We start from the raw sequence: 57,671 nt of genomic DNA on the forward strand, positions 1-57,671 counted from the left end.
TTATTGATCGATCAATACATCACCGGTCATTTCTTTTGGCACCGGCAAGCCCATCATTGTAAGAATGGATGGTGCAATATCTCCCAATTTCCCGGCTTTCACGGTTCCTTTCCATGAACGGTCGATCACAAACAAAGGAACAGGATTAAGTGTATGTGCTGTGTTAGGGGTGCCATCTTCATTGATCATATAATCAGCATTACCATGATCGGCTGTAAGAAAAACAGTATAGCCGTGATTCAACGCTGCAGTTACCACACGCTTCACACAAGCATCAACTGTTTCAACTGCTTTTATTGCTGCAGGAAAAATACCAGTATGCCCAACCATATCAGCATTGGCATAATTCAGACAAATAAAATCGGCAGTTTCATCTTCAATCTCCGGAACAATGGCATCCGTTACTTCAACTGCACTCATCTCGGGTTGCAGATCATAAGTAGCCACTTTTGGTGATTGAATCATGATGCGTTTTTCACCTTCAAACGGTTTTTCTCTTCCTCCACTAAAGAAGAAACTTACATGCGGATATTTTTCTGTTTCGGCAATACGTATCTGTGTGCGTTCATGTTCTTCTAATACTTCACCTAATGTTTTGCTGAGATTATCCGTTTCAAATATCACATGAACGTTCTTGTATGTTTTATCATACTCCGTCATGGTGGTATAATGAAGATCGAGTTTCTTCATGTTAAACTCAGGCATATCAATTTGTGTTAACACCTGTGTTATTTCTCTGCAACGATCGGTACGGAAGTTGAAACAGATCACAGCATCGCCATCTTTGATATTGGAGTCGGGAGCATTGGAATTGATAATAGGTTTCATAAACTCATCTGTTACTCCGCTTTCGTAAGAAGCAGCTACAGCCTTCAACACATCTGTTGTTTTTTCACCAACGCCATTTACTAATGCATCGTAAGCCAGTTTCACACGCTCCCAACGTTTGTCTCGGTCCATTGCATAGTAACGACCGGTAACAGACGCTATAACACCGGTAGTGGCAGTAAGATGCTGCTGCACATCGGTTAAATAAGCTAATCCGCTTTTGGGATCTGTATCACGACCATCAGTAAATGCATGAATGAACACATTGCTGAAACCTTTCTCTTTACACAAAGTGGTGATAGCTTTCAGATGACTTGTATGCGAATGCACACCACCATCACTCACCAGCCCGATTATATGAAGTGCTTTTTTATTGTTGATGGCATAATCAATGCTGTTGTTGAGGGTCTTGTTACCGGCAAACTCACCACTGCGAACGGCAACATGAATACGCTGAAGTTCCTGGTAAACGATCCGGCCTGCTCCAAGATTCAGGTGACCTACTTCGCTGTTACCCATCTGTCCATCGGGTAAACCAACGGCTTCACCACAGGTAACCAGGGTAGTATTGGGATATTGGCTGTAAAGACTACTAACAAACGGCACATTGGCGTTTTGGATTGCATCTGCGGCGGGTACCTGCCCGAGGCCCCATCCATCCATTATTACAAGGATTGCTTTTTTCTTTGTCATACGGCCAAAATTACTTTATTTGGGTCAAAATCATTCGTTTACGAACACAGGCAACCGATCATTACCTTTATACGTCTGTTAAGTGGTTTTATGGCATGTTTTTCGTAATAAATGAATCAAACCTGACTAAATGAAAAAATATTACTTTTTACAAATAACCATCCTGATGTTCCTGGCTGTGTTAACAGTTTCCTTTACACAGAAGGATGATATTGTTGCTGCCCTTAAAACGGGTAACGTTGAAAAAATGTCGAAGTATTTCGATAACACAATTGATGTAACTGTGCCGGGCAAAAGCAACGCTTTCAGTAAAGGACAAGCCGAACTTGTGATTAAAGATTTCTTTAACCTGAATAAGGTGAAGAATTTTGAAGTGCAACACTCAGGCAGCAATCCTTCATCAAACTTTATCATTGGTACCTTAACAACAGCAGGAGGTACGTACCGCACCACTGTTTATATGCGTACCAAAGGTGATAAGCAGTTGATTCAAGGTGTGGAGTTTGAGCAAAAATAATCAGGCAAACGGGAAAGATAAGAACGATGAGCCCTCCGATTGACGGAGGGCTTTTTCGTACATAACAGTGAACAAAAATTTCCTGTACGTTTGCGTTATGGTAGCAAACTATGATGAACTGTTGCAACAGCTCATTGCTTCGGCATTAAAAGAGGATATTGGTGAAGGAGATCATTCAACACTAAGTTGTATTTCACCTGAAGCAAAAGGAAAAGCCGTTTTGAAAATAAAAGAAGCCGGTGTACTTGCCGGTATGAAAGTGGCTGAAACAATATTTCGTTTTCAGCAACCGGATATTGTTTTTCGAGCTTACAAAAAAGATGGTGATACGATGGAGTTTGGCGAAACAGCTTTTGAAGTGGAAGCAACTGTTCATACAATTCTCCAATGCGAACGTCTTGTGTTGAATTGTATGCAACGGATGAGCGGCATTGCAACACTCACCAAAACATACTCTGATAAACTAGTTGGTTACAAAACACGTATTCTCGATACACGAAAAACAACACCAAATTTCCGCTTACTTGAAAAAGAAGCGGTAGCAATTGGTGGTGGACATAACCATCGGTTTGCGTTGTATGATATGATTATGCTGAAGGATAATCACATTGATTATTGTGGTGGTATAGAAGTAGCTATTGAAAAAGCATACAACTATGTGCAACAGGTAAAACCGGGTTTAAAAATTGAAGTGGAAACAAGAAACCTGGATGACGTGAAAAAAGTACTGGCAACAGGTAAAGTGAACCGCATAATGTTAGATAACTTTACACCGGAACAGCTAAAAGAGGCCGTTGCGTTGATAGGTGAACAAATTGAAACAGAAGCAAGCGGCGGAATAAATCTTTCAAACATTCAAACGTATGCAGCATCAGATGTTGATTACGTGAGTGTAGGCGCACTCATTCACCAGGCACGCAGTCTTGATCTGAGTCTAAAGGCAGTTGTTGAACAGTAAACGAAAAATCATGAGTAAGAAATTTAAACCCGATAAAGGCGGTTTCGTTTTTAGCACCGATCCCAATTTCCGTTTTGAAGATGAGGAACAACAGGCAAAAGAAACGCTGCCACCTGCTCAGCAAAATCTGCGTGTAAAACTGGAAACAAAACACAGGGCAGGCAAAACAGTAACGTTGGTTGATGGTTTTGTTGGAACAGACGAAGATGCTGAAAAGCTGGGTAAACTATTAAAGAACCAGTGCGGTAGTGGTGGATCAGTAAAGGATGGTGAAATTATTGTGCAGGGTGACCACCGGGATAAAGTAGTTCAATACTTGCTCAAGAATGGCTACAGCAAAACAAAAAAGGCCGGCTAACGTTTTCTACTGCTGCAAGCATGGATTTATTTATTTTTACAACAACACGATAAGTCAACCAAACCATCTAACCCGTGATGTCAATCATTCTTTTAGGCGCATACACAGCAAGGCTTGAACTATTCAAGTTTTTCTTTTTCCTGGCTTTTGGAGCCCTGATCTGGAGTTTCTTTCTGTTTTATGATGCTTCCGGATCAACAAGCCGCCGACGCAAGAAAAAGCGGGCCATTATTTTAATGGTAGTTTCCTCCGTATTAGTTGCGGGTATGTCTGTTACCTGGCTGTTGAGCAAAACCAATATGGGATGGTGGTTCGATAAATAGTCATCAATCTTATCCTGCATCTTCCGCATCATTCATATAATAAGTTAGTGCACCGCTTGGGCATTTACGCACTTGCTCAATAATTTGTTCGGTTGTTGCTCCATTTGGCTCGATCCAGGGCCGTTTCTTAGGATCAAATACCTCCTTCAATCCCTTCCAGCAAAGAGTTGAATGAATACAAGTATCCGGTTTCCAAACAATGGTTACTTCTCCGTTCGTATATTTATGTGTTGTTTTTGGCATGTAGATGATAGTTGTTTTTAAGCCATTCTTCATCTCAATGGCGGTAGTTCCCTAAAATTCGATTATTTTTATAGCAAATTAATACATGGTTTTCAAAATTTCAGAAGGCGTTAAGGTAAGTGTGGAAACATACTACCAACCTGATTACAGCGATCCGGTTGCTGCTGAATTTATGTTTGCCTATCGTATTACCATCGAAAACAATAATACTTTCCCGGTAAAACTTCTCCAACGTCACTGGAACATTTTCGACAGCAATGGCTCGTACAAAGAAATTGATGGTGAAGGAGTAGTGGGTGTGCAGCCTGTAATACTTCCCGGTGATCAGTACCAATATGTGAGTGGCTGCAACCTTAAAACCGAAATGGGTAAAATGGAAGGCAATTACAGCATGGAAAACCTGCATACCAAAAAGCAATTCAAGGTAAACATTCCTATGTTTGAGATGATTGCACCATTCAAGAATAATTAACTGTTTACTTTAACAGTATAAGCCTGACAAGAGCCTTCCACAAAAATATTTCCTTGTTTTTTTAATGTATCTTCGTGTGCTGTATTTTTAGTACTATAAAGCAGCTTTTTTCAATGGCAAAAGTTACTTTCAACAACAGGAACTCGGTTTTCTTTTCTGATCTCAAACAAGCAGTAGAGAATTATTTTTCGCAAACAAACACACGGAAAACGGGCAATTTCAAACTTTATCTTAAAACAATTGTTTTAATCCCCGCAGCACTACTCATTTATATATTGTTATTAACTGTATCTATGCCGGTATGGTTGTCATTAACGTTATGTGCGGTGTTGGGAATTGTATTTGCAAGCATCGGCTTTAATGTAATGCACGATGCCAATCACGGCAGTTACAGCAGCAAAAAATGGGTAAACAATTTATTGGGTTATACCATCAATGCATTGGGTGGAAATGCATTTATCTGGAAGTTCAAACATAACATCATTCATCACACGTACACAAACGTGGATGGGGTGGATGATGACATTGCACGAAGTCCTTTAATGCGTCAATGTCAATCGCAGGTATGGAAACCGGCACACAAGTATCAACATATTTATGTTGTGTTTCTCTACGCTATTTCTTCGTTGGCATGGGCTGCCTATCTTGATTTTGATAAATACTTCAAAAAGAAAGTGAACAATACACCCATGCAGAAAATGACGACAAGTGATCATATTGTTTTTTGGGTGAGTAAACTCTTGTATGCATTTTTCTATATCGCTTTACCAATTATGGTGGTTGGTTTTGTGCCGTGGTTGGTTGGTTATTTGGTAATGGAAATCGTGCTGGGTTTTGTTTTGGCGATCGTGTTTCAACTGGCACATGTGGTGGAAGAAACAGAATTTGAATATGCAGGACCTAACGAAGCTCTGCTTATTGAAAACGAATGGGCCGTACACCAAATAAAGACAACTTCAAACTTTGCTCCCCGTAATAAAATTGTATCATGGTTTGCAGGTGGTTTGAACTACCAGGTGGAGCATCATTTGTTTCCACGTATCAGTCATATTCATTACCCTGCCATTAGTAAAATTGTAGAACAGAAGTGTAAGGAATATAAACTGCCTTACAATTCAATTAAAACGATGAGGGCTGCGATTGTTTCTCACTTTAAGATGATGAAACAAATGGGCCAACCGCCGCAAACAGCTTAATGCGGCTTGTAATCAGATTCATTAAAAATGGTCTTGTTTGATGTTTTCATCAACTGCTGTAACGTTACTTCAGGTTTTTTCTTCATGTAAGACTTTACAATTTCCCAACCGAGAAATGCACCGATATTACCCGGACTTTGTTCAGGCATTCCCTGTGTTGTTGGTCCGTCTGTAATAAAATTCTGCACACGTGCCGGATCAATTTCGTACAACAGATTTTGTTGAATAAAGAAATTATAAATACTGCGTTCATTGTCTTTACACCAATTGAGTTGCTTACCGGTATACCCGATCAACAACGAGTCGTTACTGTTCGGCAGAAATTGATTCAACAGGTACAAGCGTTTTCCCTTCTCCACAAAACGTTCAATCAACGGATAGCGATTACTGCTGTCGGGATACAGATCATCGATCACCAATGTAAACACATCAGTTGCTATAAACTCTTTGCTGAACCGACGGCTGCGGTATTGCGGTGCAATGCTGCTGATATAACCAAGGTCGTTGTAAATCGAATAATCTTTTCCTAAATAGAACTGCAAACCAATCGCCAGAAAATTTTCTCCCAGATAATTGGGGCTGGGCTCATTGTTACTCATTGGTGCCAATGCATCCATTGGTCCCACAGTTGTAATGATCGTTGGAATTTGATATGAGGGGAAATAATGCTTCACATACCGAAACCCATTTGTGAGTTCTTCCGCAGTGCTGCTGAAATTCTTATACAACTTTTGTGAAGCATCGTAGACAGGTTTGTTGAGATGCAGAAAGCGTTTGCTTCCTTCAAATGCAAGACTGTTACTGTCAACCACCGGACCAAGACCCAGTACATGATTGATGAACAATGGTAAAAACGTCGGATATTTCTGCTGCAGTTGCGACAGCCCCTGTTTAGTGGCGTTACTGTCAATGCCAAAAAAGTCTTGCTCAAAGCGCTCAACTTTCAGATCAACCTTGATGCCCGAAACATCCGGGACATGGGTTTGATCGCTACACGCAATAAATGTTACAATGAAGAAAACGGGGATGAGATTTTTCATGCTGTTCACTAACGGAATATTCATGTGTTAATTGTTATTGCTTTTTGGCCAAATAGTATAACCATAAAAATTATTATCTCTTTGGATATATGTTAGATTGGTCATTTTTATGGTTATTTCATATGATTGTTGTGCGGTTCTGTGGCTGAAATTCGTGAAATTTGGCGAATGAAATGAGTTGTAAAAATTATTAAGCAACTTTACCGTAAGCGAAGATAATTTTTACAACGAATACCAGTCGGCAAAAAAATCAATAATAAACAGGCGAATGAAAATATTTCTTGCGCAGCAAAATTATCATATTGGCAATTTCGAAAGCAACACCCAAAAGATTATTGAGGCAATAGAAGCGGCAAAAGCACAGGGCGGTGAGTTGATTCTCTTTAGTGAGTTGAGTGTGTGTGGCTACCCGCCAAGGGATTTTTTAGAGTTCAACGACTTTCTCAATAAATGTAATGAAGCTATTGACAAGATCAGGCAACATGCCGATAGCATTGCAGTGATCATTGGTGCACCCGATCATAACAAACGTGTTGAAGGGAAAGACCTGCACAATGCGGCTTACTTCCTGTACGAAAAAGAAGTGAAGGCAGTTGTTCATAAAACCTGTTTACCAAATTACGATGTGTTTGATGAGTACCGTTATTTTGAACCGGCCTACGATTGGAATATTGTGGAGTTTAAAGGAAAGAAATTAGCGATCACTATTTGTGAAGATATCTGGAACCTCGGCGATAATCCTTTGTACCGCATTTGTCCAATGGATGAATTGATGAAATATCAACCGGATGTGATGTTGAATATTTCAGCATCGCCATTTGATTACACACATGTAGAAGACAGGAAAGCAATTGTAAAACTGAATGTACAGAAGTACAAACTGCCGATGCTGTATTGCAATTGTGTCGGCAGTCAAACAGAAATTGTTTTTGATGGAGGCTCGCTGGTATTTGATAAGCATGCAAACATGATCAAACATTTATCGTTGTTTGATGAAGAACTGGTGGGTTTTGAGTTGAACGATGACGGCACATTTGCAGAACCGGTTGTTGCAACTGCTGATACATTACCCAACGAAGAATTTAACCCAGCGCATTTAGATGAAACCTTATGCATTGCTGAAATACACAATGCCATCGTACTCGGCATCAGGGATTATTTTCAAAAGATGGGTTTCAGTAAAGCCATTCTCGGAAGCAGCGGAGGTATTGACAGTGCTGTAACATTAGCACTCGCCTGCACAGCATTGGGTAAAGAAAATGTACGGGCTGTTTTATTGCCATCACAGTATTCAACAGATCATAGTGTAAGCGATGCAGAACAGTTGAGTAAAAATCTCGGCAACCCGTATGATATTGTGCCGATCAAAAATATTTACGATGCATTCTTAACAGAGTTGAAACCCATCTTCAACGATTTGCCTTTTTCATTGGCAGAAGAAAATATTCAAAGCCGCAGCCGCGGAAATTTATTGATGGCTATTGCCAATAAGTTTGGATACATCCTGCTCAACACTTCTAACAAAAGCGAACTGGCAACCGGTTACGGAACCTTGTACGGTGATATGGCCGGGGGTATTGGTGTACTGGGCGATTGTTACAAATTGCAGGTGTATGAACTGGCGAAATACATCAACCGGAATGAAGAAATTATTCCAACAAATATCATTACCAAACCACCAAGTGCAGAATTGAGGCCCGGACAAAAAGATTCGGATTCATTGCCTGATTATTCCATTCTTGATAAAGTGTTGTATCAATATATCGAACGCCGACAAGGACCAAAAGAGATCAAAGCGATGGGTTATGATGCAGCGTTGGTTGATCGTATTTTGAAAATGGTGAATGTGAATGAATATAAACGCAATCAGTTCTGTCCCATTATTCGTGTTTCTCCAAAAGCATTTGGTGTGGGCAGGAGGGTGCCGATTGTTGGAAAATATTTAAGCTAAACAAATTCTATAACTATGCAACGGGAAGGTTTCGCCATTACAACAGAAACAAGTTTTTTTAATCTTGAGTTTATTCATGCTTTTCTGTCGAAGTCGTATTGGGCAGAAAACATTCCGATGGAAACTGTTCAGCGATCGATCGACAATTCAATTTCTTTTGGTGTGTTTCATTTAGGCAGGCAAATTGGTTTTGCAAGAGTGATTACCGATAAAGCAACCTTTGCTTATCTCGCCGATGTGTTTATTGATGAAGCCTATCGTGGCCAGGGCTTGAGCAAATGGATGATGGAAGAAATCATGGCTCACCCCGATCTGCAAGGGTTACGAAGAATGATGCTGGCTACCCGTGATGCCCATGGGCTATATGCGCAGTTTGGGTTTGAACCACTCACTTTTACAGATCGTTGGATGCAGATACATAAGCCTGGTATTTACAAAAATGCTGAAGAGTAGGTGAGTTGCAAAAAACTGCCAGAGTTTATAGCTGCTGGCGGGGTTTTCGTGCCTCTTACTTCTAACCTCGTACTTCAACCTTATCTTTGCCGCAAATTTTTGAGTTATGTTACAATTGGCATTTATCCGCCAGAACAGGGAATTGGTGAAAGAGCGCTTAGCCGTGAAAAACTTTACCAACCTTGAATTGGTTGATGAAATTATTGCATTAGATGAACAGCGTCGTAAAAAACAGTTGGAGAATGATGACCTGGCTGCAAAAGTAAATGCTGCTTCCAAAGAAATTGGTATGCTCATGGGCAAGGGACAAAAAGCAGAAGCCGAGCAAAAGAAAACTGAAGTAACACAGTATAAAGAATCATCCAAACAAATTGCTGAAGAACTCGCATCAGTTGAACAAAAGCTGAATGAGTTGTTGGTGCGTCTGCCAAATCTTCCGTCTTCATTAGTACCCGTTGGTAAATCAGCAGAAGATAATGTGAATGTAAAAGAAGGCGGGAATGAACCTGTGCTGCATGCTGATGCAAAACCGCATTGGGAGTTGATTGAACAATACGATATTGTAAACTTTGAATTAGGTGTAAAGATCACAGGCAGAGGATTTCCTGTGTACAAAGGAAAAGGTGCAAAGTTGCAGCGTGCACTCATCAGTTATTTTCTTGATTACAATACTGCGGCAGGTTATACCGAATACATTCCACCTTACATGGTGAATGAAGCATCTGCTTACGGTACCGGTCAACTGCCCGATAAAGAAGGGCAGATGTATCACATGCAGGAAGATAATTTTTACATGATCCCAACTGCTGAAGTACCTGTTACAAATATTTATCGTGATGAGATCGTAAAGGAATCTGAATTGCCAATCAAGATGACGGCGTACACGCCTTGTTTCCGCAGAGAGGCAGGTAGTTTTGGTGCGGATGTTCGTGGGTTGAATCGTGTACACCAGTTCGATAAAGTAGAGATCATTCAATTAGTACATCCTGATAAAAGTTATGAGGTGTTGGATGAAATGGTAGCACATGTTGAGAAGCTGTTACAGAATCTCGGCTTGAAATACCGCATCCTCCGTTTGTGCGGTGGTGATATGGGTTTTACTTCTGCTCTTACGTACGATTTTGAAGTTTGGAGTGCAGCACAAAAGAAATGGTTAGAATGCAGCAGTGTAAGCAACTTTGAAAATTACCAGACCAACCGCATGAAGGTTCGTTTTAAAGATGAGCATGGTAAAATGCAATTGGTTCATTCATTGAACGGAAGTTCATTGGCTTTGCCAAGAATTCTTGCTTCTCTGCTGGAGAATAATCAAACAGAAAATGGGATTAAAATACCCGAAGTACTGCAGCCATATTTTGGAGCGGATATGCTGAACTAAAACAGGATCGGTATTCTAAAAGAAAAGCCCCTTGCAGAAACTGCAAGGGGCTTTTCTTTCTCATGTTGATTACGAATTGCCATTAAGGACGCAAACCTGCCCTTGGACCATTAGTTGCAAATGTTGCACGCATACGTGTTTCCTGACCTGCGGTAAACATGTACATACAACGATCGTCTGTATAATCCATATAGTTCATGGTCATTTCAATTGGTCTGCCACTGCATTTGCTGGTTGTGTTTGCAGCAGGGCAGCCATAGTTTGCACCATCATGCCCCGGTGTATCAGCAACAAAATCATCACCGCATCTTCTGTCGCCCCAGATATGACGCAGATTTAACCAATGGCCCACTTCGTGTGTAGCAGTTCTTCCAAGATCATACGTATTTATATAAGTACCGGAAGGTTCTTTTGCTCTGCTGCCGAATGCGCTGTACAAAACCACAACTCCGTCTGTAGCAGATGAGCCGCCCGGGAACTGTGCGTAACCCAAATAGCTACCCAGGTTACAGCTCCACATGTTCAGGGCAGCAGTTGGATTTGTCGGATCGATACCACCTTGTGAACTTTTCTTCATTGCATCGTTGGTGCTCCATGAAGTAACTGTAGTTTGTTTGCGGGTAACTCCGGCCAGAACAAACTTAATATTGGTTGTACCTGCTTTTACAGTTTGATATGTATTTGTAAGATTGACGTCGCTGTTTGAGCCTGCAAAATCCTCATTCAATACAGCAATTTGAGATGCAATTTGTGCATCAGAAATATTTTCAGCTGACGTTCTGTAAAGAACATTTACATAAACAGGGATGGTCATAGTTACGCCGTCTGCTTCCAGTTTACCATTTATGTTTTGGGCCGCATAACGGGCAGTAAAGGCTTCAATTTCATCCATTCTTTTTTGGAGCGAAGGATCTTCTTTCAATTTAGCCTGTAACACTTCGTAACTGGCACAGCGACGACCTTCGGCCAACGATTGTTCAACTTCTTCTTCAATGTTTTCTTTCTCAGATACAGATTTACTACATCCAAAAAACAATAACAGCGATGCTGCTGCCAATACCGATACTTTCTTCATTTGTTGTTGTTTAGGTTTAGGTGAAAAAAAGTGACTGGTGAATTTATAATTTTTTAACTGACAGCTGTTAGTGCCGGCAGATTAATTTTTGAAACGTTGCTGCAAACGGGCTAATAAATGCGCTAAATGATGAATAACTGAGAAATAGACCGTATAACTACGAAAAACTGAAGTTCTTAAAGTTATTATAAGAAACATTTCATTAGCAGTTAGGGTCAATTTCATGCTTTATCATTGCTGCAAATCAATTTAACTGCCATGAAAAAATTTTTTACACTTGCAATTGCCTCTTTGCTGATCATTAATGCCAAAGCCCAGTTTCAAAAAGGAAACAAAGTCTTTGGGTTTGGGATCAATGTTGAAAATGCACACAGCAATACTTTATATCCATTATCAGAAACAATCAACAAGGGGTTTATGTTAGGTGCGTCTGTGTCTCTTGCCAAAGCAAAGTCGGAAAACAGGCTCAACGGTTTTACATTAACTGCGGGTTATGGCAAATTGAAAAGCAGAACCAACATTCCTTTCGCTTCAGACCAATTTTCAGAAAGTTTTAATGCAGGCCTTGGATACTTTATGCGGAAATACAAACCGTTAGGAAAAAACTTTTTTGTATTCGGCGAAGCGCAAGCATCATTTAACTACAACAGGCAATTATTCCGTTCAGCAACAAATAAGGTAAATGACGATCGTTACAATGTCACCATAGGTGTTTACCCAGGTCTTGCTTACAAATGGAATGATCGTTTTCTTTTAGAGTTGCGCTTTGCTGATTTTGCAGCCTTATCATACAATTATATTGAGCAAGAGTCTAACGATAGCAAATCGTTTTCACGAGGGGTATCATTTGGCACAAGCCTTGGCCTTGGGTATCTCAACAATATTGGCATTGGTGCCCGCTGGATCATCAAATAAACGTATTACAAGAACGCCTATTTATCCTGTAAGGGGCATCGCAACCGGTGCCTCTTTTTTTATGCGTTTGTTCATGATATAAAACCATAGCGGAGGAATATGCGCCAGTATCATCATGCCGGGGTAACCTGTTGGCATTTGCATGGAATGATCATGATGACGTAATACCTGGTATTTTCTGCTGGCAAGATAATGATGATCGCTATGCCTGCTCAATTCAAACAACATCAATCGTCCAACAACATGGTTACTGTTCCAGCTATGATGTGGCATGGTGCGTTCATATTGTCCGCTGGCTGTTTGTTTGCGGCTTAACCCATAATGCTCAATATAGTTTACACATTCCAGCAGCAACATCCCAATCAAAGCAGCAATTAAGTAAGCCCCCAATATCTTCCAACCGAATACAGCAAGAATGGTTATTACAAATGAAAGTTGAACTAATTGCAGTTGCAGCATTTCATTCTGTAAGCTGAAAATTGCTTTTCCTTTTTTCTGAACATCTTGGTTGGCAATTTTCCATGCACTTAAGTAGGTAAACAATAAGGTACGTGGGTAAAACGCAAACACACTCTCATTATATCTTGCACTGGACGGATCTTCGTGGGTTGCTACATTTTTATGATGTCCTTTATTATGCTCTATAAAGAAATGCGTGTAAAGCGATGTAAGCAATAATGCCTTTGCCATCAGTTGCTCCGTCTTGTTTACCCGATGTCCCAGTTCATGCGCCACATTAATACCAAACACGCCGCAAAGCAAACCCATGCTGATGATACGACCTGCTTTATCAACTGTGCTGAGATCGTCCTGTTGCAAGGAGAATAAAAAGGTAAGGAGCAAAACATATTGCAAAGGCAGAATGAGGTAGAGAATATAGTCGTAGGTTTTATCTGCCTTCGCCATTTCTTCTTCTGCAGCAGAAAGGTTGCTCACATCGGGCCGTATCAATAACTCAATTAATGGAATAAATACAAAGGCATAGATTACAGGTAAAAAAGTGACGGAGCCCTTGTTGGTAAATGCAAGCCAGGCTGCCAAAAATAAGATGAAGGGGCTAAGGTATTTATATGGGCCAATCCTCATGTCCTCAATTTACGAAGAAGCCGTCGACAAACGATTTTTTCATTTCTTTCGTTTTATCATTAAACTATCAGAATTTCAGCAAGTCCTAATCCAATAATTTTTATATGGCCGTATCAGTACAGTTAAAAAATCAGCATTTGTTATGGCGGGCAGGTTTTGGTCCCGCAGTTGAGCAATGGAACGATCTCAATAAAACTTCTCCTGTTAAATTATATGAGGCATTGGAAAAGGCATCACGAAAAGAACCTATGCCGATAAAAGTCGCCAATAATTTTGTTGATGGTTTGATGAATGGGGTTGATGGTATCAGGCGTACAGAAATGACGCAGGAGCAGCGACAGCAAATGCAAAAAAAATCAAGAGAGGATATCCGTAATCTTAATCTTGAATGGCTGGATGAAATGGTAAACAGTGAGCAACAACTCCGTGAAAAGCTGGCATTCTTCTGGCATGGTCATTTTGCATGCAGGAATCTTAATTCACTTTATCAACAGGAATTGTTACGTGTCATTCGTGCTAATGCACTAGGTAATTTCGGCACATTGCTGAAAGAAGTAAGTCGCAGTGCGGCCATGCTTGCTTTTCTTAATAATCAGCAGAACCGCAAACAAAAGCCCAACGAAAACTTTGCACGTGAAGTGATGGAGTTGTTCACCATGGGGCGTGGAAACTATACCGAAAAAGATATTAAAGAAGCAGCACGTGCATTTACAGGCTGGCAGTTTAAATTAGATGGTGAATTTATTTTCAGGGCTAATCAGCATGATGATGGCACAAAGACGGTATTAGGCCGCACAGGCAATTTTGATGGTGATGATATTCTTGATCTGTTGCTCGAACAAAAACAAACAGCTACCTACATTGCTAACAAGATGTATAAGTTTTTTGTGAATGAAGAAGTTGACCGGGAAAAAGTAACATGGCTGGCCGATCGGTTTTACAAATCGGGTTACGAGATCAAAACAATATTGAAAGATATTTTCACGAGCGATTGGTTTTACGAGGAAAAAAATATTGGTTCAAGAGTAAAATCGCCTGTTGATCTGCTGGTGGGTATTCGTCGTTCTTTGCCAATGCAGATTGAAAATGAGGATGCGCAATTGTTCCTGCAAAAAGTACTGGGACAAATTTTATTCTATCCGCCCAACGTTGCCGGCTGGCCCGGTGGTTTCAACTGGATCGATAGTTCATCACTCATGTTCCGCATGCGTATTCCACAATTGATGGCTACAAAAGAAGCATTTCAATTCAAAGCAAAAAGTGATGACGACCAGGAAATGGGCCGTGCAGGAAAAATGCCGGGCAGAGTAGTGCAAACAACAATTAAATGGGAACCTGCATTAAAGCAGTTAGAAAAAACATCTCGGGAACAATTGCTCAGCAATATTGCATCACTTGTTTGGCAAACCGACAGCAGCAAAATGAACAAAGCAACTGTTGAAAAATTTGTAGATGCCTCATCACGTGAACGCTATATTCAAACAGCGATCATTCAGTTGATGTGTACACCGGAATACCAAATGTGCTAAACAATTTCTGATGTCGGATTGCAGATGTTGGATTTTAAATCTGCAATCGTCATTCTAAAATCTAAAACCGGCCTCATGTTTATACAACGTAAAGAATTTCTTCAGATAGGATCACTTGCTACAGCATCTATGTTGATGCCGCAGTTTTTAAAAGCATTTGAGTCGGGTAAGCTTGTTCCTCCGGGAAATAAAGTCACCGTCATCATTCAATTGAGCGGAGGCAATGACGGTTTGAATACAGTGATTCCTTATCGAAACGATTTGTATTACCGCAACCGTCCACGTTTAGGTATTCAACGCAATGCAGCATTATCGTTAACAGATGAAGCAGGTCTGCATCCATCACTTACTGCGTTTAAAGACTTGTATGATGAGGGCAGCATGGGTATTTTCAACAGCGTGGGTTATCCCAATCCTGATAAAAGTCATTTCCGCAGTATGGATATCTGGCACACAGCAAGCGACAGTCGTGATTACTGGAACACCGGTTGGGTTGGCAGATATTTAGATGACCAATGCAAAGGTTGCGATAAACCAACACAGGCATTAGAGATCGATGATGTGTTAAGTCTTGCGTTGAAAGGCAATGATATTAAAGGCATAGCCGTTGAAGATCCACGGCGTTTGTACACTACGAGCCAGGAGCGTTACTTCAAAGAAATAATGAAGCAGCATCAACAGGAACATGAGCGACCGGTTGATTATCTATACAAGACAATGGCTGAAACCATTTCAAGTGCCGATTATATTTTCAAACAAAGCAAGCAACGGCCATCAGCAGAAACCTATCCCAACTCTGATTTGGGTAAAGGATTAAAAACAATTGCATCACTGATTTTTAGTGAGATCAATACAAAAGTGTATTACATTTCACTCGGAAGTTTTGATACACATATCAACCAGGAAGGTCAGCAGAAGCGTTTGTTTACAGAGTTGAATGATGCAGTGAAAGCATTTGTGAAAGACCTGAAAGCAAATAACCGTTTTGATGATGTGTTGTTGTTTACATTCTCTGAGTTTGGAAGAAGAGTGGCACAAAATGCAAGCAACGGTACCGATCACGGTAAAGCAAACAATATGTTCTTTATCGGCGGTGGTTTAAAAAAGCAAGGTATTTATAACCCATTGCCGGATCTAACAAACCTTGATGACGGCGACGTAAAATTCCAACTCGATTTCAAGCAGGTGTACGCAACTGTTCTCAACAAATGGATGGGCGCAGATGCCGATGCAATCTTAAAACAGTCCATTAAACCATTGGATTTCATTTGATAACGGAGAACGGGTGTGCAACACATTAAGTGTGGCCCACCCTGCATCTCGTAAAATTACTGTCTGATTATTAGGTGAAAACTCCTATTGTTTAAGGCGCACATGCCGTCTATATTTGTATTGTCCAATTATTTGAGAAACCAAACATCGTCCAATTCCTATGGAAGTATCTTACTTCTTCCGTAAAAAAAGGCTTCATGCATTCAGTATCGAATCATTATTCGATAATGTGCAGGCCCAGGTTGCAGAAACAACCGGCATTAAAGCTAACAAAGTTGAGGTGCCATCTATCCGCAACATCTTCGCAAATATTTTCAAATCACGCAGCAGCCAATCGCAGATCAATCACATCACGGGTGATATTCATTATGTATCACTTGGTATGAAAAAGCGTAATACTGTGTTGACGATTCACGACTGTGTGTTCTTAACAAAGTACGGCAAGACCAATTTTAAATACTGGCTGTTTAAATTCTTTTGGTATCAATTACCAATGTGGCGTGCCAACACCATTACAGTGATCAGCGAAAAAACAAAGCGTGAACTCATCAACTTAACTGGTGTAAATGCCAATAAGGTGAAGGTGGTTCCCAATTTTTTTGATCCACGTTTTGAGTTTACACCAAAGAAATTCAATGCACAAAAGCCACGTATTCTTCAGATAGGAACAAAAGAAAACAAGAACATTCACAACCTGGCGAAAGCATTAAAAGGTGTGAATTGTGAATTGCATATCATTGGCAGTTTGGATGTGGAAACACAACTCATTCTCCAGGAAAATAAAATCGATTTTAAAACACATACTAATCTTTCGTTCGATCAATTGAAACATCAGTATGAGTTGTGCGATATGGTTGTGTTTGCTTCAACTTATGAAGGTTTTGGTTTACCCATCCTTGAAGCATGTGCAGTTGGTCGTCCGTTGGTGACAAGCCGCATTTCGCCGATGGATGAAATTTCAGACGATGCAGCCTGCAAAGTAAATCCTTATAACATTCTTGATATCCGCCGTGGTATTTTAAACGTCATTGAGAACGAACAATACCGTGATCAATTAGTGAACAACGGCTGGAAGATGCGTTACAAATACAGCATCACCAATATCACCAATAAATACACTGAGTTGTATGAAGAGGTTGCAGCAAGACCTGCACAGGAGTTCTTTATTCTTCGTCCTGCAAAAGCAGCTGCTTCTTTCTTTGGATTGATCTGATTAAATCTTGTACTTACTAACCCGTTCGCATAGTTGTAGTTTTAAAACATAAAGCCTCCGTACAGGAGGCTTTTGTTTTTTCCCACTGGGGAATAGCTATATTCTCATTAATTACTCTTTCAATATTTTCTCTTTTTTACTTCCTATTCTGTAAAGAATGAATGCCATGATTGCAAAAAATAATACACCCATGAGCATATAAATACTTTCGCCAAGGTTGTGACTGAGTTTTTCTTCAAAATTAATTGCTTTCATTCCATCTTCCCAGAAAACAGTAAGGATTGCAGCTAACACACCAAACAATGCTCCACCTGCGACTAAGCCAGTGGCAAAGAGATTTCCTTTACTAAGGTCATCGTCTTCCTGTGATCCATTTTCTTTTTTAGCTTGTCTGTCAACTATACCCCTTATAAAACCACCAATAAAGATGGGTAAAGTCGTAGCAAGCGGAAGATATGTACCTACTGCAAAACTCAAAGCCTTTACGCCACATAACTCTAATACAACCGCAATAAAAACACCTACCATTACATACTGCCAGTCAAGATTGTTTGATTGTATGCCTTTAATAATTACTGCCATTAAATTTGCCTGCGGCGCAGCATAAACCTCACCAATAGCATGTTGTACGCCCTTTGCAGCTAATTCTGCAGTTGGAGTATCAAGAATTTTTACAGTCCAGCCAATGACGATTGAAGAAACAATTGCACCAATAAAAAGAGCAATTTGCTGATTTCGGGGAGTAGCTCCAACTAAAAATCCTGTTTTCAAATCTTGTGATGTAGCGCCCGCATTTGCAGCGGCAATACATATCATACCGCCAACCACCAAAGCCATTGCCTCATAAGCTTGGCCGCTCCATCCCACTGCGAGAAAAACAAGGCAAGTCGACATGATAGTGGCAATCGTCATACCACTAATTGGGTTGTTACTACTTCCTATCAAGCCAACAATTCTTGAAGAGACAGTAACAAAAAAAGCACCGAAGATTATTACAAGCAATCCTAACAAGAGTCTGCTGCCAACGTTCCCTCCTGGAATGATGGAAAGGAGTGACATAATTAGAATCAGTCCAATACTGCCAAACAAAACAATTTTAAGGTTAAGGTCTCTTTCCGTTCTTTTTACAGCTACAGTAACATCCTTGTTTTTAACAGCGCCGACACTTTCTTTAAATGAAGAGATGATTGTTGGAATTGTTTTAATAAGTGTGATAAATCCACCTGCTGCTACCGCACCTGCACCAATTACCCTAATGAAAGCCCTGTAAATTGCTTCGGCATTGTTACCAAATTCATGTGTTGTTGAATTCCAACCATATTTATCAGGATTTAAACCAAGTTTTACAAGTTGATTATAGGTGGCATCTGCAGGAACAAGAGTAGCCAGTAACGGAGTGAGGACGAATGCACTTAATACACCTCCTGCAACAAGTATTCCTGAAATTTTAGGGCCAATGATATAGCCAACGCCGAGATATTCAGGAGTTATTTCGCCATTCACTCTTGCTGAAGGAAGATATTTGTTTTTTAGATGTGTTACATAGGTAGGTGCTTCAGCAATGACATGAAATAACTTTTGAAGAATTGCATAAACAACTGCAACACCCATTCCAAGAAATGCAGTTCTTGCAAGGTCTCCTCCTTTTTCACCTGCTTTTAAAACACTTGCACAGGCAGTCCCTTCCGGATAGGGTAATGTTTCATGTTCTTTAACAATCAATGATCTTCTTAGGGGAATCATCATAAGGGTGCCAAGCATCCCTCCTAAAATTGCGAGAGTCATGATAGTGAAATAACTAAAATACTTGCTACTGTCGGGTGACGATAAAAAGAGAAATCCCGGCAACGTAAACACAACACCGGCAGCTATACTTTCACCTGCACTTCCTGTTGTTTGAATGATGTTGTTTTCGAGAATAGTGGTTTTAAGAAAGAGCTTTCCCAACGCAATTGCAAGTACAGCAATTGGGATAGATGCGCTTACCGTTAAACCGGCTTTCAATGCGAGATAAACTGTGGATGCACCAAAGATGATTCCGAATGCAGCGCCAATCAAAACACTTTTAACAGTGAATTCGGCCATCTTGCTGTCATCAGGAACAAAGGGTTGAAACTTTTGATCAGACATACGGCAGTTGATTTAAGAAAAGGAAGATAGGAAAAACTTTTTGAGAGATAAGGAGAGGATGTACACAACAAAAAAATCCCCACGCAAGGCGCAGGGATTCTTTTATGAAAAAACGTAATGATTATTTACGGCTGTTGAGTTTCGATAAGAGACGAAGAATTTCGAGGTATAACCAAACCAAGGTTACCAGTAAACCAAATGCGCCATACCATTCCATATATTTCGGTGCACCCATTTCACTTCCTTTCTCGATCATATCAAAATCAAGCAACAGATTAAATGCTGCAATGCCAATCACTGCCAGTGAAAAGATAATGCTGAACATTGATCCGTTGTTGGCAGACATGAACCCAAAATTAATTCCGAAGAAACTGAGAACCCACGTGAGCAGGTAAAAAACAGCAATACTTGCTGTGGCAACAAACAGAATAGAACGTAAGCGTTCTGTTACTTTAATAATGCGTAAAGTGTAAAGCAGGTACATACTTGCTGCTACCGCAAAAGTGAGTAACACTGCATGTGTAACAATGCCCGGGTATTTTTCCTGGAAGATATAGTTGAAATATGCGGAGATACCACCAACAAACAAACCTTCAACAATGGCATAAGCTGGAGCAAGATAACCACTCCATTGTTTTTTAAAGGTGATAACAAGAGCAATTACAAGCCCACCCAACGCACCACCGATCATTAACGGGAAAATGCTTTTACCTGCATCAAACCACTGCCATGCAAAAGCTGCACCGGCCATTACCATGATCATTAAAAAGCCAAATTTGTTCATGGTACCACGAACGGTCATGGTATCGCCGGAATAAGCTGATCCGGTTTGGTCGAAATGTTTTTCACTAAGAGTAGGATTACCTGATTTAAATAATGACATGGGCATAAAATTTAGAACACTAAAGTTAATAGATAATTTGGTATTGCATAGAAATGCCATAAGGCTTAACTAAGTCTTATGGCATTCAAAAAACTGATTTTTTAAACATTGCCAGTACTGCTGTTGCCTTCCGTCGGTTTCTTCTTAAATACGTCATTAAAAATGTTCTCCGCCTCGCTCATATAGTCTTTCATATTCTCAGAGCCTTTTGTTTTCAGCTCTTCAAAATAATCACCGGCTTTGTTGAACGATTTTTCTGCCTCATCTTTCAGCTTATTTGCTTTCTCTTTCAGATCGTCATACATTTTTTCTTTTTCTTCATCAGTCATGCTGTTGTACTTGAACAAGGCATAGCCGGCTGCTGCACCCAGCAGGAAAGTTGCGATGTGTTTGGGGTTAACCATAGTTGTAAGTTTAAGTGTAGTATATCAATTATCAGTCCAGTTGATGCGTTGTTGACATTTAGACATTCTTTTATCAGTTACCTTTTAGTCTTCTTTTCTTGATCAATCCTCCTTTTACATCTTTAATACTATTCATCACCATAAATGCATAAGGATCTATTTTGTGAACTTCCGTTTTTAAACTGCTGATCTCAAGACGGGTAACTACAGTGTACAGAATATCTTTCTCTTTGCTGTGCCCTTGTGTTCCAAAACCACCTTTGCCTTTATAATTGGTAACACCTCTGCCCAGTTGTTGTGTGATCATTGCATTGATCTCATCTGAGTGAGATGATACAATTGTAACACCGGTGTACTCTTCAATACCTTCTACCACAAAATCAACTGTTTTTGCTGCAGCCAGGTAAGTGATCAACGCATACAAAGCTGTATCGATCGACAAAATATAAGCGGCAACAGAAAATACAACAACATTGATCATTAAAATAATATCACCTACAGAGCCACCAACTTTCTTGCTTAAAAACAAAGCCAGCACTTCGGTTCCATCAATCACTGATCCGCCCCTGATGGCAAAACCAATGCCTGCGCCCAGGAAGAAACCGCCAAAACTTGCAACAAGTAACTTATCGTTGGTTACATGTGGAAAGCTGATGAATGCTGTTGCTAAGGCAAGGCCAATAATGGCTAATGTTGTTTTAATAAAGAACGTACGGCCCAAGGTATGATAGCCAAAAAAAACAAACGGGGCATTTACCAGCAGCAATAAAACGGGGAATTGCAAGTTGGTTATTTCGCCCAGTAACAGTGCAATACCGGTTGCACCACCATCAATAAAATTACTGGGCAAAAGAAAACTTTTTAATGCAAATGCTGCAGAGCAGATGCCTATCGTCATCAGGAAAATATCCTTTAGTAAAGATTGAAAACTGATCTTTCGTTGCCGGTAAGCCTTTGCCCTTTCATAATTTGTAAGGGGACGTTTGTCGATAGTTTGTTGACTGCTTTGGGTCATGCGCTGTTGTTTTAAAGGTTCTTGTTATGTCTGCGAAAGCAGTGATCTGAAACGATCAATGGGTCAGTGACCCGAACGTTCGGAATATACAATTTTATGATTAGCTGACCTATGAAAAAAATCATAAGAAGAAAAAACGGGTTAAATTTTTTAACGATTGAATCCGGCTGGTTTGGCATAGCTATTATAAGAAAACACGAAGTATTAAATGACGTATTGATGTAGCAGCTGTTTGCATTTTTTGTTTTTATCTGCCGGTATAAATTATATCTACCTCAAGAATCCTTAACGACAGTTTTTTTCAAATTGAAAAATATGTTCTACTTTACTTTGTAATTGGAAACACGTAGTACTATTACAAGAGAGTATTCACCAACGTTCGTTACGATTGCTTATGGATAATGATAACAACTTGTGGCAAGGGCTGAAACAGGGTAATAAGGAAATGTTTTTAGCCTTATATAAAAAGTACTACCATACACTTTTATTTATTGGAGTGAAGGAAATGAAGGATGCCCATTTGGTGAAAGACATCATACAGCAATTGTTTTTATACCTGTGGGAAAAAAGGGAAACAATACAGGATGCAAGGGATGTGAGGTCTTACCTGATTACTTCATTTTTAAGAAAACTTACTGCAGACTGGAAAAAAAGCAAACAGTCGGGATTGTTAGAAGTGGTATGGAGCAGTTACCCCGATGATCCGCAGCCTAACCCCGAGGAAAAATTGATCCGCAAAGACGAACAAAGCCATTTGTTTAAACTGTTGATGGATCGCATCAATGAACTGCCGAATCGTCAAAAAGAACTGATAATACTTAAGTTTTACGAAGGACTTAGCTACCAGGAAATTGTACAAAGAACCGGCTTATCTCATCGCACGGTTTATAATAAAATTCATGAGGGATTAAAGAAGCTCAAGTTGGATATAGTCAAAAACCAGCATTCTCGAAGTGCTGCACTCCTCTTATTGCTCAATGTTTTGGCATCTGCTGCCACTATTGCTATGACCCAAAAGTATTAAGACTGGCCTTTTTTAAAAATCTTTTCAAATAACGGGTAAAAAATGTCTGCAGCTTACTCTGCTTTGTTACAGATATACTAATACTACATTATGAACGATGATAAGATGACCATTGAAGAACTACTTTCTGACGAATCTTTTATTAACTATTGCAAAAGGATTTCACCTGATGATATTGCTGTTTGGGAGAATTATATAAAGAAGAACCCCGACAGGGCTTTATTGATTGAAGATGCTAAGGAACAATATGTTCAACTGTTCAATGCGTTGGCGCTGGCTGATCTTGATGAGCAGACCGCACGTTTAGAAAACAGCCTTGAGCAGAAAGAGAGTACCCCGGTTGTTCAGATGGAGAAATTTGAAAAAGAAAAGCGAGGAAAGGTTTTGCCTCTATTGCTTAAAATTACTGCTGCGGCTATCATTGTAGCAGGCCTGTTTGTTACGATCAATTATTTTGTTGGAGGCAGAGATAATCGTAAAACCTATGCAGCAGTTTATGGCGAGAGAAAGAATATTCAATTACCCGATGGCTCTGTTGTTACATTAAATGCAGGAAGCAATATCAAGATCAATGAAAACTATGGCACAACTACACGGGATGTTTACCTGGAAGGAGAAGCTTTTTTTGAAGTGAAGCATGATATCACCCGGCCATTTATTGTGCATACTCCTGCAATGGATGTAAAAGCACTGGGTACCGCATTTAACGTAAAGGCCTACCTGAATGAAAAAAACACTGAAACATCTTTAATAAGTGGATTGGTGGAAGTAACACTTAAAGAAAATAATAACCTTAAGATGTTGCTTTATCCCAATCAAAAAATAGAATGGCAAAATGGGAATACCAACGCTGTCAACAGCAATTTAACCAAGGCAAACAAAGACACTCATTTAACAGACAGCCTGCCCAAAAAACTGGTGGTTACCAGTACCGGCGATATTAAAGAAATAGCATGGAAAGAAAACAAATTGATGTTTGATGATGAAGAATTTCACAACATCGCTATCTTATTGGAAAGGTGGTACGGTGCGAAAATTAATTTTAAGGACACTGCCATTTGCCACTACCGGTTTACCGGAACATACGAAAAGGAGGATCTGAATACGGTACTTGATTACTTAAAAGAATCAAAACATTTTAATTATACGATCGAACACGGAGAAACATTAACCATAAATCTGTCAAAATAAAAATACAGGAGAATGTTGCAGCATTCTACCTGTATCAAAACTTTGAAACGCTTTTAAAATAAAAGAGTTTCTATTTTTTAAATTAAAACCAAAATAAAGGTATGAAAAAAAATCATCCTTGCAGGTGGAGTATGCCAAATCCATCTTTAACGAAGCTGCTTAAAATTATGAAACTGACTGCGATTTTTCTGTTTGTATGTAGCCTGATGGTACATGCAGGAGGGTTCTCCCAGGATGTGAAAGTTACCCTTTCGCTGAACGGGGTAAAAATGACCACATTTTTTAAAGCAATTGAAAAAGAAACCAGCTACAGGTTTACATTTTCCAATGACATTATTCCACCGGGAAGAATTGTAACTGTAAAGGCAAAAGAAACACCATTATCACAGGTAATGGATGCTGTGCTGCATCAAACCAAACTTAAATACCGGTTTGACGAAACTTCAGGCGTTTTCATTATTTCCGAGAAAAAAGACCAGTTTGAAAACAACATAGTCGTTCGCACAATCACAGGTACTGTAACCGGTGAAGGATCAGAACCACTTGCTGGTGTAACGGTTCAGGTAAAGGGATCAGACAAAGCAACTACAACGGATAACAATGGTTCGTTCTCCATTGAAGTAGAGGACAACGCCAAAGTACTGGTATTGTCGTTTATTGGTATGGTTACCCAGGAAGTAAGCATAGAGGGCAAAACCACAGTAAGAGTAGTGATGTCTTTGTCAAATAAAGCATTAAATGAAGTGGTGGTAATCGGTTATGGTACGCAGAAAAGAACATTGGTAACAGGTGCCGTTTCAACTGTAAACAGTAAAACGCTGAATGAGCTGCCGGCATTAACCATTTCGCAGGCGTTGCAGGGCCGTGTTGCTGGTTTGCAGGTAACAAATAACGGAAGTCCGGGTACCGAACCAATTGTGCGTATCAGGGGTATCAGCTCAATCAGTTTTGCTTCAGATCCTTTGTATGTTGTAGATGGCTTTCCTACCGGAAACCTTGCTGCAATTGACGTGAAAGATATTGAATCGGTAGACGTATTGAAAGATGCATCTGCTGCTGCTATTTATGGCTCAAGAGCTACCAGCGGTGTGATCATCATCAATACAAAAAAAGGTAGGAGAGATGGCAAAATGAGTGTTACGCTTGATTCCTATTTTGGTACACAGGAAGTAACAAAACGCCTTTCGCTCCTGAACACAGAACAGTTTATGAAATATGCGCTTGCCTACAGAGGCAGCCAGGTGCCCAGGCTTACGGAACCCCAAATAAATCAACCCATTTATCCGGGGGCAACACAAACGTATGGCCAAACCAATACCGATTGGCAGGATGCTTATTTTAAGAAAGGCCCCATGAATCAGCACAATGTAGGTTTAAGTGGTGGTAATGACGTATCACGATTTCATGCTTCTGCCGGTTATACCGATCAGCAAGGTATTGCACCAAGTGTAGCTTATCGTCGTTATAATTTTCGTATTAACTCAGATCATATCATAAGCAAAGTTTTCACTTTCGGTGAAAACCTGTACATAGCATCCGGTACCCAGGACTATGATAACAATGAAACCGGCTCAAGAACCAATTTGGTAAACGTGATAAGAATGATGCCGCATATACCTGTTTATGATCCAACATCAAACGGTGGCTTCAGAGGTGTAGATGCTACTAAAGATGGTGGTGATCCAACTAACCCGGTAGAAGATGCAGCATTAAAAAATCGGGGCACAAGATCAACAGTAAAGATTTTTGGTACTGCTTTTCTCGAAGCTAATTTAACCAGCTGGCTGAAATTTAAATCTACGTTTGGTATTGACTATGCAACTGGTTTAGATTACCGTTTTGCGCCTATTTTTAATGACAATGGCGCAGTTGCCGGTTCAAGCGCAACGCAGGCAACTATTACCAATAACCGTAATGTTTCTACAGTAAAATTATTTACAGAGCAACTTACGTTCGACAAAACTTTTGGCAACCATCATCTCAATGTGATTGCTGTTTATGAGCAACAGGATCAGAAAACAAAACAGGAAAACGCAAGTGGTAATCAGCCTTCAAACGAATTGCGTACATTAAATAATGCAACGAATATTTCTGCACAAACGCTGGTTGGAGAAAATACGTTGTTATCCTTCCTTGGACGTTTGAATTATGATTATCAGAGCAAGTACATCTTAAGTGTAGCTGTAAGACGTGATGGACTTTCTGTATGGGCTCCGGGAAAAAAATGGGCAACATTCCCATCAGCTTCTGTTGGCTGGAGAGTTGACCAGGAGGATTTTATGAGGAACATTCCCCAAGTTTCAGAATTGAAAGTAAGAGTTGGTTATGGAATTACCGGTCTTAACGGATTGGTATTGGGTAACACACCTTGGTTAGTTAGTGTACTTGCCAATAGTTCATCATACCCTTTTGGTAATTCAATAACCGGAGGTCCGGGTTCTAATATTCCCGGATTGGGCAACCAGGATCTGGAATGGGAAAAAACAAAACAGATAAACTTCGGTCTGGACCTTGGATTATTTAAAAATAAAATCACCTTATCGGCCGAGTATTATCAGAGAAAAACGGATAACCTGATTTTGCAAGTACCGATTCCTCCTTCTTTTGGATACATCAACGGCACGGTATTCCAAAATGTTGGTGCAATGAATAATAACGGATTTGAATTTCAATTAGGTTATAATAAAAGAGAAGGTGCTTTTAAATGGTACGCAAGTACAAACATGAGCTTTGTTACCAACCAGGTAACCAGGTTAGCTGAAGGCGTTACAAAAATTGAGCGTGGCAATGATGCAGATTTTGGTGGCGATAACATAACCAACACTACTCCGGGATATTCTGTTCAGGGTTTCTATGGTTGGGTGGTTGAAGGTATTTTTCAGAGTGCTGAAGAAGTTACCAAACATGCTACACAAACAGCTGCTACAGCTCCCGGTGATCTTAAGTTTAAAGATCTTAACGGTGATGGAAAAATTGACAACAATGACCGCCAGTTTCTGGGCAGTTTTATTCCAAAGGTCACTTATGCATTTAATCTTGGAGGCAATTACAAAAATTTTGATGCATCACTGTTCTTCCAGGGAGTTCAGGGTAATAAGATCTACAATGCTACCAGGGTTATTACCGAAGGCATGGTTCGTTTCTTTAATGCAGGAACACAGGTATTGAATGCATGGACACCAACAAACACAAATACAAACATCCCCCGTGCTATTTCATCTGATCCTAACAGGAATGCCCGTCCATCTACCAGGTTCCTTGAAGATGGTTCATTTTTACGCCTGAAAAATATAATGATAGGTTATACTGTACCTGCAAATTTTTTAGGAACACATACAAGAGGAACAGTGAAGAGCTTACGTATTTATGTGTCGGCACAAAATATTCTCACGTTTACAAAATATACGGGATACGATCCGGAAGTAGGTAACAGAACTCCCGGTTCATCATTAACCAATGGTATCGACTTTGCTGTGTATCCACAGCCTAAGTCTTTCCAGGCAGGAATTCAGGCAAGCTTTTAATGGTACATCCCAGGTTTATTTTATAAAACAATAATAGTATTATGAAACAAAATATAAAATCAATAATAGCAGCATCACTGGCAATTGTAAGTATGCTGGGCTGCGACAAAAAACTGGAGGTGTTGGATGAAAATAACCCAACAACGGAAAGTTATTTTAAAACAGCAGGTGAGCTGCAGAACGGTGTAAATGCTGTTTACTCAACTTTAAGATCTGCACAGCTGGTTGGCCGGGAATGGTTTTTTACACATGATATGAGAGGCGGCGAATGTTGGTCTGGTGGAGATCAGTTGGAAGCACCAAGAGCTGAATTGTTAAAGCAACCATCACCTGCTACATCAAACGCTGTAATGTCAAATGTATGGAGTGGCTGTTACCAAATGATCAACAGGGCAAACCTTGTAATTGCGAAAGGTCCTGCAATAACTGATAACACAGCATTGAGAGACCGTGTGGTTGGTGAAGCGAAATTTTTAAGAGGCTGGGCTTATTTTGAATTGGTATCACAATGGGGAGAAGTTCCGTTATATACAGAGCCTGTTAGTTCTGCTACAGGTTTCAAAGGCAAATCGCCTGTTGCCGATATTTATGCTTTTATTATTAGGGATCTTACTGAAGCTTCTGCAGCATTGCCGGCAAGCTATGGCTCATCTGATAATGGCCGGGCTACAAGTGGAGCAGCTAATTCTTTATTGGGCAGAGTGCTGATGCAAAAAGGTGATTATGCTGCTGCCAAAACTGCTTTGCTTAAAGTATATGGCAAATATTCGCTGGTTCCTAATTACCTGTGGAATTTTGACGGCGATATAAAGAGTGATGGCGGTGTAACAATTACAACAGGTCATGAATTTAATGCTGAATCTATTTTTGAAGTAGTGTTTGTTGATAAAGGTGATAACAATTTTAACTGGGGTTATATTGGCGAAGGTTCTACAAGCCCATTGAGTACTGTACGAAATCAAGAGTACGGAATTACCTGGGGTAATGTTATTCCTTCAGACAAATTTTTAAATGAATTTGAACCAAATGATCCAAGATATAAATTCACTATTTACGAAGAAGGTGATAATATCTTAACAGCTCCCGGTGCTGTTGACAATATCAATAACCCATCAGTTACACCACTTCAACTTACTGCTGCTGCAATGAACATTGCAAAGAGCACAAAGAATGGCGTAAACATTAAGCGGTTTTTCCGCAAGTATAGTATTTATGAATATGTAAACTCCGGATTCCATCCCGGTGGTATTAATCAACGTGTAATTCGTTATGCAGATGTATTGCTGATGTTAGCTGAATGTGAAGCAGAAGTAGGAACACCTGCACAGGCAGCTCTTTACATCAACGAAGTACGCAGTCGCCCGGGTGTTGCGATGCCTCCTGTTGCACCGGTAACCAAAAACGATGCATTGAAAGCAGTCATGCATGAAAGGGCAGTTGAATTAGGTGGCGAAGAAGTGGCCAGTATTGATGTTTTGCGTTGGAGGAAAAAAGGTTATTTCCCTTCGTTGAAACCTGATCCTGTACCGGGCCAGGTAGATATGTTCCCGATTCCTGCAATTGAAACTTCAACTAATCCAATGATAAAATAAATGGAGTAGTATAATTTAGATAGAGGCTATTCCAATAGCCTCTATTTTTTTGCTGATCAATAGCCCTGAATGTTTTAAACGATAACTTGTAACCAGCATGAGCAAGCTTTTCAATTACTATAAACAGTTTGTTGTTTTTACCGGCATCATTTTATTGCTGTCGTGTAATCGTCAACAAAAAGATACGTTGTTTACGCAATTGCCGGCAACAGCATCTGGTATACATTTTAGTAATGATATCCACGACAACGATTCTTCGTATTCTTTTATCAACGAGTTTGGTTATATGGGTGGAGGTGTGGGCATTGGCGATTTTAATAATGACGGGCAAAAGGATATTTTTTTTAGTGGTAACCAGGTAAGCAGCCGTTTGTATATTAACAAAGGCAATAATCAATTTGATGATATCACAGAGAAAGCAGGTATTGGTACCAATGTTTGGTGTACAGGCGTAAGCATTGTTGATATTAACCAGGATGGCTATGATGATATATATGTTTGCGTATTTGGTAAGGATCTGGTGACCCGTTCAAAAAATCTTTTATTCATCAACCAACACGATCTCAGTTTTAAAGAAGAAGCTGAAGCATACGGATTGGCAAATACAGGCAATTCCACACAGGCTGTGTTTTTTGATTATGACAAAGACGGCGATCTGGATATGTACCTTGCCAATTATTTATTATCCGCCAATAATTCCAACAACATTTTGCCACGTGACAAAAGCGGCTATTCACCTGCTAATGATAAGCTCTACCGCAATGATGGTGATAGTGCAAATACAGGGCATCCTGTTTATACAGATGTGTCAATGGCGGCCGGTATTAAAGAAGATGGCTATGGGCTGGGCGTATCAGTCAGTGATTTTAACAATGATGGCTGGCCGGATATTTATGTAGCGAATGATTTTATATCCAATGATGAATTATGGTTGAATAACCACAATGGTACCTTTACCAATTGTATTGACAAAGCCATTCAGCACCAGTCTTACTCCAGCATGGGTGCTGATGTTGCAGATATTAATAATGACACCTTAACGGATATCATTACGCTTGATATGCTACCGGAAACGAATAAACGAAAAAAGACTTCCGTCTCTTTTATGAATTATGACCGGTATGAATCGGAAAGAGCAATGGGTTATGAGCCGGAATTTATGCGTAATATGCTGCAGTTGAATAATGGTACTTTAAAAACAGGAAATACCAGTATCCCTTTTTTTAGTGAAATAGGACGATTAAGCGGCATACATGCTACCGACTGGAGCTGGAGTGTCTTGATGGCTGATTTTAATAATGATGGCTGGAAGGATATGCATGTCACCAATGGCATAGGAAGGGATTTTATTGATGCCGATTTCGTGGAGTTCAGTAATAATATTTTCAATAATAACTTAACAAAAGAAGAGAAGCAAAATACGATCAGAAAAAAACTGGCTTCATTAAAAAATGTGAATCTCCCCAATTATTTATACATCAATAATAAAGACCTCACATTTTCAGATGAATCAAAAAACGGAGGTGTTGATGAACCCTCTATGTCTAATGGTGCAGCTTATGTTGATTTGGATAATGATGGCGATCTTGATCTGGTTGTAAATAATATTAATAAACCGGCATTTGTTTTACTCAACAATACCAATCAAAAAAACAAAGCCACTACTTCTCATTTTTTAAGTCTGCAACTGATTGGAGACAGTCTGAACAGGAGAGGGTTTGGTGCAAAGATATTTGTCTACAATAACGGCAAGGTACAACTGCAGGAACAAAATCCTGTCCGTGGATACTTCTCATCGGTAGATCAGCAACTTGTTTTTGGATTAGATCAGGATGATCATGCAGATTCGTTAGTTGTTGTGTGGCCCGATGGAAAGAAACAGCTGTTAAAAAATGTAAAGGCTGATACCAGCTTGTCACTTGCATGGAAAAACGCCGGTATTGATCCTGTTGCTATTGTTGTTAGTTCTCCGTTTCTTTTTTCTGATATAACCGGGTACAATGGGTTGTTGTATAAACACACCGACAATATCTATAACGATTATGCCAGTCAACAATTATTGCCGCAGAAATATTCTCAAATGGGACCGTTTATAACTACCGGCGATATCAATAATGATGGTACAACGGATTTTTTTATTGGTGGGGCATTTAATTTCTCCGGAAGAATTTTCACACAAAATACCGGATCAATATTCACTTCAATAAATCTTACCGACAGCATTAAGTTTGAAGAAGATCAGGATTGCATTTTGTTTGATGCTGACAAAGATGGTGATAGCGACTTGCTTGTTACCTGCGGGGGTATGCAATATGAAGAAAATTCAATTTATTATAAACCCCGTATGTATAACAATGATGGCAAAGGTAATTTTAAACTGCAACCTGATGCTATTCCTGATTCGGTAAGAACCATTGCCGGCTCTGTAAGCGCAGGTGATTTCGATAACGATGGCTATCCCGATCTATTTATTGGTGGCAGGGTTTCAAAAAATTATCCCATAGCTCCAAGAAGTTTTTTATTGCACAATAACAAAGGCGTGTTCAGTGATGTTACTGCAAAGGTTTGTCCGGCCTTGCAAACACCCGGAATGATTACTGCAGCAGTATGGACAGATTTTGATAATGATCATCAAACAGATCTTATCATTGCGGGAGATTGGATGTCGTTACATTTTTTTAAAAATGATCGTGGACGTTTTATTGATGTAACAGCGGCTAACGGGCTTACTCAAATGAATGGCATGTGGCGTAGTTTAAATGCTACCGATATCGATAATGATGGCGATGTTGACCTGGTAGCAGGTAACCTTGGGTTGAATTGTGAATACAAGGTTAGCCTGCAGGAGCCGATGCAATTATTCGTAACTGATTTGGACGGTAACGGAAGTATCGACCCGTTTTTATTCTATTACATAAAAGACGGAGATGGTATTAAACGTTCTTATCCCGCCATCAGCAGAGGCCGCTTTGCTGAACGGGTACCAGCCATAAAAAAACAATTTCTATTGAATGAGGATTATGCACATGCCAGCTACCAGGATATTTTCAAAGGAAAAGCTCCCGAAAAAATTTTAGAATTTCGTTGTGATGAAACAAGAACCTGCTATTTTGAAAATACGGGCAACGGCAAATTCATCAAGCATGCGTTGCCGGTAGAAGCACAATTTTCACCCGTTAATACAATTATCTGCGACGACCTGGATAACGATGGGTTTAAAGACCTGTTACTGGCAGGTAATGAATACCAGGCCGAAGTAATGACGGGAAGATATGATGCATCTTATGGTTGTTTTCTTCGTGGCGGCAGCAATAAATCGTTCACATCAGTTCCCCCGGCAACCAGTGGTTTTATTTTGAATGGCGATGTAAAGGACATGGCGCTCATTCGTTTATCAAATGGAGAAAAAATAGTACTCGCTGCTGTCAATAATGATTCCATGCGAGTGTTTAAAATAGCTGTTGCAATCAATAAGTCAAAATAGCGATCAACAGGCAAATAATTTTCAGGATGATTGGACAGTCTGCAAACGCTTCTTCATTTTCTCCTCCTTTAACAATGATATTCAGCAGGGTTTCAACTGCCATCCGGCAGAAATTCTGTTGAAATAAAATTTTCTACCTGTTTTCGACTGAAAAAAACGGCAGGAATATTTTAGATTGAATTTTTTCATAGATTGAGCACACCTAACTTTGCGTTGCTATGACAAGAACTCAGGAATTATTAAACGATGTAGTCATCAAGTTTGCCGGCGATAGTGGTGATGGTATGCAATTGACCGGCAGCCAGTTTACCAACAATACGGCCCTCATGGGAATCGATCTTGCCACGTTCCCCGATTTCCCGGCTGAGATCCGTGCTCCGCAAGGAACGCTTGCCGGCGTGAGTGGTTACCAGTTGCGTTTCAGTAGTGATAGTGTGTACACTCCGGGTGATGATTGTGATGTACTGGTGGCTATGAATGCTGCTGCATTAAAAGCCAACCTGAAAGCCATTAAGAAGGGCGGAAAGATCATTATCAATACGGATGGTTTTGATGCGAAGAATCTTCGTCTTGCCAATTACCCCGAAGGTGTTAATCCTCTTGAAAACGATAGTTTATCAAACTACGAAGTGATCAAGATGGATGTTACCAAGATGACGAGAGAGGCGTTGAGTGATATCACGATGGGTATGAAGGAAAAAGACCGTGCAAAGAATATGTTTGTATTGGGCTTTTTGTACTGGATGTATAACCGTGATATGGAAAGTACCATCAACTTCCTCACAGAGAAATTTGGTAAGAAGCCTGATATTCTTGAAAGTAATATCAGGGTAATGAAAGCCGGTTATAACTACGGCGATACCACAGAAACATTTACCACAACTTATAAAGTAGAGAAAGCCAAAATGGAGCCCGGATTATACCGTTCCATTATGGGTAACCAGGCTGTGAGTTATGGTTTGATTGCCGCTTCGCAAAAGAGTGGGCTTCAATTATTCCTTGGCTCATATCCAATTACACCTGCTTCAGATATTTTACACGATCTCAGCAAGTACAAAGCCTTCGGCGTAAAAACATTCCAGGCCGAAGATGAAATTGCAGCTATCACATCATCCATTGGTGCTGCTTATGGCGGTTCATTGGCTGTTACTACAAGCAGTGGTCCCGGTATTGCCTTAAAAGGAGAAGCAATGGGTTTGGCTGTGATGCTGGAAATTCCGTTGCTTATTATCAATATTCAGCGTGGTGGACCTTCAACGGGTTTACCTACCAAGACAGAACAGAGTGATCTGATGCAGGCTTATTATGGCCGTAATGGTGAGTGCCCGATGCCGATCATTTCAGCATCAACACCTGCAGATTGTTTTGATGCGGTGTATGAAGCTGCACGCATTGCTGTGCAACACATGACACCGGTTATGTTCCTGAGCGATGGTTACATTGCCAATGGTGCTGAACCATGGAGGTTCCCGAAGAGTGCTGATCTTCCTGAAATAAAAGTGAACTTTAAAAAGGGACTTGACGAGGGTGAAGAAAAATTACAACCGTACAAACGAGATGAAAAGCTGGCTCGCCCCTGGGCTATCCCCGGCACACCGGGATTGGAACATCGTATAGGTGGGTTAGAAAAACAGGATATTACCGGTAACATCAGTTACGATGCCGATAACCACCAGCACATGGTGAAAACAAGACAGGCCAAAGTTGATAAAATTGCTGATTATATTCCTGAACAGAAATTAGACAGCGGAGCAGCAACAGGTAAAGTATTAGTGCTTGGATGGGGTAGTACTTATGGCGCAATCAAAAGTGCTTGTGCTGAATTGCAGGCGCAGGGTAAATCTGTGGCGCATGCTCATCTCCGTTACATTCGTCCTTTCCCCAAGAATCTGGGTGACATCCTGAAGAGTTATGATACCGTGTTGGTGCCCGAGATCAACAATGGTCAGTTGATACGTATTATCCGTGATCTGTATTTTGTTGATGCGAAAGCTTACAACAAGATCAAAGGTGTACCGATCACCAAAGGTGAATTGATTGAAGAGATCGGAAAGTATTTGTAAATTACTGCCAGCGTTCAACATAATTAAATCCATCAATACCCGTTGATGGATTTTTTGTTTTCATTATAAGAAGCTGAAATTATCTTACGTTCAAATCTTATGATCATGAACAGGAACATATTCATCACTACATTCCTTCTTATTTCATTTGCAGCAACTGCTCAACAAACAAAAGCACCTATCGAAAAAGAAAAATGGCATTGGGGTAATCCAAACAAACAGAATACGTCGGCTGGTTATGCGCAGGCATTGAAGGTGGGCGATGTATTATACATTTCCGGTACAGTAACTACTGAGCTTAATGAAAAAGGAGTAAAGCAGGTATATGCAGGTTTAGAACGTTCACTCAAACAATATGGCTTAACCTTTCAGCATGTCGTAAAGGAAAATCTTTATACCACCGATATTGAAGCGATGAAACAATTCAACTATGTACGCAAACAATTTTACAAAGGCGATTTTCCTGCTGCAACCTGGGTGCAGATCGTTCGGTTATTTATGCCCGATGCAAAACTGGAAGTGGAATTAATTGCACATTTTCCGAAATAATAGATTTCTTATTTACTTCTTTTTTTCAAATTTAGTTTTAGAAAGCTGCTTAGTTAAGCGGATGCTCAGGATGTAAACAGCAATGCCGGAAAGCATAAAAGCGCACCAAATTGTGAAAATAGTTTCTGAATTTGGCCAAGGAACAAACCATAAAATGGGAATGACAAAATGAGTATAAACATGGAAACGTAACAGCTTACTGTTGCCTCTGAAAAATGAGAAAAAAAATACGCCTGAGATAAGTAGTAGCAGGGATGTTGGAATTATAAGATATGGAATAAGCGTTTCAGGATACAGGCTATGAAATAAATTCAGGTATACAATATAGAGCACATATGTATAGAGGGCGTAACAAACTAAGCCCACTATTGTATAACCATAAAAGAGAATTATTTCTTTGCGATGTTGTTTATTCATTGCAATATGAATTTTTCTTACAAAAGCTAATTATTCTTCTCAAAATACTTACAGCAATGCTGCAATCCACATTCCCTGCATTTTGGTGTGCGTGCAACACAGATATAGCGCCCATGTAAAATGAGCCAGTGATGTGCTTTATGAATAAGTTCTGTTGGAAAATGTTTGATCAATTCTTTTTCAACGGCTAAAGGAGTAGTGGCTGTTTGTTTCACTAATCCAATTCGTTTACTAACACGAAACACATGTGTATCAACAGCCATGTTGGGCTGTTCATCCACAACTGATGTAATAACGTTGGCAGTTTTACGTCCAACCCCCGGCAGCTTTACCAACTCATCAACAGTTAATGGCACTTCGCTGTTAAACTCGTTAACGAGTTTTTGTGCCATGCCAATTAAATGTTTGGTTTTATTGTTGGGATAAGAAATGCTTTTGATCAGTGGAAATAATTCATCAAATGTAGCCTTGCTCATGCTTTCAGCATCAGGATATTTCTCAAAGATGGAAGGAGTGGTCAGGTTCACCCGTTTGTCGGTGCATTGGGCACTCAGGATAACGGCTACCAGTAACTGAAAAGGATTGTCGTACAGTAATTCTGTTTCGGCATCGGGGGCATGCACAGAAAAATAATCAATAACCGATTGGTAACGCTCTTTTGTTGTCATTCTGAATTGGGAATGACGGCGAAATTAGGGAAAGATCAGTTTGAAGATGAAATATCGGAAGCTGCCAGATCTTTATTCGCATATTTCAGCACAGACAGAACGGTTTCTGTTCTGGGAGAAAATTTAAATTTCGTAAGTCGTTGAGCTGCTTTTTTGATCACCTCGAATTTTTCTCTCAGGGTCCAATCTTCGGCCAACGCTTGTTCGATGGCGGCATTCTCGGCTGGGGTCGTTTCTTTGTAGAGATATTGTAACAAGTCTTCCGGCGTAAATTTATGTGTCATAAGCAATCCTGTTTTTTGTTGCGTAGGGGCTTCTCAAAGGATCTGCTTTGCTATTAAACGCTGTTGGTAAACTTGTATTGTACGGGGTCGGTATTTTTATTCGTTAAAGAGGAAAATGTCCTCATTATCACGCTTCATATAGTAGTTCTCACGGGCCAGGCGCTCGTAAGCTGAAGGGTCGTTTTTGCGCTTTTCCAGCTCTGTTTTGGCCGTTTCTATCTTCTGATCGTAATAGGTGCTGCTGCTCTTTAGTTCGGTGAGTTTCTTAAACCGGCTGATCTGGGTAATAAAATCATTCCGGTCAACAAATAACATCCATACCGCAAAACCAATAATGGTTAAAACATATTTGTTTTTCAATATGGGTGGAATATTATTCAGAATTTTCATATGCGATCAAAATAAAAATGGTTCATAGTTCACAGTTAATGCCCATGAACTATGAACCATTAACTATTTGCTATTTACCAAATTTAATCTTTCCTCCCGGATAAATTGCATTCTCGCCCAGCATTTCTTCAATGCGGATAAGCTGGTTGTACTTCGCCATACGATCGGTACGTGAAGCAGAACCTGTTTTAATTTGTCCGCAATTCAATGCAACAGCCAGATCAGCAATGGTTGTATCTTCTGTTTCACCGCTTCTATGACTCATTACAGTTGTGAAGCCTGCGTTCTGTGCCATTTGCACCGCATTGATCGTTTCAGTAACAGTACCGATCTGGTTTACTTTAATCAGGATGCTGTTGCTGATGCCTTTATCAATGCCTTCTTTTAAACGTTTTACGTTTGTAACAAAGAGATCATCGCCCACCAACTGGCATCTTTTGCCAAGGCTTTCAGTTAATTTTTTCCAACCTGCCCAATCATCTTCAGCCATACCATCTTCAATAGAAATAATTGGATATTTATTTACCCACTCGGTCCAGTAAGCAACCATTTCATCGCTGCTGATCACTTTGCCCGGGTTGCTCTTGTAGAATTTATAGGTGTTGGTTGCTTCATCATACATTTCACTTGATGCAGCATCCATTGCAATACCAACCTGCTCGCCTGGTTTGTATCCTGCAGCAGTGATGGCTTCCAATACAGTTTCAATTGCTTCTTCGTTGCTTTGAATTTCAGGAGCAAAACCACCCTCATCACCAACGTTCGTGCTGAAGCCTTTTTTCTTTAATACTGCTTTAAGGTGATGGAAAATCTCCACACCCCAACGTAAACCTTCACTGAAAGAAGGAGCACCAAAAGGAATCACCATGAATTCCTGGAAATCAATTTTGTTATCAGCATGTGCACCACCGTTCATGATATTCATCATCGGAACAGGGATCACTGTACTGTTTACACCACCGAGGTAACGGAACAAAGGCAAACCGCTTTCTTCAGCAGCTGCTTTTGCCACAGCCATACTTACTGCAAGCATTGCATTTGCACCAAGCGAACCTTTATTTTCTGTGCCATCAATTTTAATAAGAAGATTGTCGATGTAAGCCTGGCGTGTAACATCAATACCGATCAGCTGATCAGCAATCACATCATTTACATTTTGTACAGCTTTCAACACACCACGACCAAGGTATTTGCTTTTATCGCCATCACGTAATTCAACGGCTTCGTGTTTACCTGTACTTGCACCACTTGGTACGGCAGCACGGCCAATTATACCATTATCTGTTATCACGTCTACTTCAACTGTAGGGTTGCCACGGCTGTCGAGAATTTGTCTTGCATGAATGTCTGCGATAAAGCTCATAAAATTCAGTTTGTAGTTAATGTTATAGTCCGGAAGTCGTGAAGAGAAAATACCGGAAGAGTGTTCGTTCCGAAGATGGAGATCAGCAGAGTTGTTCTTTCGGACTTTCTAACTTCTCTCTTTTCTGACTTTTTGTTTGCGCTGCAAAGAAAAGACATTCAAAGGCAGCAACAAAGGATAAAAGGCAGTGAAATTGATTATTTTTAAGTACAACAAACGATTGTATGGACACAGCGATACTTACTTCCATTGCAATGGGCATTGCCCTCAGTGCCTGCTGTGGTTTCCGGGTATTTGTGCCCATGCTTGGAGCCAGTTTTGCAGCATACCAGCAGTGGTTTGTATTGCCAGCAGATATGCAATGGATGGGCAGCCTGCCTGCTTTGATTTGTTTTGGAACAGCAGCCATTCTTGAAATCGGCGCCTATTATATTCCTTTTGTTGATAACCTGCTGGATGCTATTGCCACACCATTAGCTGTTGCAGCAGGAACTGTATTGGCTGCATCGTTTTTACCCATTGCAGAATTCAGTCCGTTGTTGAAATGGATCATGGCCATTATTGCAGGTGGCGGAGCAGCAGGAGCCGTGCATGCAGGTATTGGCTTGCTGCGATTATTTTCGAGTAAGACAACTGCAGGAACCGGAAACGTTATTGTATCAACAGGTGAGAATGCAGCTGCTATTGGCGGAACAGCATTGAGTTTTATTGCACCAGTTTTAATAGCAGTGTTGATGCTTATTTTAGTTGGATGGATATTGGTGAAGGGAGCGGGGAGGTTGAGAAGAAAACATTAATTCGTCAAACTCCTGAACACATCTTCCAGTGAATTCTCATCACTCTTCAACGAAAGCACATTGAGATTTTTTTCGATCGATAATTGCAGCAATTGTTTCTTTACTGCATCAGGATTATCTGTTTTAAATTTCCAGGTAGTGTTGTTTATGCGAATACAATTTTGAATTGAATTAAAGAGCGATTCATCTACTTCTTCTTTTAATTCAAGTATTACTTCACCAGCATGAACTTTCTTTAACAGATTAGATAACTGATCATCTGCAACAATGGTTCCTTTGTTGATAATGATCACACGGTCGCAAATGGCTTGCACTTCCTGTAAGATGTGTGAGGAGAATAAAACTGTTTTGTTCAATCCAAGTTGTTTGATCACATCTCTTATCTCAATGATCTGGTTGGGGTCAAGTCCGCTTGTTGGTTCATCTAAGATCAACACTTCAGGATCATGAATGAGTGCAGCCGCCAAGCCAACACGCTGCTTATAACCTTTTGATAGCTGACCTATCTTTTTATGTGCTTCAGGTGTTAACCCAACCTGCTCAATTGTTGTTTGGATTTTGTTCTTTGGATTTTGTATTTGATGCACTTCAGCAACAAAAGCTAAATATTCTTTCACATACATGTCATAATACAACGCATTGCTCTCCGGCAAATAACCGATCTTTTGTTTGCTGCCGATAGGATTATCGTTCACCTTTATATCACACACTACAGCAGTACCACTTGTTGGTTGCAGGTAACCGGTGATCATTTTCATGGTGGTGCTTTTACCTGCGCCATTCGGCCCAAGGAAACCAACGATCTCTCCTTTATTTACTTTAAAGGAAATATTGTTCACCGCTTTTTGCTCACCATAAAGTTTCACCAGGTTATTGACCTCAATTGACATGTGCTGTGTTTGGTTCAAAAATAGATGAAATATCTATAAAAATTATTGAGCTATTTTGACCAAAAGCGATAATAATTTTTGTGGATATACTAAGTGGCCAAAAAAAAATGAAAATTAACACATGAAATGCAGGACATCATCAGGGGATTAGCAATACCGTTCCTTTTTGTGTATACGATTTTCCGTTGCGTTTGTAGTTAACCGTCCAGGTGTACAGACCGGGTGGTGCTTTGCTATTTTTCATGCGGCCATCCCAACCGTTAAATATTGAGTTGGTTGAGAAGATCTGCTGGCCCCAGCGGTTGTAAATTTTAAAATCAAAAGATTCAATACGGAAATAAGCCTTTGCATAAAGTACATCATTCAATCTGTCGTCATTTGGTGTAAAGGCGTTTGGTACAAAGATAATATCCGCACAATCTTTATAATCAATTGTAACATCATCAACAGCAATTCCACAACCATTACCAACAGTAACAGAATATGTGCCGGGAAACGTAACAACAATGCTGCTGTCTGTTTCATTTGTGCTCCACAAATAATATTCAGCTAATGGATGTGTAGCATTCAACAACAAGGGTTCATTTACACAAAGCGTCGTATCGCTGATAAGCTGAACAGTAGGTGTATAATTTCTTGTGATGGTAAAACTATCTGTGCGGTCGCACAAGCCATCGCTTGTAAGTAGTGAATAGATGCCTGCAGTTGTAAGTGTTCGTTGTGCTGATGTTGTTCCATCGTTCCACAAATATGTTGCAGCAGTTGGTTGTTGAGCATCTATATCTAATGTTTGTGTATCGCATAGCAATGTGTCAAAAGGAAGAAGGCGTAGCAAGGGATTTGATTGAACTACAACAGCAATTGAATCCATACTTGAACAACCACCTTTGGTGATTAGCCGCACATGATACATTCCATTGTTACTTGCGGTTGCATTCCGTATGCGCAAGGTGTCGTTACTCATGTTCAGCGGTGAGCCATTAGCGGTCCAGATATAAGCGATTGCATCAACTGGCACTACAAGTAAAACATCTTTCGTTTCACATACCGGCAGGTTGCTTTGCAACATAGGCGTTACTGGTGCAAAAACGTGAATCGGAATACTTGGAGAAATTGAACGGCAATTTGTTGAATTGATATTCGCTGCTTCTGCTGCCAGCAAACGATAATTACCACTATCTGCTTTCTGAATATTATTGATGGTTAAGTCAGGAGTAGTAGCAGTTGGAATATTCACCCAACCACTTCCATTATTAAATTGCCATTGGTAAGCAGGATTGGTATAAGATACTGCTGTTACATTTCCACTAATGCTGATGTTGCTGCCAACACAAGCATCGTTCGTATTGAGCATGGTTCCATTAACAACAGGAGCAATGCTGGCACCACAAAGTGTAAACTCAATATCATCAAGCGCAAGATCGTTACCTAAACCGCCAACCTGGTTATTAAAGATCCGAAGTATGACCGCTGTTTCTCCGGCGGGCAATGAGAAATTAAATCCATACTGTGTCCATGTAAGTGAACTGAAGCGTGGAATTGATGGCGTTAGAAAACTTGATAATACAGCACCTGTAGTAGCACTTGCAATTTCAAAACGCAATATCGGGTCAAGCGGGTTGGTACTTCCTGCAGGAATAAGATTGGCCAACCATGCAGAGAAATACAATAGAGAACCGGAGCAGAGATTGCTGACCGTTGTTTCGTAAAACTTTCCTGCAGTGTAATCAGCATTCACAATCATCATATTGCCACCGGAACGATCATTACCTATATGCCATACATTGAACTGGCGCTGACCAGTAGCAATATCTGCAGTTGTTTTACGTATACCATATTGGCCATCATCAATAAAACCAAGCGAATCAAATGAATAAGTAGTAACTCCGGCAGGAAGTCTTGATCCGGTTAATGGAGAGCTGATGCTGCCGCCAAAATTTTCATAAAACAATACATTGCTTGAGCACTGCGCATACGATTGAACTGTCGATATGCATAAACTAACAATCGCTATTAAAAAATAAAATGGCTTCAGGTTGTACATCGGTTACTTAAGAAGCTTAAATGTAAACATTCATTCAGTACAAACAAAAAGCCCTTGCTAAACAACAAGGGCTTTCATAAAAAACCAACCATATGAACAGACATCGAACAGATCAATAGGGTATTGTCTGTTTTCTTTCAATAAAAAGACCGATGCAGAATAAAATTCGCTGCATAAGGCTGCAATATTTTTATATTTACGGCCCAAAGAACGAATGATGTCATATCCTTACCAGATCAAATCTTACGAAGAGTACAGAGAAGCTTATCAAAAAAGTGTTGAACAGCCTGAAGAATTCTGGGGTTCAATAGCTGAACATTTTCATTTTCGTAAAAAATGGGACAAGGTTCTTGAATGGAATTTCAAAGAACCAAAAGTTGAGTGGTTCAAAGGTGCAAAACTTAACATCACTGAAAATTGTATCGATCGTCATTTGGAAACATTGGGCGATAAACCAGCCATTATCTGGGAGCCTAATAACCCGGAAGAACGTGTGCGTGTAGTAACCTACAATCGTTTGCACAAACGTGTTTGTCAGTTTGCCCAGGTTCTTATCAACAACGGTGTAAAAAAAGGCGACCGTGTTTGTATTTATATGGGCATGGTGCCTGAGTTGGCTTATGCAGTGTTAGGTTGTGCACGTATTGGTGCTATTCATAGTGTGATCTTTGGTGGCTTTAGTGCACAAAGCATTGCCGATCGTTTGTATGATGCACAGGCAGAATTTATTGTTACCTGCGATGGTGCTTACCGTGGCAATAAGGATATTCCATTGAAGAGTGTGATCGATGATGCATTGATCGGTAACAGAACAGTAAAGAAAGTTATCGTTTATACACGCACACGCACACCCGTTTCCATGTTGAAAGGAAGAGATGTATGGTGGGAAGATGAAATGGAATTTGCAGAACACCAGGTAGAGAAAAATGGTGTGGTAAGTTTTCCTGCAGAAGAAATGGATGCAGAAGATCCCTTGTTCATATTATACACAAGTGGTTCAACAGGAAAACCAAAAGGTGTGGTGCACAGCAGTGCCGGTTATATGATCTGGACCAATTACACATTCGTGAATACATTCCAATATAAAAAAGGCGATGTGCATTTTTGCACAGCTGATATTGGCTGGATCACCGGGCACAGCTATATTTTATATGGTCCATTAAGCGCAGGTGCAACTTCATTGATGTTTGAAGGTATTCCTACATGGCCGGATGCCGGACGTTTTTGGGATATTGTTGATAAGCATAAAGTAAATATTCTTTACACTGCACCAACAGCCATCCGCAGTTTGATGGGCTTTGGTTTAGATCCGTTGAAAGGAAAAGATCTTTCCTCATTAAAAATACTGGGTACTGTTGGTGAACCTATTAACGAAGAAGCATGGCATTGGTATGATGAACATATTGGCAAAGGCAAATGTCCCATTGTTGATACATGGTGGCAAACAGAAACGGGTGGTTGTTTAATTTCAAACATGGCAGGTGTTACACCGGCAAAACCAAGTTGGGCAACATTGCCTATGCCCGGAGTGCAACCAATATTGGTAGATGAGAATGGAAAAGAAGTAACAGAGAAGGATGAGCATGGCTATTTGAAAGGAAACCTTTGTATTAAAGCACCATGGCCTGCAATACTTCGTACAACTTATGGTGATCATGAACGTTGCCGCACAAATTATTTTGCAACGTATGAAAATTTATATTTCACGGGTGATGGTGCATTGAAAGATGAAAATGGTTTCTATCGCATCACCGGAAGGGTAGATGATGTGTTGAATGTAAGCGGTCATCGATTAGGTACTGCTGAAATTGAGAACGCATTGAATATGCATGCAGGTGTGGTGGAAAGTGCAGTAGTTGGTTATCCGCATGATGTAAAAGGACAGGGCGTTTATGCGTACGTTGTTTACGGACACATGCATGGCGATGAAGAGCTTACACGAAAAGATATTCTGCAAACAGTTACCCGCATCATCGGTCCTATTGCCAAGCCCGATAAGATTCAGTTTGTAAGTGGCTTACCCAAAACAAGAAGCGGTAAGATCATGCGACGCATTTTAAGAAAGATCGCTGAGAATGATCTGAGTAATCTTGGTGATACATCCACCTTACTTGATCCCGGAGTAGTAGACGAAATAAAAAACGGAAAGTTATAAAAAAGAGAAGCCCCGACACCTACGATCGGGGCTTTTTCTTACAAGTGGATTTTGGGTATCGATCCGTGTAAGTTTATTAAGTCGCTGAATTATTTTATTCCAGCGGCATTTTCGCAAACCATAATGTTTTTCCACTTTTATTTTCTCCAAAGAAGAAGATTTGGGAGTTACCTTTTAGCGGCATCATGGGATATTTATTGTTTACATAGTAATCTGTTTTACCCTGCCCGAACTGTACAAAGTCACCAATCTTTGCATTAAGCACATCAACAATTGCTACATTGGGATATAAGAGGAACTTGTACTTACTTTCACCAAGCTCTTTTTCTTGTCTCCAGCCTTTCATTTCCATAATAGTCCAGTATAACTTACCATCGGGCCCTACCCATAATAATTGATTGTTGGCAGATGATTTGGCATCTTTATCATTCTCTTCACGGCGAACACCATAAGCTGCTCTTAATATTCCATCATTCGCAAAATGCATCATAATAATATCTTCATATTGCAGCCCTCCCTGTGCAGCTCCACCACCGCCGGTTCCTGTTATTGTGCCTAAAAATTTATTTCCACCAAGGACACCGCCTTTTGATTTAGAATATTTCTGGCCTGCAATCATTAGGTCGCCATTGGGCATTGCTTTTACAGTTGATACTTTAAACTTACGACCAGTATATTCGGGTTTTCTTTTTTGCGATGGAGGGGATTGTGATTTTTTGTCAAAGTCATCCAATGTATTTAAAGTGGTATATACAGCTTTGCCATTTGCAATTTTTACAATTTGAAACCCCTTCGCTTTAAATTTTTCTATTTCCTCGTCTCGCATTCCAAAAGGTGCGGCAAATTTTTCATTGAAATAGTCTTTCTGGCTATCCTCATCACCAGTAGCACCAACAATATATACACCGTCGTTTGTTTCAATTAACATATCCCCATTAAAAATACCTGTCTTACTTTTAAAAGGTATGCGCTCCTTTAACTTTCCATCAGTACTGATTCTGGCAAACGAATAATTTTTTGCATCAGGGTCGGCCACAGATTTAAAACCTTTTCCGCCCATTGGGGCAAATACCATAATCAATTCTTTCTGTTCGGTATTTTCTTCATCTTCATCAGCATCATCTGTATTTGCAGCTACCAGCGTTTGTGGAAAATCAAATTTAAATTCTTCATCACTCAGTTTATTTAATTCATGATCATATCGAAGTATATGAAACTCCGTTGTCATTGTTAACATATTACCAAGCCCTTTACCTTTATCTGTTGCAATAATCATGATGTCGCCGTTAGGTTGCTCAGCATGTGTTATATACTGAAGTTTGCCGCCATCATCTGTTTTAGGTTTAAGTTTTTCACCTGATGTTACTTTGCGATCGTAACCGCCCCAAAACCAGTTCCATTTATATTTATAAGTTTTGCGTCGTAAAATAAGCGTACCCATAAAATTTTTCTCAACAGTTACAGCCTCCTGTTCCCATTCATCTCCTTTATCTGCCCGGTATCCTTTTACTTTTTCCATGGGTACTTCACTGTCTTCTTTACTTTTAAAAGTAAAGTCCAGATCAAAATTGTAAGTTTCAAACTTTGCCTTTTTATTTGTTGCTTTTGTAACAAATGTGAGCGATAGCTTGTTATTAGATTCGTCAATTACCGGCTCGTACATATAGCCTCTGTTTGCTTTGCCGCTTATTTCATAATTAGCTTCTTTAGTTAATCGTTGAGCAACTACCTGGTTAACTGTAAAAAGGAAAAACAATAAAAAATGTCTTGGTTTCATGTTGTGGAATTTGAAACCAAATAAAAGCCTTACTTCTTTTTGATCTTATACCCTTGAGACGGTATTTTAACGAAGTATGGTCACTTCAGTGCCAACGGGAAGGAGTGTGTATAGTTCTTTAGCGTACTCACGTTTTGTGGAAATACAGCCGAGCGTCCAATTGTAATAGTAATCTACAAAACGATCTTCGTTACGCCGGGTGGCATGTATGCCAATACCTCCACCAGGTCTTGCATTGGCTGGAATAACGCCCTGCGATTTACGGGCGTTGAATTTTTCTATGTCACTTTGTGTGGGATAGTCGAGCAATAAAAAATGACCCCATTCTGCGTGAAGCTTCTTGGCAATGATTCGATAGGTTCCTTCCGGAGTCCGACGATCACCCTCCATCATTTTATCAGTCAGTTCGCTTGAACCAAATACCACAGGATAAGTAAACAACCATCCTTCTTCATCATACACTTTCAACTCGTAGTTGCTTTTATCAATAACTACTTTGTAGTAAGCTGATTTTTTTACAGCTGGTTTATGAAGTGCTGTTTTACTCCGGCTGAAAAAACTAAACCCGGATAACATCAGCATCAGCACACAACAAAGAATAAGTGGGGTTGACCGGTTCTTCATTTTCACGTTGTTTTCAACTGAATCTTTTCTGTTTTTAATTGTCAGTTGTTATTCGTCATTAAAAATTAATCTCGCTTTAATGCAGAAATTGCTCATTAATTTTTTATAACTCATTTCAACAGTACAGAATTAACGGGCAATAATTATGCTATAGTATGGGTGTGAATTTAATTAACAATCCCTTTATGAAGAAGTGGTGGATAACCTTGTTTGAAGCTATACAATAAAGCCGCCCTGTAAATGAGGCGGCTTTATTTTTTATTCGTAAGAATGCTTAGTGAAAAACTTTTGGCTCCAGTGTTTTTGCTTCGGCAATCATGGCTGCCAGTTTTTCTGCTGAAGGAACTTTGCCGGTCAAACCAAACTTTTCATTTGTCTCTACCATCTTTGCATGCAGGTTTTCTGCATTGCGTGTAGCAAGTTCTTTCACGGTATCAACTCCTGCAGCTTCCAGTAACTCCGCTGTTTGTCCGGCAACACCATTAATGCGGTGGAGATCGGCATGGTTCACCCAGGTGAGGATCAGGTTTTCAGGGATCTCAGTTATTTCATTGATCGCTACCCGTCCTTTTTTTGTTCCGCCTTGTGCCAACAGATCGTCTGTTGTAAAAATGGCCATGGTTTCCAATCGTGCTGCATAGTTTGGACCAATGCCTTCAATATCGATCACTTTATAACCCATAGTTCGTTTTTTAAATTTCGACAAAGTAAAGAAATTATCAAGTTATAGAAGTGTTTAATCAAATCGGGTAAGCCACCCATAAAAAAACCGCTCCTCAAAAGAGAAGCGGTTAGCCAGAGAATACAGCGTGAGCTGTATTACCAGCTGCTGAATCTTATACCAAAGTTGTAAGGCGTTTGTTCCAGTCCGTTTTTATGTAAGTTGTTGAGTGCGTAGCTTCCGTATAAGCGAACCGCACCCAGGTTCAATTCACCAATTGCAGAAAGCTTCCATGGTTCAAGGTTGAAATCGCTTCTTACTTTTTCTTTACCGTTTTGTTCACTCTTCATTTTCTGGCGGGCTGCATACATGTAACCTGCGCTTACACCGGCACTGAAGCCATAACCTTTTTTACGCTTGGGAGCAAAGTTGAAATCGAGCATAACAGGCACAGTTAAATAATCAGCTGCCAGTTTATTTTTTCTGTATTTGAAATTGTCGATGGTAATATTTGTAACGGGTTCGGTATTGTAACGAATGCTTTTTTCGAAACTGTAATTATTCATCTCTACACCTAAACCATATTTCAGGTTTACTACGTGTTTGATCAGGTTTACACGTTGCATAAAGAACCAAACGTTTACATTAATAGAGCGACCGTTACGCAGACCCATTTGGTCTTTTGTTCCTGTTGGGAAAAATGCCTGTGCTTCAGGTGATGCATAATTTGTTTGATCATTTACGTTAGAGAAACCAAGATCAAGAATAAGCCAGTTTGTACTGATGTTTGATTTTTTATACTCTTTACGTTTTTTGATTTCAACCGATACGCCGTCATCATCGTCGTCATCGTCATTTTCATCTTTTTCTGCTTTCTTTTCTTTGCCATCATGTTTTTTGATGATGATCATGTTGCCGACTTTAATGGTATCGGCACTTTGTGGTTTTGTGGTGTCGCTTTGTGCATTGAGGCCGAGGCATAGTACTAGACCAAGCAATGAGAATAAAAACTGCTTCATAAAAATTTCCGTTTAAAGTTTTTGTTATTGGGTGTTTACTGCAAACACTGCAAAGCGTACTTCGGAAGAACTTGATTGAATACCGGTTTTACGTTCAAGCGTCCGTTTTGCTTTTTTTATCAACCCTGCTATTCCACTTCTGCGTTGCCTTTCTTCGTTAAGGAGTCCGTCCTCTTCTTCGTCGGCAACATCGTTGTTGTAAGCAGCATAGCTGATGTTGTTTGCTATAGGTTGTACGGTTGAAGTTTTAGAAATGTTACTGGGGGCATCAATTTTATTTTCAACTATTTTTTCAGTTACATCAGTCTTCACAATATCTATTGGTTTTTCAACAACAGGCGTAGTAATTGTTGTTTCTGTTTTTCCAGTTGTATTAACTGTAGGCGCAGAAACATTGCCAGTTGTAGATGTTTTTGTTTTTTCTGTTGATTCAGTAGATGCTGTAGATTGATTAAACTCGCTGGTTTGTTCATCCAGTGTCTCTTTCACTAAATCTTTTACGGAAGACGGCCTGTTTGTTTCTTCTGTATTTTTCTTTACCGGTTGTTGTTGATCAATAACAGCAATAGATTCCGGTTTATCTGTTGTTTTCGTTTTATCCAACATCAGCCACATGGCACTGCCCAGCAATACAACAACTGCCGCTGCAGCGCTCCATCTCCTGGCTGTTATGCTCATCGAGAATACATGTGCAGGTTCAGCTTGTTTATACAGTAAAGATTTATCGGGGAATACAATAGAAGTGTCAGCTGTTAACTGGCTGCGACGAAGCCACTGTAATTCTTTCTGAAGTGTTGTGTTAGCTACAAGTTCTTTTTCAACTTGTGCTTTTTCATCAGCTCTTAATTCATCATCAATATAAAGTAACAATTGCTCTTCGCTGATGTTGCTTTCTTCATCAACCGGTTTCAATAAAGAATTGATGAATATTGAATCCAGTTTTACATCATCTGTAAAAGTAGACTGCTGGATCAAATCAAATTCTTCCTGTAAGTCGGGATTAGATGCCACAAATGCTTCCACAATTTTCCGCTGCCCGGCTGTCAACTCGTTGTCGACATACAGGAGGAAAAACTCTTCGTAATTATGGCGGTTAATGTTCATTGTTATTCAAGTTAATGGTTCATTGTTCATGGTTCATTTCAAAGCATTTTGCCATGAACTATCAACTATGATCTATATCCTACATTACATTCTCAATACTCACTAAATAATTCTTCAACTGTAATCTTGCTCTGTGCAAATAAACTTTCACCTGGCTTTCGTTCAATCCCGTTATTTCACCAATCTCGTCGTAACTGTATCCTTCGTAATCTTTTAATAAAACCAGGCTTCTTGCTGTTTCACTCAACCGGGCCAGTGCCTCTTCCAACACTTTCTTCATATTATGTTGCGGCCTTTCCTGTATTCTCACTTCTTCTGCAAATTCATCTCGCAGGCTCACCCGTTTGTGTTTGCGAATGTGATCGATCATCTGGTTGTAGGCAATGGTAAACAGGTATGATTTGCTGCGCTCATTGTCTACATTGTCTTTATTCACCCACAATTTTTCGAAAGCACTCTGCACAACATCCCGTGCATCTTCTTCGTGCCCCAAATTCTTGAGGATAAAACGGTATACGTTGTCGGCATACCGGGTCACACATTCATTATATTCTCTGGCGGTCATAAATCAGTTAGTGATCCGTGATGATAAATTTAACTATCAGTAATACGGACACCGAAAATAAAAGTTACAGGAAAATAAAAATATTTTTAGAGCGTACCTGAAAAAGAATCGAAAATGAAGAAGCCGGTTTGCGGTGCCGTGTTTGGCGCCGGTTTTTCCTGGCAGGTTTTGCTGCATTTGGGAGATGAAGCAGAAGATTTTTTGGCAGGTGTGATGGTAAGCAATGCCCATGCAGAAACGGTAACTAATACCACAGCACCAAGAAGGATGATTTGCTTTTTCATAAACACCTGTTTGAAGGATAAGACGAAGGTAGAAGGAAAATGTTACAGTTGTACCACATATTTGTGTGAATTTCTTGAACATGCAATCGGTTACGCATAAAAGAACCTCTGAATCCTCTTATTTTTGTCGTTTAAACCTATTGTTATGAATGAGAAGTTAGTGCAACGCATTGCAAATGAATTGGATGAGATCAAGACCAACGGGCTTTTTAAAACCGAGCGCATCATTGAGAGCGCCCAAGGTCCTGAGATCATGGTCAACGGGAAGGTTGTATTGAATTTCTGTGCCAATAATTATCTCGGCTTGTCGTCGCATCCGAAAGTGATTGAGGCGGCAAAAAAATACATCGACCTCCGTGGCTTTGGGATGAGCAGCGTACGTTTTATTTGCGGAACGCAGGATATTCATAAAGAACTGGAAAAGAAAATTTCGAAATTCCTCGGTACAGAAGATACCATTTTATATGCCGCGGCTTTTGATGCCAACGGGGGTGTATTTGAGCCCTTGTTTGGCGAACAGGATGCCATCATCAGCGATGCGTTGAACCATGCCAGCATTATTGACGGGGTGCGTTTGTGTAAAGCTCAGCGTTTCCGTTATGAGCATAACAACATGGCCGATCTTGAAGCCAAACTGCAGGAAGCAGCGGGTGCCCGTAACCGTGTGATTGTTACTGATGGAAGTTTCAGTATGGATGGCACCATTGCCCAGCTCGATAAAATTGTTGAACTCGCAGAAAAATATGATGCAGCGATCATGGTCGATGAATGTCATTCAAGCGGCTTTCTCGGAAAGACCGGTCGTGGCACTCATGAATACCGCGGAGTGATGGGTAAGATCGATATCATTACAGGTACACTAGGTAAAGCACTCGGCGGCGCCAGTGGCGGTTTCACCAGTGGTCGTAAAGAAGTGATCGAAATGTTGCGTCAACGTTCACGCCCCTATCTTTTCAGTAATACATTGGCCCCAAGTATTGTGGGTGCATCCATTGCCGTAATGGATCTGTTAAGCGAAACAACTGAACTGCGTGATAAACTCGAAGCCAATACAAAATACTTCCGTAGTAAAATGACCGCTGCCGGTTTTGATATTAAACCGGGTGACCATCCGATTGTTCCCATCATGTTATACGATGCAGTGGTGGCGCAGGATTTTGCGGCCAAATTGTTGAAGGAAGGAATTTATGTGATCGGATTTTTCTTCCCGGTTGTACCAAAAGGCCAGGCACGCATACGTGTACAATTAAGTGCAGCGCATGATCAACAGCATTTAGACAAAGCCATTGCGGCGTTTACAAAAGTGGGGAAAGAGTTGGGTGTATTGAAAGAAGTAACCGTATGAGGAAACTCTTGATTGTACATGCATTGCTGCTGATCTGTTTGGTTTCATCAGCACAACAACTTTCATTTCCACAATCTTTTGTTGGCAACTGGAAAGGCACACTTACATGGAATCGGCCAGAAAAAGTGCCACAGCAATTTACCATGAGTTTGAATATTCAAGCTGTTGACAGTGGTCGTTATACCTGGCAGATAATTTATGGTGATGAGCAGAAAGACAATCGTCCGTACATATTAATGCCGGTCGATACAACAAAAGGTCATTGGCAAATCGATGAACGAAATACAATTGTGCTGGATGGATATTTTATCGGTAATACGTTTAGTTCTGTCTTTGCCGTATCAGGCAGCACGATTGTCAGCAAGTATGAATTAACCGCTGACGGCTTGATGGTTTCATTTACTACTTACGCAGCAAAACCAATTGCAAAAACGGGTGGTACTTCAAAAGAAATACCACCCGTTGATAGTTATAAAGTAGTTGGGCTGCAGCAAGGATTGCTGAGGCGTGAGTAACAATTTATTATCGTTTGATCCTGAAACTTCCTTCCGTTACATTTAAAACCGTTGTACCTGTCATTGCCTGCATTTTTCCACTAAAGGTTCCTGCTACAACCGTACTTGTCAGTTCCGTAATGCGGATCTTGAGGTTTACATCGGTTGGTACCAGTAAAGTACTATACTGTTCGCCTGTAGCATCAAAATACAAAAGCGCACCTTGTATGGTTTGGCCAACTGTAGCATCTGAATAATCTTTATTGGCAACAATCGGGGTAATATCATTTATGTTAATACCCATCAGGTTTGTAGTTGAACTAGACGTGCTGAATGTGCCCTGGATCGATGCAGTGTAAATAGTTGTGCCAACGATATCAATTGAACTAAAAACAGCAAATGTATTAGCGTTAAATTCTTTTTGTACACCGTTAATTTTAAATTTCATAAAGTAGCTGCTGCTTCCTCCTGTGCCGCCTCCTCCACCTGTTCCGCCGGTTCCACCGCTTCCGCCACTGCTGAATGATTTTTCTTTTGAACAGGAGCTAAGCCCAAAAGAAATGATTGCAAAGAGAAGTGTTAAAGCATAGAGTTGATTCTTTTTCATCTGTCTGATTTTTGCTTGAAATAAGTACTGCAAGATGCAATTTTTATTTGAAGATAGCTTCTGTTGTGAACAGGTTTTAAGTGCTTTTATTTAATGGTGGGGATCAATCCACGTATACCCATATCAACCAGGGTTTCGCCTTTCAACGGCTCCCATTTACCATTTGGGTTCAGGTCTTTCCATTCCACGCTCTTGTTGATGCTGAAACTGCATTCCACCACAATATCTTTTGTTTCATTTCCGGTGATCTTCAGTTTGCCATTGGCAAACGCTGCTGTTACCACACAACTTCCTGCAGGAATGGGTGATGTATTGAACAATGGATTTACAACTGTTGTTGCTCCGGCAGGTGCCTGACCGCTTTGTGCAACAGGAATATTTGTTCCCAGCACAGGAACACTTGTTTCGAAACCCCAGAAACCCTGGGTGCGGTTACCATTTACCGGTATACTTTGTGTTTTTACTGTAAACGTTTTGATATAACTGTTGAAACCAATGAACGATGCAATGGTTGCCGTAAGATCCTGGTTTATGGAAACACCGTTGATGGTTGTATCAACTCTTATTTTCACATCGCCATTTTGATAAGCGAGTGAGATACGCAGCCATTCATATTCACCAACAGCTATCTGGTTGATGGGCACTTCATAAAACACTTCGTTATTGCCTGCTTGCGGTGCTTTTTCAAAGTCAATGGCATTACTGCCGCCAGCAGTTGTTTCTGCTGCATGATACAGTACTGCACCTTTTCCCAATAACGTAAGAGGACCGGGAGCAAGCTCAATATAATGCGCACTCATCTTATTCATCACGCCACTTTGGGCTGCATTACCTGCAGGTATAGTTGATGGCTGACCAATATTATTCAGTCTTACCTGTGTGGAATCGAATTTGAATTTGAAAATAACTTTTGCAGAACGGTTGCCGGTTTCATTTTTCTTGCAGCTTAGCGCAAAAAAGCTAACACTGATCAACAGTGGCAGTAGTGTACGGGGCATGATGGCTGGTTTTGAGCCTCTAAAACGCCGGGAAAGGACGCTTATTGCTTTTCGGAAAGTTTTAGGAGGCCATTCACATTCTCACTTTACTTTTGTGCAAAATTTTAAACATGCGGTTTGTTCCTGTTTTGTTCTTCCTGGTTGTACTTTTTAACTCTTGTTCCATCAATAATTTTTCGATTGATAACGACCTGAAACAGTATTTCGATAAATACAAAGCAACCGGTTCTTTTGCGTTGTTTGATAATGCGCAGGCACAGTTTACCATTTACGATTCAGCTAATTTCAGAAAACGTTTTACACCCGCTTCCACATTCAAAATTGTGAACTCACTCATTGGCTTGGAAACAGGAAAGATCTTTGATGAAAAGATGGTCATTAAATGGGACGGTGTGGTAAGAGATCGAACAGAGTTGAACAAGGATATGACGATGGAAGAAGCATTTAAAGTTTCATCGGTTCCTTATTACCAGGAAGTGGCACGCAGGATCGGTAAGGATACGATGCAGTTCTGGATTGATACATTGCAATACGGAAACAAAAACATAGGTGTTGCGGTTGATTCATTCTGGCTCAACAACGCCATTAAAATTTCGCCCGATGAACAATTGGGCTTGGTAAAACGCCTGTATTTTGAACAGCTTCCTTTTCAGAAACGTACCCAGCAGATCGTTCGCAAAGTGATGATGCAGGAAGATAATTCGCTGTACAAACTCGCCTACAAAACAGGTTGGGGTTTCGATGAAAAAGGTGAAAACATTGGCTGGATCGTGGGTTGGATCGAAGAAAACCGTCACCCTTACTTTTTTGTGTTGCTGGTTCAATCACCTGATGAAAAATACGACATGAGGAATAATCGTCTTGCATTGCTGAAAGACATTTTGAAGCATTACGATTTTATGCAGGGGAAGAAATAATGAATGAGCAATTGGCAATAAGCAATAGGCAAGTCGGACGCAAATGAGTATTGTTCTTTGCTAATTGCCCATTGAGTATTGCCTATTAAAGAAATCTGGCTTAACTTTTGTTTATTTCGGTAAACTTGTACTTTGTACCCTGAAACTTGTACGTTATTAATCACAATTATCCTTGTTCTCCTTCGCACATATCGAATATTTACTCTTGCTGGCAGTAGTTATACCAGTGATTTTATTATTTGTATTCAACAAGCGTTGGAAAAAGAAGACAAAAAAGAAAATTGGTGACGAACAGTTGGTGAATCTCTTAACAGCCAATCATTCCGGGAAAAAATTTGCAGCGAAGTTTTATCTCATTCTGGCCGCTATTGCATTAACAGCAGTAGGTGCGGCTAATCTGCGTACAGCAGGGAAAGCAGAAAATGTAAACCGCAAAGGCCGGGATATTATCATTGCCATGGATGTAAGTAAAAGCATGTTGGCTGATGATGTAAAACCTACCCGTTTGGATAAGGCCAAACAATTCATCAATAAACTTCTTGATCAATTACCTGATGATCGTGTCGGGCTCATCTGGTTTGCAGGTAAAGCTTATTTGCCCATGCCATTAACAGCAGATCAGGGTGCTGCAAAATTATATGTGCAATCGGCTGCGCCTGATGCAGTACCAACTCAAGGAACTGTTATTGGTGAAGCCATGCGATTGGCAGCAGAAAGTTTTCCGCAGGAAAGTAAACGTTACAAAGTGCTGTTGCTGATAACAGATGGTGAAGATCATGATGAAGCGGCAGAGAATATGGCCCGTGAACTGAAAAACCGTGGTTTTTTATTACTGAGTATAGGTTTAGGAACAGCAGAAGGTTCTCCCATTACTGATCCTGAAACAAAAGAATTCAAGAAAGATAATCTTGGGCAAACAGTTGTATCGAAGTTGAATGAACCATTGCTTCGTCAACTTGCTGCAGTGAATGGTGGCTTATATGGCAATCTTGAGAATACCGATGAAATGCTGAAGGAAGTTACAACTATCATCAACCAGCTGGAAAAAAAAGGTGTGGAAGGAGAAGTGAGCAACACCAACTATAACAACTTCTTCTTCTGGTTTTTAACGGCTGCATTATTGCTGCTGATTGTTGAACTGTTTATTTATGAACGTAAGAAGGCATGAAGATTTTCTTAACCATATTTGTTTTATTTACTGCGTTGCTTACCCATGCACAGGAAGGGGAAGTGATGAAGGGCAATCGTTATTACAAAGAAGGTAATTATGATAAAGCGGAAGAAGCTTATCAAAAAGCATTGAGCAAAAAAGAAAACCTGATTGCACGATATAATCTTGGTAACACACTTTATAAAAAGGAAAGTATTGATGATGCGGTAAAATCGTTTGATGGAGTGATCAACGCTACCGATGATCCTGAACTGAAAACAAAGGCGCTTTATAACAAGGGCGTTTTATTGCATAAAGGCAATCGCTTAACCGAAGCAATTGAAGCATATAAACAGGCATTGCGTTTAACTCCTGAAGATGAAGAAGTAAGAAAAAATCTGCAACTGGCACTTCAACAGAAAAAGCAACAGGAACCGAAAAAGGATCAAAAGAAAGAGCAGAAGGAGCAAAAGCAGAAACAGGAAAAAAAGAAGGAAGAACCAAAGCCAGAGCAACCCAAGCCTCAAAAAAGCAAGCTTACCAAAAAGCAGGCTGAGCAATACCTCAAAGCACTCGAGCAAAAAGAGCGTGAATTACAGGAAAAAGTGCGGAAAAAAACCGCTGTTCCCAACCAGCCGGAGAAAGACTGGTAAAGAATTTTTGATTTTAGATTGATGATTTCAGATTTATTAGAACCAAATGCTTCAACAGGTTGTAATTTTACCAATCTGAAATCGAAAATCGGCAATCTGAAATATGCATTTATATACTGCTTCCTTAACTGAATACAAACGACTGGCAACAAAAGAGGTAAAGATCGGCGATCTGCTGTTGGGGAATTTCCATCCTATCCGTTTGCAAACGATGACCACTACCGACACAATGGATACCATTGCTACGGTAGAACAAAGCATCCGCTGTATTGAAGCCGGTGCCGAGTTGGTTCGTATAACTGCACCTTCAAAAAAAGAGGCAGAGAATTTACAGAACATTAAAGATGCATTGCGCAAAAGAGGCTACAACACTCCGTTAGTGGCTGATATTCATTTTACGCCAAACGCTGCCGAGATAGCAGCACGGATTGTAGAGAAAGTGCGTGTGAATCCCGGTAACTATGTTGATAAGAAAAAATTTGAACAGATCGAATATACAGATGCAGAATATCTTGAAGAGATCGATCGCATTCGTGAGCGCTTTACACCGCTGGTGAAAATTTGTAAGGAGTATGGAACGGCCATGCGTATCGGAACCAATCATGGTTCACTGAGCGATCGTATTATGAGTCGGTATGGCGATACTGCAATTGGTATGGTGGAAAGCGCTATGGAATTCTTACGCATTGCACGTGCAGAAAGTTTTCACAATATAATGCTCAGCATGAAGAGCAGTAATCCGCAGGTGATGGTGCAGGCGTATCGTATGCTCATCAATCACATGATGGACGAGTTCAATGAATGTTACCCGTTGCATCTTGGTGTTACCGAAGCAGGTGATGGTGAAGATGGTCGTGTGAAAAGTGCAGCAGGTATTGGTACATTACTCGAAGATGGCATTGGCGATACCGTGCGTGTAAGTTTAACAGAAGACCCTGAGTTTGAAATTCCGGTGTGCAGAGACCTGGTGAAACGATATCAGCAAACTGAAAAACCAACAGCAAAAATTCCGGCTATTTCTACTTCCGGATTACCTTATTCTCCTTTTGAATACAAACGCAGGGAAAGTTTTGCAGTAAGCAATATTGGTGGCAAGCAAGTACCTG

At 40.2% G+C, this 57,671-nt stretch carries 53 protein-coding genes (1 of these 53 running past the window's edge); 28 read left to right on the plus strand and 25 right to left on the minus strand.

The window, feature by feature from the left end; genetic code table 11:
• Window positions 1-1,521 (minus strand): 2,3-bisphosphoglycerate-independent phosphoglycerate mutase, encoded by a 1,521-nt coding sequence (gpmI, locus tag VK159_RS13230; protein ID WP_324230623.1) that lies wholly within the window; start codon window positions 1,519-1,521, stop codon window positions 1-3.
• A 130-nt stretch (window positions 1,522-1,651) separates the two neighbouring features.
• Here gpmI and VK159_RS13235 point away from each other — a divergent pair, with 130 nt between their 5' ends.
• The 4 genes from VK159_RS13235 (at window position 1,652) to VK159_RS13250 (ending at window position 3,677) form a co-directional block, all read left to right on the plus strand.
• Entirely contained in the window at window positions 1,652-2,038 is a 387-nt protein-coding gene (locus tag VK159_RS13235; RefSeq protein ID WP_324230624.1) for a DUF4783 domain-containing protein, read from the plus strand.
• Between the two features lie 97 nt (window positions 2,039-2,135).
• Entirely contained in the window at window positions 2,136-2,996 is an 861-nt protein-coding gene (gene nadC, locus VK159_RS13240; protein WP_324230625.1) for a carboxylating nicotinate-nucleotide diphosphorylase, read from the plus strand.
• 10 nt (window positions 2,997-3,006) lie between these two features.
• Window positions 3,007-3,354 (plus strand): translation initiation factor, encoded by a 348-nt coding sequence (locus tag VK159_RS13245; RefSeq protein WP_324230626.1) that lies wholly within the window; start codon window positions 3,007-3,009, stop codon window positions 3,352-3,354.
• Between the two features lie 77 nt (window positions 3,355-3,431).
• Entirely contained in the window at window positions 3,432-3,677 is a 246-nt protein-coding gene (locus VK159_RS13250; protein ID WP_324230627.1) for a hypothetical protein, read from the plus strand.
• Window positions 3,678-3,686: 9 nt separating this feature from the next.
• Here the strand turns inward: VK159_RS13250 and VK159_RS13255 are convergent, their stop codons facing one another.
• A complete protein-coding gene (locus VK159_RS13255) occupies window positions 3,687-3,920 on the minus strand; it encodes a (4Fe-4S)-binding protein (protein ID WP_324230628.1) in 234 nt (77 codons plus the stop codon).
• 85 nt (window positions 3,921-4,005) lie between these two features.
• Between VK159_RS13255 and apaG the strand changes: the two genes are divergently transcribed.
• Both apaG and VK159_RS13265 read left to right on the plus strand, forming a co-directional pair.
• Window positions 4,006-4,392, plus strand: coding sequence for a Co2+/Mg2+ efflux protein ApaG (gene apaG, locus VK159_RS13260; protein ID WP_324230629.1), 387 nt, complete (start codon window positions 4,006-4,008; stop codon window positions 4,390-4,392).
• A 113-nt stretch (window positions 4,393-4,505) separates the two neighbouring features.
• The gene (locus VK159_RS13265; protein WP_324230630.1) at window positions 4,506-5,588 is read left to right on the plus strand and encodes an acyl-CoA desaturase; all 1,083 of its coding nucleotides are present in this window, start codon (window positions 4,506-4,508) and stop codon (window positions 5,586-5,588) included.
• Here VK159_RS13265 and VK159_RS13270 read toward each other — a convergent pair.
• On the minus strand, window positions 5,585-6,652 hold the full coding sequence (locus VK159_RS13270; protein ID WP_324230631.1) for a hypothetical protein: 1,068 nt from the start codon (window positions 6,650-6,652) through the stop codon (window positions 5,585-5,587). The two genes, VK159_RS13265 and VK159_RS13270, sit on opposite strands and share 4 nt — an antisense overlap.
• A gap of 244 nt (window positions 6,653-6,896) precedes the next feature.
• On the opposite strand from VK159_RS13270, the gene VK159_RS13275 reads away from it, so the two are divergent.
• The 3 genes from VK159_RS13275 to serS all read left to right on the plus strand — a co-directional run bounded on the left by VK159_RS13275 (window position 6,897) and on the right by serS (window position 10,410).
• Window positions 6,897-8,579, plus strand: coding sequence for an NAD+ synthase (locus tag VK159_RS13275; protein WP_324230632.1), 1,683 nt, complete (start codon window positions 6,897-6,899; stop codon window positions 8,577-8,579).
• A 15-nt stretch (window positions 8,580-8,594) separates the two neighbouring features.
• Complete coding sequence (locus VK159_RS13280) at window positions 8,595-9,032, plus strand: GNAT family N-acetyltransferase (RefSeq protein ID WP_324230633.1); 438 nt, start codon at window positions 8,595-8,597, stop codon at window positions 9,030-9,032.
• 106 nt (window positions 9,033-9,138) lie between these two features.
• The gene (serS, locus tag VK159_RS13285) at window positions 9,139-10,410 is read left to right on the plus strand and encodes a serine--tRNA ligase (RefSeq protein WP_324230634.1); all 1,272 of its coding nucleotides are present in this window, start codon (window positions 9,139-9,141) and stop codon (window positions 10,408-10,410) included.
• An 82-nt stretch (window positions 10,411-10,492) separates the two neighbouring features.
• Here serS and VK159_RS13290 read toward each other — a convergent pair whose 3' ends face one another.
• Window positions 10,493-11,485, minus strand: coding sequence for a zinc metalloprotease (locus VK159_RS13290; RefSeq protein ID WP_324230635.1), 993 nt, complete (start codon window positions 11,483-11,485; stop codon window positions 10,493-10,495).
• A gap of 258 nt (window positions 11,486-11,743) precedes the next feature.
• On the opposite strand from VK159_RS13290, the gene VK159_RS13295 reads away from it, so the two are divergent.
• Window positions 11,744-12,400, plus strand: coding sequence for a hypothetical protein (locus VK159_RS13295; protein ID WP_324230636.1), 657 nt, complete (start codon window positions 11,744-11,746; stop codon window positions 12,398-12,400).
• Window positions 12,401-12,421: 21 nt separating this feature from the next.
• Here VK159_RS13295 and VK159_RS13300 read toward each other — a convergent pair whose 3' ends face one another.
• Window positions 12,422-13,486: an alkane 1-monooxygenase gene (locus VK159_RS13300; RefSeq protein WP_324230637.1), complete on the minus strand. Its 1,065-nt coding sequence runs from the start codon at window positions 13,484-13,486 to the stop codon at window positions 12,422-12,424.
• Between the two features lie 104 nt (window positions 13,487-13,590).
• Between VK159_RS13300 and VK159_RS13305 the strand changes: the two genes are divergently transcribed.
• The 3 genes from VK159_RS13305 (at window position 13,591) to VK159_RS13315 (ending at window position 17,500) form a co-directional block, all read left to right on the plus strand.
• Window positions 13,591-15,015 carry a DUF1800 domain-containing protein gene (locus tag VK159_RS13305; protein WP_324230638.1) on the plus strand — a complete coding sequence of 475 codons (1,425 nt, stop codon included), beginning with the start codon at window positions 13,591-13,593 and terminating at the stop codon, window positions 15,013-15,015.
• Between the two features lie 75 nt (window positions 15,016-15,090).
• Complete coding sequence (locus VK159_RS13310; RefSeq protein WP_324230639.1) at window positions 15,091-16,287, plus strand: DUF1501 domain-containing protein; 1,197 nt, start codon at window positions 15,091-15,093, stop codon at window positions 16,285-16,287.
• 160 nt (window positions 16,288-16,447) lie between these two features.
• Complete coding sequence (locus tag VK159_RS13315; protein WP_324230640.1) at window positions 16,448-17,500, plus strand: glycosyltransferase family 1 protein; 1,053 nt, start codon at window positions 16,448-16,450, stop codon at window positions 17,498-17,500.
• A gap of 111 nt (window positions 17,501-17,611) precedes the next feature.
• Here VK159_RS13315 and VK159_RS13320 read toward each other — a convergent pair whose 3' ends face one another.
• From VK159_RS13320 to VK159_RS13335, 4 genes are all read right to left on the minus strand, one after another.
• Window positions 17,612-19,630 carry an OPT family oligopeptide transporter gene (locus VK159_RS13320; protein ID WP_324230641.1) on the minus strand — a complete coding sequence of 673 codons (2,019 nt, stop codon included), beginning with the start codon at window positions 19,628-19,630 and terminating at the stop codon, window positions 17,612-17,614.
• Between the two features lie 121 nt (window positions 19,631-19,751).
• Window positions 19,752-20,513, minus strand: a complete 762-nt coding sequence (locus VK159_RS13325) for a Bax inhibitor-1/YccA family protein (RefSeq protein ID WP_324230642.1) — start codon at window positions 20,511-20,513, stop codon at window positions 19,752-19,754.
• 101 nt (window positions 20,514-20,614) lie between these two features.
• On the minus strand, window positions 20,615-20,917 hold the full coding sequence (locus VK159_RS13330) for a YtxH domain-containing protein (protein WP_324230643.1): 303 nt from the start codon (window positions 20,915-20,917) through the stop codon (window positions 20,615-20,617).
• Between the two features lie 73 nt (window positions 20,918-20,990).
• Window positions 20,991-21,932 (minus strand): YitT family protein, encoded by a 942-nt coding sequence (locus tag VK159_RS13335; protein ID WP_324230644.1) that lies wholly within the window; start codon window positions 21,930-21,932, stop codon window positions 20,991-20,993.
• A gap of 445 nt (window positions 21,933-22,377) precedes the next feature.
• Here VK159_RS13335 and VK159_RS13340 point away from each other — a divergent pair, with 445 nt between their 5' ends.
• From VK159_RS13340 to VK159_RS13370, 7 genes are all read left to right on the plus strand, one after another.
• Window positions 22,378-22,956 (plus strand): sigma-70 family RNA polymerase sigma factor, encoded by a 579-nt coding sequence (locus tag VK159_RS13340; RefSeq protein ID WP_324230645.1) that lies wholly within the window; start codon window positions 22,378-22,380, stop codon window positions 22,954-22,956.
• Window positions 22,957-23,046: 90 nt separating this feature from the next.
• On the plus strand, window positions 23,047-24,147 hold the full coding sequence (locus tag VK159_RS13345) for a FecR family protein (protein ID WP_324230646.1): 1,101 nt from the start codon (window positions 23,047-23,049) through the stop codon (window positions 24,145-24,147).
• A 167-nt stretch (window positions 24,148-24,314) separates the two neighbouring features.
• Complete coding sequence (locus VK159_RS13350) at window positions 24,315-27,671, plus strand: TonB-dependent receptor (RefSeq protein ID WP_324230647.1); 3,357 nt, start codon at window positions 24,315-24,317, stop codon at window positions 27,669-27,671.
• Window positions 27,672-27,712: 41 nt separating this feature from the next.
• Window positions 27,713-29,263: a RagB/SusD family nutrient uptake outer membrane protein gene (locus VK159_RS13355; RefSeq protein WP_324230648.1), complete on the plus strand. Its 1,551-nt coding sequence runs from the start codon at window positions 27,713-27,715 to the stop codon at window positions 29,261-29,263.
• A 97-nt stretch (window positions 29,264-29,360) separates the two neighbouring features.
• Window positions 29,361-32,747 carry a VCBS repeat-containing protein gene (locus VK159_RS13360; RefSeq protein WP_324230649.1) on the plus strand — a complete coding sequence of 1,129 codons (3,387 nt, stop codon included), beginning with the start codon at window positions 29,361-29,363 and terminating at the stop codon, window positions 32,745-32,747.
• Between the two features lie 218 nt (window positions 32,748-32,965).
• Complete coding sequence (locus VK159_RS13365) at window positions 32,966-34,810, plus strand: 2-oxoacid:acceptor oxidoreductase subunit alpha (RefSeq protein WP_324230650.1); 1,845 nt, start codon at window positions 32,966-32,968, stop codon at window positions 34,808-34,810.
• 105 nt (window positions 34,811-34,915) lie between these two features.
• Complete coding sequence (locus VK159_RS13370) at window positions 34,916-35,359, plus strand: RidA family protein (RefSeq protein ID WP_324230651.1); 444 nt, start codon at window positions 34,916-34,918, stop codon at window positions 35,357-35,359.
• A 12-nt stretch (window positions 35,360-35,371) separates the two neighbouring features.
• On the opposite strand, the gene VK159_RS13375 is transcribed toward VK159_RS13370, so the two are convergent.
• From VK159_RS13375 to eno, 5 genes are all read right to left on the minus strand, one after another.
• Complete coding sequence (locus tag VK159_RS13375) at window positions 35,372-35,776, minus strand: hypothetical protein (protein ID WP_324230652.1); 405 nt, start codon at window positions 35,774-35,776, stop codon at window positions 35,372-35,374.
• Between the two features lie 26 nt (window positions 35,777-35,802).
• Window positions 35,803-36,444 carry an endonuclease III gene (nth, locus tag VK159_RS13380; protein WP_324230653.1) on the minus strand — a complete coding sequence of 214 codons (642 nt, stop codon included), beginning with the start codon at window positions 36,442-36,444 and terminating at the stop codon, window positions 35,803-35,805.
• Between the two features lie 35 nt (window positions 36,445-36,479).
• Window positions 36,480-36,728, minus strand: coding sequence for a hypothetical protein (locus VK159_RS13385; protein WP_324230654.1), 249 nt, complete (start codon window positions 36,726-36,728; stop codon window positions 36,480-36,482).
• 96 nt (window positions 36,729-36,824) lie between these two features.
• On the minus strand, window positions 36,825-37,118 hold the full coding sequence (locus VK159_RS13390; RefSeq protein ID WP_324230655.1) for an FtsB family cell division protein: 294 nt from the start codon (window positions 37,116-37,118) through the stop codon (window positions 36,825-36,827).
• Window positions 37,119-37,188: 70 nt separating this feature from the next.
• Window positions 37,189-38,481 (minus strand): phosphopyruvate hydratase, encoded by a 1,293-nt coding sequence (gene eno, locus VK159_RS13395; RefSeq protein ID WP_182802169.1) that lies wholly within the window; start codon window positions 38,479-38,481, stop codon window positions 37,189-37,191.
• A gap of 224 nt (window positions 38,482-38,705) precedes the next feature.
• On the opposite strand from eno, the gene VK159_RS13400 reads away from it, so the two are divergent.
• A complete protein-coding gene (locus VK159_RS13400) occupies window positions 38,706-39,278 on the plus strand; it encodes a DUF4126 domain-containing protein (protein ID WP_324230656.1) in 573 nt (190 codons plus the stop codon).
• On the opposite strand, the gene gldA is transcribed toward VK159_RS13400, so the two are convergent.
• Window positions 39,275-40,168 (minus strand): gliding motility-associated ABC transporter ATP-binding subunit GldA, encoded by an 894-nt coding sequence (gldA, locus tag VK159_RS13405; RefSeq protein ID WP_324230657.1) that lies wholly within the window; start codon window positions 40,166-40,168, stop codon window positions 39,275-39,277. The two genes, VK159_RS13400 and gldA, sit on opposite strands and share 4 nt — an antisense overlap.
• 139 nt (window positions 40,169-40,307) lie before the next feature.
• Window positions 40,308-42,212: a gliding motility-associated C-terminal domain-containing protein gene (locus VK159_RS13410; RefSeq protein ID WP_324230658.1), complete on the minus strand. Its 1,905-nt coding sequence runs from the start codon at window positions 42,210-42,212 to the stop codon at window positions 40,308-40,310.
• 217 nt (window positions 42,213-42,429) lie between these two features.
• On the opposite strand from VK159_RS13410, the gene acs reads away from it, so the two are divergent.
• A complete protein-coding gene (gene acs, locus VK159_RS13415) occupies window positions 42,430-44,367 on the plus strand; it encodes an acetate--CoA ligase (RefSeq protein ID WP_324230659.1) in 1,938 nt (645 codons plus the stop codon).
• 94 nt (window positions 44,368-44,461) lie between these two features.
• On the opposite strand, the gene VK159_RS13420 is transcribed toward acs, so the two are convergent.
• From VK159_RS13420 to VK159_RS13450, 7 genes are all read right to left on the minus strand, one after another.
• The gene (locus VK159_RS13420; protein WP_324230660.1) at window positions 44,462-46,144 is read right to left on the minus strand and encodes a hypothetical protein; all 1,683 of its coding nucleotides are present in this window, start codon (window positions 46,142-46,144) and stop codon (window positions 44,462-44,464) included.
• Window positions 46,145-46,210: 66 nt separating this feature from the next.
• Complete coding sequence (locus VK159_RS13425; RefSeq protein ID WP_324230661.1) at window positions 46,211-46,768, minus strand: L,D-transpeptidase; 558 nt, start codon at window positions 46,766-46,768, stop codon at window positions 46,211-46,213.
• A 274-nt stretch (window positions 46,769-47,042) separates the two neighbouring features.
• Window positions 47,043-47,474: a DUF4332 domain-containing protein gene (locus VK159_RS13430; protein WP_324230662.1), complete on the minus strand. Its 432-nt coding sequence runs from the start codon at window positions 47,472-47,474 to the stop codon at window positions 47,043-47,045.
• 113 nt (window positions 47,475-47,587) lie between these two features.
• Window positions 47,588-48,448 carry an outer membrane beta-barrel protein gene (locus VK159_RS13435; RefSeq protein ID WP_324230663.1) on the minus strand — a complete coding sequence of 287 codons (861 nt, stop codon included), beginning with the start codon at window positions 48,446-48,448 and terminating at the stop codon, window positions 47,588-47,590.
• Between the two features lie 24 nt (window positions 48,449-48,472).
• On the minus strand, window positions 48,473-49,552 hold the full coding sequence (locus tag VK159_RS13440; RefSeq protein ID WP_324230664.1) for a hypothetical protein: 1,080 nt from the start codon (window positions 49,550-49,552) through the stop codon (window positions 48,473-48,475).
• Between the two features lie 79 nt (window positions 49,553-49,631).
• The gene (locus tag VK159_RS13445) at window positions 49,632-50,117 is read right to left on the minus strand and encodes an RNA polymerase sigma factor (RefSeq protein WP_324230665.1); all 486 of its coding nucleotides are present in this window, start codon (window positions 50,115-50,117) and stop codon (window positions 49,632-49,634) included.
• Window positions 50,118-50,203: 86 nt separating this feature from the next.
• Entirely contained in the window at window positions 50,204-50,401 is a 198-nt protein-coding gene (locus VK159_RS13450; protein WP_324230666.1) for a hypothetical protein, read from the minus strand.
• Between the two features lie 145 nt (window positions 50,402-50,546).
• Between VK159_RS13450 and kbl the strand changes: the two genes are divergently transcribed.
• Window positions 50,547-51,746 carry a glycine C-acetyltransferase gene (gene kbl / locus VK159_RS13455; protein WP_324230667.1) on the plus strand — a complete coding sequence of 400 codons (1,200 nt, stop codon included), beginning with the start codon at window positions 50,547-50,549 and terminating at the stop codon, window positions 51,744-51,746.
• Window positions 51,743-52,261: a hypothetical protein gene (locus VK159_RS13460; protein WP_324230668.1), complete on the plus strand. Its 519-nt coding sequence runs from the start codon at window positions 51,743-51,745 to the stop codon at window positions 52,259-52,261. Before kbl ends, VK159_RS13460 begins: the two co-directional genes overlap by 4 nt.
• Window positions 52,262-52,268: 7 nt before the next feature.
• Here the strand turns inward: VK159_RS13460 and VK159_RS13465 are convergent, their stop codons facing one another.
• Both VK159_RS13465 and VK159_RS13470 read right to left on the minus strand, forming a co-directional pair.
• On the minus strand, window positions 52,269-52,847 hold the full coding sequence (locus VK159_RS13465; protein WP_324230669.1) for a hypothetical protein: 579 nt from the start codon (window positions 52,845-52,847) through the stop codon (window positions 52,269-52,271).
• Between the two features lie 86 nt (window positions 52,848-52,933).
• Window positions 52,934-53,845 carry a hypothetical protein gene (locus VK159_RS13470; RefSeq protein ID WP_324230670.1) on the minus strand — a complete coding sequence of 304 codons (912 nt, stop codon included), beginning with the start codon at window positions 53,843-53,845 and terminating at the stop codon, window positions 52,934-52,936.
• A gap of 110 nt (window positions 53,846-53,955) precedes the next feature.
• Between VK159_RS13470 and VK159_RS13475 the strand changes: the two genes are divergently transcribed.
• The 4 genes from VK159_RS13475 to ispG all read left to right on the plus strand — a co-directional run.
• Window positions 53,956-54,762 (plus strand): penicillin-binding transpeptidase domain-containing protein, encoded by an 807-nt coding sequence (locus VK159_RS13475; RefSeq protein WP_324230671.1) that lies wholly within the window; start codon window positions 53,956-53,958, stop codon window positions 54,760-54,762.
• Window positions 54,763-54,934: 172 nt separating this feature from the next.
• Window positions 54,935-55,930 carry a VWA domain-containing protein gene (locus tag VK159_RS13480; RefSeq protein WP_324230672.1) on the plus strand — a complete coding sequence of 332 codons (996 nt, stop codon included), beginning with the start codon at window positions 54,935-54,937 and terminating at the stop codon, window positions 55,928-55,930.
• Window positions 55,927-56,565, plus strand: a complete 639-nt coding sequence (locus tag VK159_RS13485; protein ID WP_324230673.1) for a tetratricopeptide repeat protein — start codon at window positions 55,927-55,929, stop codon at window positions 56,563-56,565. Before VK159_RS13480 ends, VK159_RS13485 begins: the two co-directional genes overlap by 4 nt.
• 103 nt (window positions 56,566-56,668) lie before the next feature.
• A protein-coding gene (ispG, locus tag VK159_RS13490; protein ID WP_324230674.1) for a (E)-4-hydroxy-3-methylbut-2-enyl-diphosphate synthase crosses the window boundary here: on the plus strand, window positions 56,669-57,671 show its start. Its footprint extends 1,028 nt past the window's final position; only the first 1,003 of its 2,031 coding nucleotides appear in the window; it begins with the start codon at window positions 56,669-56,671; its stop codon lies beyond the right edge, outside the window.

Origin of the sequence: Lacibacter sp. (assembly GCF_035299325.1) — a bacterium.
Lineage (GTDB): Bacteria > Bacteroidota > Bacteroidia > Chitinophagales > Chitinophagaceae > Lacibacter.

Excerpts from the sequence above, each read along its gene's own strand:
- gpmI (WP_324230623.1), bottom strand. The coding sequence starts at position 1,521 with ATGACAAAGAAAAAAGCAATCCTTGTAATAATGGATGGATGGGGCCTC.
- VK159_RS13235 (WP_324230624.1), top strand. The coding sequence starts at position 1,652 with ATGAAAAAATATTACTTTTTACAAATAACCATCCTGATGTTCCTGGCT.
- nadC (WP_324230625.1), top strand. The coding sequence starts at position 2,136 with ATGGTAGCAAACTATGATGAACTGTTGCAACAGCTCATTGCTTCGGCA.
- VK159_RS13245 (WP_324230626.1), top strand. The coding sequence starts at position 3,007 with ATGAGTAAGAAATTTAAACCCGATAAAGGCGGTTTCGTTTTTAGCACC.
- VK159_RS13250 (WP_324230627.1), top strand. The coding sequence starts at position 3,432 with ATGTCAATCATTCTTTTAGGCGCATACACAGCAAGGCTTGAACTATTC.
- VK159_RS13255 (WP_324230628.1), bottom strand. The coding sequence starts at position 3,920 with ATGCCAAAAACAACACATAAATATACGAACGGAGAAGTAACCATTGTT.
- apaG (WP_324230629.1), top strand. The coding sequence starts at position 4,006 with ATGGTTTTCAAAATTTCAGAAGGCGTTAAGGTAAGTGTGGAAACATAC.
- VK159_RS13265 (WP_324230630.1), top strand. The coding sequence starts at position 4,506 with ATGGCAAAAGTTACTTTCAACAACAGGAACTCGGTTTTCTTTTCTGAT.
- VK159_RS13270 (WP_324230631.1), bottom strand. The coding sequence starts at position 6,652 with ATGAATATTCCGTTAGTGAACAGCATGAAAAATCTCATCCCCGTTTTC.
- VK159_RS13275 (WP_324230632.1), top strand. The coding sequence starts at position 6,897 with ATGAAAATATTTCTTGCGCAGCAAAATTATCATATTGGCAATTTCGAA.
- VK159_RS13280 (WP_324230633.1), top strand. The coding sequence starts at position 8,595 with ATGCAACGGGAAGGTTTCGCCATTACAACAGAAACAAGTTTTTTTAAT.
- serS (WP_324230634.1), top strand. The coding sequence starts at position 9,139 with ATGTTACAATTGGCATTTATCCGCCAGAACAGGGAATTGGTGAAAGAG.
- VK159_RS13290 (WP_324230635.1), bottom strand. The coding sequence starts at position 11,485 with ATGAAGAAAGTATCGGTATTGGCAGCAGCATCGCTGTTATTGTTTTTT.
- VK159_RS13295 (WP_324230636.1), top strand. The coding sequence starts at position 11,744 with ATGAAAAAATTTTTTACACTTGCAATTGCCTCTTTGCTGATCATTAAT.
- VK159_RS13300 (WP_324230637.1), bottom strand. The coding sequence starts at position 13,486 with ATGAGGATTGGCCCATATAAATACCTTAGCCCCTTCATCTTATTTTTG.
- VK159_RS13305 (WP_324230638.1), top strand. The coding sequence starts at position 13,591 with ATGGCCGTATCAGTACAGTTAAAAAATCAGCATTTGTTATGGCGGGCA.
- VK159_RS13310 (WP_324230639.1), top strand. The coding sequence starts at position 15,091 with ATGTTTATACAACGTAAAGAATTTCTTCAGATAGGATCACTTGCTACA.
- VK159_RS13315 (WP_324230640.1), top strand. The coding sequence starts at position 16,448 with ATGGAAGTATCTTACTTCTTCCGTAAAAAAAGGCTTCATGCATTCAGT.
- VK159_RS13320 (WP_324230641.1), bottom strand. The coding sequence starts at position 19,630 with ATGTCTGATCAAAAGTTTCAACCCTTTGTTCCTGATGACAGCAAGATG.
- VK159_RS13325 (WP_324230642.1), bottom strand. The coding sequence starts at position 20,513 with ATGTCATTATTTAAATCAGGTAATCCTACTCTTAGTGAAAAACATTTC.
- VK159_RS13330 (WP_324230643.1), bottom strand. The coding sequence starts at position 20,917 with ATGGTTAACCCCAAACACATCGCAACTTTCCTGCTGGGTGCAGCAGCC.
- VK159_RS13335 (WP_324230644.1), bottom strand. The coding sequence starts at position 21,932 with ATGACCCAAAGCAGTCAACAAACTATCGACAAACGTCCCCTTACAAAT.
- VK159_RS13340 (WP_324230645.1), top strand. The coding sequence starts at position 22,378 with ATGTTTTTAGCCTTATATAAAAAGTACTACCATACACTTTTATTTATT.
- VK159_RS13345 (WP_324230646.1), top strand. The coding sequence starts at position 23,047 with ATGAACGATGATAAGATGACCATTGAAGAACTACTTTCTGACGAATCT.
- VK159_RS13350 (WP_324230647.1), top strand. The coding sequence starts at position 24,315 with ATGAAACTGACTGCGATTTTTCTGTTTGTATGTAGCCTGATGGTACAT.
- VK159_RS13355 (WP_324230648.1), top strand. The coding sequence starts at position 27,713 with ATGAAACAAAATATAAAATCAATAATAGCAGCATCACTGGCAATTGTA.
- VK159_RS13360 (WP_324230649.1), top strand. The coding sequence starts at position 29,361 with ATGAGCAAGCTTTTCAATTACTATAAACAGTTTGTTGTTTTTACCGGC.
- VK159_RS13365 (WP_324230650.1), top strand. The coding sequence starts at position 32,966 with ATGACAAGAACTCAGGAATTATTAAACGATGTAGTCATCAAGTTTGCC.
- VK159_RS13370 (WP_324230651.1), top strand. The coding sequence starts at position 34,916 with ATGAACAGGAACATATTCATCACTACATTCCTTCTTATTTCATTTGCA.
- VK159_RS13375 (WP_324230652.1), bottom strand. The coding sequence starts at position 35,776 with ATGAATAAACAACATCGCAAAGAAATAATTCTCTTTTATGGTTATACA.
- nth (WP_324230653.1), bottom strand. The coding sequence starts at position 36,444 with ATGACAACAAAAGAGCGTTACCAATCGGTTATTGATTATTTTTCTGTG.
- VK159_RS13385 (WP_324230654.1), bottom strand. The coding sequence starts at position 36,728 with ATGACACATAAATTTACGCCGGAAGACTTGTTACAATATCTCTACAAA.
- VK159_RS13390 (WP_324230655.1), bottom strand. The coding sequence starts at position 37,118 with ATGAAAATTCTGAATAATATTCCACCCATATTGAAAAACAAATATGTT.
- eno (WP_182802169.1), bottom strand. The coding sequence starts at position 38,481 with ATGAGCTTTATCGCAGACATTCATGCAAGACAAATTCTCGACAGCCGT.
- VK159_RS13400 (WP_324230656.1), top strand. The coding sequence starts at position 38,706 with ATGGACACAGCGATACTTACTTCCATTGCAATGGGCATTGCCCTCAGT.
- gldA (WP_324230657.1), bottom strand. The coding sequence starts at position 40,168 with ATGTCAATTGAGGTCAATAACCTGGTGAAACTTTATGGTGAGCAAAAA.
- VK159_RS13410 (WP_324230658.1), bottom strand. The coding sequence starts at position 42,212 with ATGTACAACCTGAAGCCATTTTATTTTTTAATAGCGATTGTTAGTTTA.
- acs (WP_324230659.1), top strand. The coding sequence starts at position 42,430 with ATGTCATATCCTTACCAGATCAAATCTTACGAAGAGTACAGAGAAGCT.
- VK159_RS13420 (WP_324230660.1), bottom strand. The coding sequence starts at position 46,144 with ATGAAACCAAGACATTTTTTATTGTTTTTCCTTTTTACAGTTAACCAG.
- VK159_RS13425 (WP_324230661.1), bottom strand. The coding sequence starts at position 46,768 with ATGAAGAACCGGTCAACCCCACTTATTCTTTGTTGTGTGCTGATGCTG.
- VK159_RS13435 (WP_324230663.1), bottom strand. The coding sequence starts at position 48,448 with ATGAAGCAGTTTTTATTCTCATTGCTTGGTCTAGTACTATGCCTCGGC.
- VK159_RS13440 (WP_324230664.1), bottom strand. The coding sequence starts at position 49,552 with ATGAACATTAACCGCCATAATTACGAAGAGTTTTTCCTCCTGTATGTC.
- VK159_RS13445 (WP_324230665.1), bottom strand. The coding sequence starts at position 50,117 with ATGACCGCCAGAGAATATAATGAATGTGTGACCCGGTATGCCGACAAC.
- VK159_RS13450 (WP_324230666.1), bottom strand. The coding sequence starts at position 50,401 with ATGAAAAAGCAAATCATCCTTCTTGGTGCTGTGGTATTAGTTACCGTT.
- kbl (WP_324230667.1), top strand. The coding sequence starts at position 50,547 with ATGAATGAGAAGTTAGTGCAACGCATTGCAAATGAATTGGATGAGATC.
- VK159_RS13460 (WP_324230668.1), top strand. The coding sequence starts at position 51,743 with ATGAGGAAACTCTTGATTGTACATGCATTGCTGCTGATCTGTTTGGTT.
- VK159_RS13465 (WP_324230669.1), bottom strand. The coding sequence starts at position 52,847 with ATGAAAAAGAATCAACTCTATGCTTTAACACTTCTCTTTGCAATCATT.
- VK159_RS13470 (WP_324230670.1), bottom strand. The coding sequence starts at position 53,845 with ATGCCCCGTACACTACTGCCACTGTTGATCAGTGTTAGCTTTTTTGCG.
- VK159_RS13475 (WP_324230671.1), top strand. The coding sequence starts at position 53,956 with ATGCGGTTTGTTCCTGTTTTGTTCTTCCTGGTTGTACTTTTTAACTCT.
- VK159_RS13485 (WP_324230673.1), top strand. The coding sequence starts at position 55,927 with ATGAAGATTTTCTTAACCATATTTGTTTTATTTACTGCGTTGCTTACC.